This is a genomic window from Streptomyces sp. NPDC019531 (assembly GCF_044903305.1).
In the GTDB taxonomy this organism is placed as follows: Bacteria; Actinomycetota; Actinomycetes; order Streptomycetales; family Streptomycetaceae; genus Streptomyces.
In genome coordinates this window covers 1-57671 of record NZ_JBJDQL010000040.1, presented here as the reverse complement: position 1 = coordinate 57671, position 57671 = coordinate 1, and the positions used below count along the sequence as shown (strand labels likewise).

46 protein-coding genes, 6 tRNA genes and 1 riboswitch (1 of these 53 running past the window's edge) are annotated in these 57671 nt (G+C 70.3%); of the genes, 27 read left to right on the top strand and 25 right to left on the bottom strand.

Annotation, left to right across the window (positions count from 1 at the left end):
- Nucleotides 1–846 carry the 3' portion of an amidophosphoribosyltransferase gene (gene purF / locus ACI2L1_RS34280; RefSeq protein ID WP_404743318.1) on the top strand. The gene continues 684 nt to the left of window position 1, outside the view, so only the last 846 of its 1530 coding nucleotides appear in the window; its start codon lies off the left edge, out of view; the stop codon is at nucleotides 844–846.
- 53 nt (nucleotides 847–899) lie between these two features.
- Nucleotides 900–1979: a phosphoribosylformylglycinamidine cyclo-ligase gene (gene purM / locus ACI2L1_RS34275; RefSeq protein ID WP_404743317.1), complete on the top strand. Its 1080-nt coding sequence runs from the start codon at nucleotides 900–902 to the stop codon at nucleotides 1977–1979.
- A 75-nt stretch (nucleotides 1980–2054) separates the two neighbouring features.
- Here the strand turns inward: purM and ACI2L1_RS34270 are convergent, their stop codons facing one another.
- A complete protein-coding gene (locus tag ACI2L1_RS34270; RefSeq protein WP_311720463.1) occupies nucleotides 2055–2306 on the bottom strand; it encodes a DUF3073 domain-containing protein in 252 nt (83 codons plus the stop codon).
- Nucleotides 2307–2612: 306 nt separating this feature from the next.
- Entirely contained in the window at nucleotides 2613–3710 is a 1098-nt protein-coding gene (locus tag ACI2L1_RS34265) for a Leu/Phe/Val dehydrogenase (protein WP_404743316.1), read from the bottom strand.
- Nucleotides 3711–3933: 223 nt separating this feature from the next.
- On the opposite strand from ACI2L1_RS34265, the gene ACI2L1_RS34260 reads away from it, so the two are divergent.
- Complete coding sequence (locus ACI2L1_RS34260) at nucleotides 3934–4776, top strand: hypothetical protein (RefSeq protein ID WP_404743315.1); 843 nt, start codon at nucleotides 3934–3936, stop codon at nucleotides 4774–4776.
- A gap of 544 nt (nucleotides 4777–5320) precedes the next feature.
- Nucleotides 5321–5527 (top strand): developmental transcriptional regulator BldC, encoded by a 207-nt coding sequence (gene bldC / locus ACI2L1_RS34255; RefSeq protein WP_003949541.1) that lies wholly within the window; start codon nucleotides 5321–5323, stop codon nucleotides 5525–5527.
- A gap of 402 nt (nucleotides 5528–5929) precedes the next feature.
- Here the strand turns inward: bldC and ACI2L1_RS34250 are convergent, their stop codons facing one another.
- The 8 genes from ACI2L1_RS34250 to ACI2L1_RS34215 all read right to left on the bottom strand — a co-directional run bounded on the left by ACI2L1_RS34250 (nucleotide 5930) and on the right by ACI2L1_RS34215 (nucleotide 13215).
- Nucleotides 5930–6121: a DUF6274 family protein gene (locus ACI2L1_RS34250; RefSeq protein ID WP_404743314.1), complete on the bottom strand. Its 192-nt coding sequence runs from the start codon at nucleotides 6119–6121 to the stop codon at nucleotides 5930–5932.
- Between the two features lie 580 nt (nucleotides 6122–6701).
- A tRNA-Asp gene (locus ACI2L1_RS34245) sits at nucleotides 6702–6776 on the bottom strand.
- 94 nt (nucleotides 6777–6870) lie between these two features.
- Nucleotides 6871–10845: an ATP-dependent RNA helicase HrpA gene (gene hrpA, locus ACI2L1_RS34240; RefSeq protein ID WP_404743313.1), complete on the bottom strand. Its 3975-nt coding sequence runs from the start codon at nucleotides 10843–10845 to the stop codon at nucleotides 6871–6873.
- A gap of 70 nt (nucleotides 10846–10915) precedes the next feature.
- Nucleotides 10916–11200 carry a hypothetical protein gene (locus ACI2L1_RS34235; protein WP_404743312.1) on the bottom strand — a complete coding sequence of 95 codons (285 nt, stop codon included), beginning with the start codon at nucleotides 11198–11200 and terminating at the stop codon, nucleotides 10916–10918.
- Nucleotides 11201–11264: 64 nt separating this feature from the next.
- A tRNA-Phe gene (locus ACI2L1_RS34230) sits at nucleotides 11265–11338 on the bottom strand.
- Nucleotides 11339–11362: 24 nt separating this feature from the next.
- Nucleotides 11363–11437, bottom strand: a tRNA-Asp gene (locus ACI2L1_RS34225).
- 38 nt (nucleotides 11438–11475) lie between these two features.
- Nucleotides 11476–11548: transfer RNA gene (locus ACI2L1_RS34220), tRNA-Glu, on the bottom strand.
- 80 nt (nucleotides 11549–11628) lie between these two features.
- Complete coding sequence (locus ACI2L1_RS34215; protein WP_404743311.1) at nucleotides 11629–13215, bottom strand: metallophosphoesterase; 1587 nt, start codon at nucleotides 13213–13215, stop codon at nucleotides 11629–11631.
- Between the two features lie 85 nt (nucleotides 13216–13300).
- Here ACI2L1_RS34215 and ACI2L1_RS34210 point away from each other — a divergent pair, with 85 nt between their 5' ends.
- The 10 genes from ACI2L1_RS34210 (at nucleotide 13301) to ACI2L1_RS34165 (ending at nucleotide 25014) form a co-directional block, all read left to right on the top strand.
- Nucleotides 13301–13651, top strand: a complete 351-nt coding sequence (locus ACI2L1_RS34210; protein ID WP_404743310.1) for a metallopeptidase family protein — start codon at nucleotides 13301–13303, stop codon at nucleotides 13649–13651.
- A gap of 90 nt (nucleotides 13652–13741) precedes the next feature.
- Entirely contained in the window at nucleotides 13742–14257 is a 516-nt protein-coding gene (locus ACI2L1_RS34205) for a hypothetical protein (RefSeq protein WP_404743309.1), read from the top strand.
- A 263-nt stretch (nucleotides 14258–14520) separates the two neighbouring features.
- Entirely contained in the window at nucleotides 14521–16641 is a 2121-nt protein-coding gene (locus ACI2L1_RS34200) for a DEAD/DEAH box helicase (RefSeq protein WP_404743308.1), read from the top strand.
- 218 nt (nucleotides 16642–16859) lie between these two features.
- Complete coding sequence (locus ACI2L1_RS34195) at nucleotides 16860–19955, top strand: FG-GAP repeat domain-containing protein (RefSeq protein ID WP_404743307.1); 3096 nt, start codon at nucleotides 16860–16862, stop codon at nucleotides 19953–19955.
- A 48-nt stretch (nucleotides 19956–20003) separates the two neighbouring features.
- A complete protein-coding gene (locus ACI2L1_RS34190; protein WP_404743306.1) occupies nucleotides 20004–21539 on the top strand; it encodes an amino acid permease in 1536 nt (511 codons plus the stop codon).
- A gap of 98 nt (nucleotides 21540–21637) precedes the next feature.
- Nucleotides 21638–21710: transfer RNA gene (locus ACI2L1_RS34185), tRNA-Lys, on the top strand.
- A 645-nt stretch (nucleotides 21711–22355) separates the two neighbouring features.
- Nucleotides 22356–22559, top strand: coding sequence for a cold-shock protein (locus tag ACI2L1_RS34180; RefSeq protein ID WP_023586116.1), 204 nt, complete (start codon nucleotides 22356–22358; stop codon nucleotides 22557–22559).
- A 170-nt stretch (nucleotides 22560–22729) separates the two neighbouring features.
- Nucleotides 22730–24205, top strand: a complete 1476-nt coding sequence (locus ACI2L1_RS34175) for a DEAD/DEAH box helicase (protein ID WP_404743305.1) — start codon at nucleotides 22730–22732, stop codon at nucleotides 24203–24205.
- 46 nt (nucleotides 24206–24251) lie between these two features.
- On the top strand, nucleotides 24252–24698 hold the full coding sequence (locus ACI2L1_RS34170; RefSeq protein WP_404743304.1) for a CBS domain-containing protein: 447 nt from the start codon (nucleotides 24252–24254) through the stop codon (nucleotides 24696–24698).
- A 7-nt stretch (nucleotides 24699–24705) separates the two neighbouring features.
- Nucleotides 24706–25014 carry an SCO5918 family protein gene (locus ACI2L1_RS34165; protein ID WP_404743303.1) on the top strand — a complete coding sequence of 103 codons (309 nt, stop codon included), beginning with the start codon at nucleotides 24706–24708 and terminating at the stop codon, nucleotides 25012–25014.
- Between the two features lie 101 nt (nucleotides 25015–25115).
- On the opposite strand, the gene ACI2L1_RS34160 is transcribed toward ACI2L1_RS34165, so the two are convergent.
- Together ACI2L1_RS34160 and ACI2L1_RS34155 are read right to left on the bottom strand one after the other, a co-directional pair.
- Nucleotides 25116–25481, bottom strand: coding sequence for a hypothetical protein (locus ACI2L1_RS34160; protein ID WP_404743302.1), 366 nt, complete (start codon nucleotides 25479–25481; stop codon nucleotides 25116–25118).
- Between the two features lie 46 nt (nucleotides 25482–25527).
- Nucleotides 25528–25659, bottom strand: coding sequence for a hypothetical protein (locus ACI2L1_RS34155; RefSeq protein ID WP_404743301.1), 132 nt, complete (start codon nucleotides 25657–25659; stop codon nucleotides 25528–25530).
- Nucleotides 25660–26581: 922 nt separating this feature from the next.
- Between ACI2L1_RS34155 and ACI2L1_RS34150 the strand changes: the two genes are divergently transcribed.
- From ACI2L1_RS34150 to ACI2L1_RS34140, 3 genes are all read left to right on the top strand, one after another.
- Nucleotides 26582–26920 (top strand): MerR family transcriptional regulator, encoded by a 339-nt coding sequence (locus tag ACI2L1_RS34150; RefSeq protein ID WP_404743300.1) that lies wholly within the window; start codon nucleotides 26582–26584, stop codon nucleotides 26918–26920.
- A gap of 310 nt (nucleotides 26921–27230) precedes the next feature.
- Nucleotides 27231–27584 carry a VOC family protein gene (locus ACI2L1_RS34145; protein WP_404743299.1) on the top strand — a complete coding sequence of 118 codons (354 nt, stop codon included), beginning with the start codon at nucleotides 27231–27233 and terminating at the stop codon, nucleotides 27582–27584.
- Between the two features lie 32 nt (nucleotides 27585–27616).
- Nucleotides 27617–28513 (top strand): aminoglycoside phosphotransferase family protein, encoded by an 897-nt coding sequence (locus tag ACI2L1_RS34140; protein ID WP_404743298.1) that lies wholly within the window; start codon nucleotides 27617–27619, stop codon nucleotides 28511–28513.
- Nucleotides 28514–28558: 45 nt separating this feature from the next.
- On the opposite strand, the gene ACI2L1_RS34135 is transcribed toward ACI2L1_RS34140, so the two are convergent.
- Nucleotides 28559–28717, bottom strand: a complete 159-nt coding sequence (locus tag ACI2L1_RS34135; RefSeq protein ID WP_404743297.1) for a hypothetical protein — start codon at nucleotides 28715–28717, stop codon at nucleotides 28559–28561.
- A gap of 13 nt (nucleotides 28718–28730) precedes the next feature.
- On the opposite strand from ACI2L1_RS34135, the gene ACI2L1_RS34130 reads away from it, so the two are divergent.
- A complete protein-coding gene (locus tag ACI2L1_RS34130; protein ID WP_404743296.1) occupies nucleotides 28731–29360 on the top strand; it encodes a class II glutamine amidotransferase in 630 nt (209 codons plus the stop codon).
- Nucleotides 29361–29408: 48 nt separating this feature from the next.
- Here the strand turns inward: ACI2L1_RS34130 and ACI2L1_RS34125 are convergent, their stop codons facing one another.
- Nucleotides 29409–30536: a dihydrofolate reductase family protein gene (locus ACI2L1_RS34125; protein WP_404743295.1), complete on the bottom strand. Its 1128-nt coding sequence runs from the start codon at nucleotides 30534–30536 to the stop codon at nucleotides 29409–29411.
- Nucleotides 30537–30608: 72 nt separating this feature from the next.
- Here ACI2L1_RS34125 and ACI2L1_RS34120 point away from each other — a divergent pair, with 72 nt between their 5' ends.
- Nucleotides 30609–31118, top strand: a complete 510-nt coding sequence (locus ACI2L1_RS34120) for a MarR family winged helix-turn-helix transcriptional regulator (RefSeq protein ID WP_404743294.1) — start codon at nucleotides 30609–30611, stop codon at nucleotides 31116–31118.
- Between the two features lie 204 nt (nucleotides 31119–31322).
- Nucleotides 31323–31958, top strand: a complete 636-nt coding sequence (gene ribA / locus ACI2L1_RS34115) for a GTP cyclohydrolase II (protein WP_404743293.1) — start codon at nucleotides 31323–31325, stop codon at nucleotides 31956–31958.
- Nucleotides 31959–32031: 73 nt separating this feature from the next.
- Here ribA and ACI2L1_RS34110 read toward each other — a convergent pair whose 3' ends face one another.
- The 4 genes from ACI2L1_RS34110 to ACI2L1_RS34095 all read right to left on the bottom strand — a co-directional run bounded on the left by ACI2L1_RS34110 (nucleotide 32032) and on the right by ACI2L1_RS34095 (nucleotide 34873).
- Nucleotides 32032–32688 carry a response regulator gene (locus ACI2L1_RS34110; protein ID WP_404743292.1) on the bottom strand — a complete coding sequence of 219 codons (657 nt, stop codon included), beginning with the start codon at nucleotides 32686–32688 and terminating at the stop codon, nucleotides 32032–32034.
- Nucleotides 32676–33827: a histidine kinase gene (locus ACI2L1_RS34105; protein WP_404743291.1), complete on the bottom strand. Its 1152-nt coding sequence runs from the start codon at nucleotides 33825–33827 to the stop codon at nucleotides 32676–32678. Before ACI2L1_RS34105 ends, ACI2L1_RS34110 begins: the two co-directional genes overlap by 13 nt.
- 45 nt (nucleotides 33828–33872) lie before the next feature.
- Nucleotides 33873–34334, bottom strand: a complete 462-nt coding sequence (locus tag ACI2L1_RS34100; protein ID WP_404743290.1) for a hypothetical protein — start codon at nucleotides 34332–34334, stop codon at nucleotides 33873–33875.
- Nucleotides 34335–34612: 278 nt separating this feature from the next.
- On the bottom strand, nucleotides 34613–34873 hold the full coding sequence (locus ACI2L1_RS34095; protein WP_404743289.1) for a hypothetical protein: 261 nt from the start codon (nucleotides 34871–34873) through the stop codon (nucleotides 34613–34615).
- A 250-nt stretch (nucleotides 34874–35123) separates the two neighbouring features.
- Between ACI2L1_RS34095 and ACI2L1_RS34090 the strand changes: the two genes are divergently transcribed.
- Nucleotides 35124–35197, top strand: a tRNA-Met gene (locus ACI2L1_RS34090).
- Between the two features lie 307 nt (nucleotides 35198–35504).
- A riboswitch (cyclic di-AMP (ydaO/yuaA leader) is annotated at nucleotides 35505–35662 on the top strand.
- 11 nt (nucleotides 35663–35673) lie between these two features.
- Entirely contained in the window at nucleotides 35674–36705 is a 1032-nt protein-coding gene (locus ACI2L1_RS34085; protein WP_404743288.1) for a M23 family metallopeptidase, read from the top strand.
- Nucleotides 36706–36805: 100 nt separating this feature from the next.
- Here the strand turns inward: ACI2L1_RS34085 and ACI2L1_RS34080 are convergent, their stop codons facing one another.
- From ACI2L1_RS34080 to ACI2L1_RS34065, 4 genes are all read right to left on the bottom strand, one after another.
- Nucleotides 36806–38152: a PrsW family intramembrane metalloprotease gene (locus ACI2L1_RS34080; protein ID WP_404743287.1), complete on the bottom strand. Its 1347-nt coding sequence runs from the start codon at nucleotides 38150–38152 to the stop codon at nucleotides 36806–36808.
- A 51-nt stretch (nucleotides 38153–38203) separates the two neighbouring features.
- Nucleotides 38204–39073, bottom strand: a complete 870-nt coding sequence (gene trmB / locus ACI2L1_RS34075) for a tRNA (guanosine(46)-N7)-methyltransferase TrmB (RefSeq protein WP_404743286.1) — start codon at nucleotides 39071–39073, stop codon at nucleotides 38204–38206.
- Between the two features lie 172 nt (nucleotides 39074–39245).
- Nucleotides 39246–40466 carry an L-2-hydroxyglutarate oxidase gene (gene lhgO, locus ACI2L1_RS34070; protein WP_404743342.1) on the bottom strand — a complete coding sequence of 407 codons (1221 nt, stop codon included), beginning with the start codon at nucleotides 40464–40466 and terminating at the stop codon, nucleotides 39246–39248.
- A 73-nt stretch (nucleotides 40467–40539) separates the two neighbouring features.
- Entirely contained in the window at nucleotides 40540–41964 is a 1425-nt protein-coding gene (locus tag ACI2L1_RS34065) for an MFS transporter (RefSeq protein ID WP_404743285.1), read from the bottom strand.
- A gap of 683 nt (nucleotides 41965–42647) precedes the next feature.
- On the opposite strand from ACI2L1_RS34065, the gene ACI2L1_RS34060 reads away from it, so the two are divergent.
- Nucleotides 42648–44744 (top strand): asparagine synthase-related protein, encoded by a 2097-nt coding sequence (locus tag ACI2L1_RS34060; protein WP_404743284.1) that lies wholly within the window; start codon nucleotides 42648–42650, stop codon nucleotides 44742–44744.
- A 696-nt stretch (nucleotides 44745–45440) separates the two neighbouring features.
- A complete protein-coding gene (locus tag ACI2L1_RS34055; protein WP_404743283.1) occupies nucleotides 45441–48719 on the top strand; it encodes an ATP-binding protein in 3279 nt (1092 codons plus the stop codon).
- On the opposite strand, the gene ACI2L1_RS34050 is transcribed toward ACI2L1_RS34055, so the two are convergent.
- Both ACI2L1_RS34050 and ACI2L1_RS34045 read right to left on the bottom strand, forming a co-directional pair.
- On the bottom strand, nucleotides 48706–50649 hold the full coding sequence (locus ACI2L1_RS34050) for a sigma-70 family RNA polymerase sigma factor (protein ID WP_404743282.1): 1944 nt from the start codon (nucleotides 50647–50649) through the stop codon (nucleotides 48706–48708). The two genes, ACI2L1_RS34055 and ACI2L1_RS34050, sit on opposite strands and share 14 nt — an antisense overlap.
- 260 nt (nucleotides 50650–50909) lie before the next feature.
- The gene (locus ACI2L1_RS34045; RefSeq protein ID WP_404743281.1) at nucleotides 50910–51695 is read right to left on the bottom strand and encodes a TetR/AcrR family transcriptional regulator; all 786 of its coding nucleotides are present in this window, start codon (nucleotides 51693–51695) and stop codon (nucleotides 50910–50912) included.
- 374 nt (nucleotides 51696–52069) lie between these two features.
- Between ACI2L1_RS34045 and ACI2L1_RS34040 the strand changes: the two genes are divergently transcribed.
- Nucleotides 52070–53455, top strand: a complete 1386-nt coding sequence (locus tag ACI2L1_RS34040) for an NAD(P)/FAD-dependent oxidoreductase (protein WP_404743280.1) — start codon at nucleotides 52070–52072, stop codon at nucleotides 53453–53455.
- Nucleotides 53456–53669: 214 nt separating this feature from the next.
- Complete coding sequence (locus tag ACI2L1_RS34035; RefSeq protein WP_404743279.1) at nucleotides 53670–55298, top strand: SpoIIE family protein phosphatase; 1629 nt, start codon at nucleotides 53670–53672, stop codon at nucleotides 55296–55298.
- A gap of 75 nt (nucleotides 55299–55373) precedes the next feature.
- Here ACI2L1_RS34035 and ACI2L1_RS34030 read toward each other — a convergent pair whose 3' ends face one another.
- Nucleotides 55374–56642 (bottom strand): MFS transporter, encoded by a 1269-nt coding sequence (locus ACI2L1_RS34030; protein WP_404743341.1) that lies wholly within the window; start codon nucleotides 56640–56642, stop codon nucleotides 55374–55376.
- A 122-nt stretch (nucleotides 56643–56764) separates the two neighbouring features.
- Between ACI2L1_RS34030 and ACI2L1_RS34025 the strand changes: the two genes are divergently transcribed.
- A complete protein-coding gene (locus tag ACI2L1_RS34025) occupies nucleotides 56765–57313 on the top strand; it encodes a MarR family winged helix-turn-helix transcriptional regulator (protein WP_404743278.1) in 549 nt (182 codons plus the stop codon).
- Nucleotides 57314–57671: the final 358 nt, after the last annotated feature.

Genomic DNA, 57671 nt, shown 5'->3' with positions numbered 1-57671 from the left:
TCCGCCGCCCTCGACATCTGCGGCGCGAGCTATGTCCGCGAGATCGAGCCGGGCGAGTTCGTCGCCATCGACGAGAACGGCCTGCGCACCTCCCGATTCGCGGATGCGAAACCCAAGGGCTGCGTCTTCGAGTACGTCTATCTCGCGCGCCCCGACACCGACATCGCCGGCCGGAACGTGTACCTCTCCCGCGTGGAGATGGGCCGCAAGCTCGCGAAGGAAGCCCCCGTCGACGCCGACCTGGTCATAGCGACGCCGGAGTCCGGCACCCCGGCGGCGATCGGCTACGCGGAGGCCTCCGGCATCCCGTTCGGTGCGGGTCTCGTGAAGAACGCGTACGTCGGACGTACGTTCATCCAGCCCTCCCAGACGATCCGGCAGCTCGGCATCCGTCTGAAGCTGAACCCGCTCAAGGAAGTCATCAAGGGCAAGCGGCTGGTCGTCGTCGACGACTCGATCGTGCGCGGCAACACCCAGCGTGCGCTGGTCCGCATGCTCCGCGAGGCGGGCGCCGCCGAGGTCCACATCCGGATCTCCTCGCCGCCCGTGAAGTGGCCCTGCTTCTTCGGCATCGACTTCGCCACGCGCGCGGAGCTCATCGCCAACGGCATGACCATCGACGAGATCGGCACCTCCCTGGGCGCCGACTCCCTGGCGTACATCTCCCTCGACGGCATGATCGAGGCGACCACCATCGCCAAGCCGAACCTCTGCCGCGCCTGCTTCGACGGCGAGTACCCGATGGAGCTCCCGGACCCCGAACTGCTCGGCAAGCAGCTCCTGGAGACCGAGCTGGCCGCCGGCACGGCGGTCACGGCCGCGGTCGACGCGATCCGCCGCCCGTAGTCAGCCCGCAACACCTGCTTACCTGCAGTACGACACGAAAGTTCTCACAAGCCATGTCTGAGACAACCGGTGCCAGCTACGCAGCTGCTTCTTACAAAACAGCAGGTGTCGACATCGAGGCGGGCGACCGCGCCGTAGAACTCATGAAGGAGTGGGTGAAGAAGACCCAGCGCCCCGAGGTCCTCGGCGGCCTCGGCGGTTTCGCCGGCCTCTTCGACGCCTCCGCCCTCAAGCGCTACGAGCGGCCCCTGCTCGCCTCCGCCACGGACGGCGTCGGCACCAAGGTCGACATCGCGCGCCGGCTGGGCGTCTACGACACCATCGGCCACGACCTGGTCGCGATGGTCATGGACGACATCGTGGTGTGCGGCGCCGAGCCGCTGTTCATGACCGACTACATCTGCGTCGGCAAGGTCCACCCGGAGCGGGTCGCCGCGATCGTCAAGGGCATCGCCGAGGGCTGTGTGCTCGCCGGCTGCGCCCTGGTGGGCGGCGAGACGGCCGAACACCCCGGTCTGCTGGGCCCGGACGACTTCGACGTCGCCGGCGCCGGTACGGGTGTCGTGGAGGCCGACCGGCTGCTCGGCGCGGATCGCATCCGTAAGGGTGACGCCGTCATCGCCATGGCCGCCTCGGGTCTTCACTCGAACGGGTACTCGCTCGTCCGGCACGTGCTCCTGGACCAGGCGGGCCTCGCCCTGGAGACCCGGATCGACGAACTGGGCCGCACTCTCGGCGAGGAGCTCCTGGAGCCCACCAAGATCTACTCGCTGGACTGCCTGGCCCTGATCCGCACCGCCGAGGTGCACGCCTTCTCGCACGTCACCGGTGGCGGCCTCGCCGCCAACCTGGCCCGCGTGATCCCCGACGAACTGCACGCGATCGTCGACCGCACGACCTGGACCCCGGACCCGATCTTCGACCTCGTCGGCAGGACGGGTCAGGTCGAGCGCCTGGAGCTGGAGAAGACTCTCAACATGGGCGTCGGCATGATCGCCATCGTCCCGCAGGACTCGGCTGACGTGGCCCTGGCCGCCCTGGCCGACCGCGGTGTCGAGGCGTGGGTCGCGGGCGAGATCACGGACCGCGGCGACCACGCCACGGGTGCCGAGCTCGTCGGTGACTACGCCTAGAGGGACTGACGGGCAGCGCAAAACCCGGTCCGGTGGTGTGGACCACTCCGGACCGGGTTACGCACAGCTAGATCGTCAAGCTCCGCGGCGTTGAGACGCAGGACCGGACTCATCGTCCTCGTCCTCGTCGTCGTTGTAGAGATCCGCGTACTGGGCGTACGGGTCGTCTTCCTCGTCGTCGTCCTCGAACGGCTCGCCATTCGGCGGCTGGTTCGAAGTCGAAGCGCCCAGCTCATTGGCCAGACGCGACAGGTCAGTCCCGCCGCTGCTGTACTTCAGCTGGCGGGCGACCTTCGTCTGCTTGGCCTTTGCCCGGCCGCGCCCCATGGCTCGACCCCCTCGAATACGGGGCCCGGCGGCCCCAGAGTCTTGACACGCGTTCATGATCTGGAACGGACTCTCCTCGGAGAGACCGGTCCGTAGGGCTTCCACGGTACCTGAGCCCACGCCCATACGGTACGTCGCCCGCAGGACGTGCCCGGACCCAGAACCCTCGGGGAGCCCCGTCCCCGCTGGTCAACCGCGATTTTAACCACTTCTGAGCGGCCGACCCGCCGACGAACGTGAGAGTTCTCTCTAAGTCTGCGCCGACGGGTACCGGTCAAACGTCGGCGGGTCCGCTTCACGACCGTTTCACGGCCGCGTCACGGCCGCCTCATGCATCCGTTGCTCGGCGATCCGGTCGGCTGCGGCGGCCGGCGGAATCCCGTCTTCCTTCGCACGTGCGAATATGGCGAGCGTGGTGTCGTAGATCTTCGCCGCCTTCGCCCTGCACCGCTCGAAGTCGAACCCGTGGAGCTCGTCGGCGACCTGGATAACCCCGCCGGCGTTCACCACGTAGTCCGGCGCGTAGAGGATCCCGCGGTCGGCGAGGTCCTTCTCGACGCCGGCGTGTTCGAGCTGGTTGTTGGCCGCCCCGCAGACGATGCGGGCGGTCAGGGCGGGCACGGAGTCGTCGTTCAGGGCCCCGCCGAGGGCGCAGGGGGCGTAGATGTCGAGGCCTTCGACCCGGATCAGTGCCTCGGTGTCGGTGACCACACCCACGGCCTGGTGCCTGTCGGCGATGCGCCGAACGGCTTCCTGCCGGACGTCGGTGATGACCACCTGGGCGCCCTCGGCCAGCAGATGCTCCACCAGGTGGTGTCCCACCTTGCCGACGCCCGCGATGCCGACCGTACGGCCGCGCAGCGACGGGTCGCCCCACAGGTGCGCGGCGCTGGCCCGCATGCCCTGGTAGACGCCGAAGGCGGTGAGGACGGAGGAGTCGCCGGCGCCGCCGTTCTCGGGGGAGCGGCCGGTCGTCCAGCGGCACTCACGGGCGACGACGTCCATGTCGGCGACGTACGTACCGACGTCGCAGGCGGTGACGTAACGACCGCCGAGGGAGGCCACGAAGCGGCCGTACGCGAGAAGCAGTTCCTCGCTCTTGTCGCGTTCCGGGTCGCCGATGATCACGGCCTTGCCGCCGCCGTGGTCGAGCCCGGCCATGGCGTTCTTGTACGACATCCCGCGCGCGAGGTTCAGCGCGTCGGAGACGGCCTCCTGCTCGCTCGCGTACGGGTAGAAGCGCGTCCCGCCGAGTGCGGGGCCCAGCGCGGTGGAGTGGAGGGCGATGACGGCCTTGAGGCCGCTCCTGCGGTCCTGGCAGAGCACGACCTGCTCATGGCCGCCCTGGTCCGAGTGGAACAGGGTGTGCAGCACATCGGCAGCGGCGCCGGTTACGTCGGTCACTGTGGTGACTCCTGGGTAAGTTGCGGCGGTGGGGCACAGGCGGCCCGTACAGGTGGCGGGGCCTGTGAGCACGAGATTAGGGCTTGTGGCGCCCCCTGACCGTGCAGTGCTCAGGATCACTCTCCGGCGGGGTTCGGGCGTGCGACGATTTGCATAGTTTTCCCGCACGTTTGTGTGCGGGTTTCGCAGGTTTTCCCGGCAGGCGGCGGGGGAGAGAGCAGGCGTGCCCAAGGTGTCCTCGGTGATCGTCCCGTACGCGACCTATCTGCGCGTGTACGAACCGCTGGCCGCCTTCCCGGAGCCCGAGCGCACGCACTGGGCGCGCTACGCCCGCCGCCCCGACCGCCCGTCGTACCAGGACGAACTGCGTCGCTCCCTGGCCGACTTGCTGCCCACCCCACCGGTCCCGGTGCCGGTGCACGAGAGCAGTGACGCCTTCGTGCTCGACGTGGACGGCGTGGTGTGCGTGTGCCCGTGGCGCACCCGGCTGCGCGGCTGGCTGGCCCTGGAGGAGCTCGGGGAGGAGCTGCCGGGGCCGGTCCTGGACGCGGTGCTGCCTGAGGTCGTACGGCACCAGACGGCCCAGGACTACGAGCGCTGGCTGGCCCGCAACCCGGACGCCCGGCCCTGGATCCGCACCGCGACCTGGCAGGTGCCGCTGAACTGGTTCGTACTCGTCTCCGACGAGGAGCGGCGCTTCGACAAGGGCTCCGGCGAGATCCCGCCGATGCTGCGCTACCGCACGCCCATGGTGCAGGCCCGGCGGCGTGTGGCGCGGGGCCTGAGGGCTCTCAAGGACGCCGTCGACGAGGGGCCGCTCATCGACGGCCTGATCGACGTCGGGCGCTGGCTGGAGGAGTTCCACCCGCGCTCGCTGGTCGAGCTCGACTACGGCGGACTCGTCCATGTGCTGCCGCCGGGCGAGCTGGAGGACGACCACTCGGCGGCGGATGTGGCCGAGGGCATCGAGGCGCTCAGGCACGGCGACGGGGCCGCGGCGGGGGAGGCCTACGGGCGGCTCGTGGAGCGCTGGCGGGGCGTCAGGGACCGGCGTTCGGCGAACTGAAGGCAACTGAATGGGCCCCATGTGTGCCATGTCACGAACTGGCGTTTGACCTGACGCACGTTTTGGGGTTTCGTCCTCGGTCTAGGTGTCACCAGGTTTCGCTCAAGTCCCTGATGTTCCGCCAACAAGGGACGTAGATCCCGATCCGGGCGTACGCCTCACGGGGTGTCAAGCGTGACGGACCGCACGTACCCGGCTCTTGCATCTCTTCCCCCTCCTCATGCCAAAATAGGACAAGGGGCCCGGGGGAGGTTCCGCTTTGGGGGGTCTGGTGACTCCTGATCGCTCTGTGACTGATCGTCACAGTGGCGTGACTGTCCGCTATGGCATGGTCCATCGGCTTCCGTCGCCGATGAACACCTGGGGGGCAATTCCATCGGTTTGGCCGACGCGGCTGGACAGATGGTGTAGTTGTAGTGCCGAGGACAAGCCGTTCGTCCTATAACCGACTCGACCCGCATCCGCCATTTCGGGCAACGCGGGTCAAGGTGCAGAATTTAGAGGAAAGAACCGAGAAGGTTCGGTTCTCCCGAGGAGGCCGCTCATGACCGCTCGCACCCCTGATGCCGAGCCGCTGCTGACCCCGGCTGAGGTCGCCACGATGTTCCGCGTGGACCCGAAGACGGTCACGCGGTGGGCGAAGGCCGGCAAGCTTACGTCCATTCGCACGCTCGGCGGGCACCGCCGTTACCGCGAGGCCGAGGTCCGCGCTCTGCTCGCGGGCATCCCGCAGCAGCGCAGCGAGGCCTGAACAACTGAATAACCGGGCAAATCGACTGGTCCCCCAACTGGTCGAGGCGTCCGAACCCTGGCTACAAGCGACGCGGGTCCTGCCCCAACAGGGCCCATTCTCAAGCTCGTCGTCGATCGCGCTGGACTCCGCCGGGTCCAGCGCGATCTTTTTTGTGCGCGGACCGTGGTGGGTTGTGGGGGCTCCGGCCCAGCTGTGAGCGGGCTTGTCGGAGTCTGGGGAGGGGTTCCGGATCTCCTGCGAGGGTGCCCCTGCCGAAGGTGCGATCAGTGGTGCAATTGCACATATTAAATTGACCTGTTGTAGGTGAGGGGTAAGTTCCACGGTTTCAGAAACTCATGCGGTGACTCCCGTCACATGCCAGAGTCCTTGTTGCCGCTGGGCCCGGTGCGCTAGAGGGAGTCACGCCGGGGAGGGGCTCTCGTCCTCCACCGCCTTGTCCGGCACCGCGACGGCCGGTGGGGCGGAGTCCATCGCCAGCCGCAACAGGCGGTGGCAGATCGGGCAGTGACGCGTCAGATGCCGATACGACGACGCGGCCGACAGATGCGCGCGGAGCAGGGCCCGCGTCTCGTGCCTGACCGATGCCGCCATACGCCACCTCCGGGCTCAGCTGGGAACGGGGGCCTGGTTTCTGGGTACCGGGGTCTGCGGGTGCCGTCAAGATGGCGTGGGCGCGGCCAAGCCTTCCGCCGGTGCCGACGAGACCCTCCGGGGGCTGCCGCCCCGGCCCCCCGCTTCGGGCCCTGAAGGGGCCTCGTCCTCAAACGCCGGACGGGCTGAGACTGCCTGACCCGGCGCTGAGCAGCCACCCGACCGCGCACCATGGCCCCGACCGCACAACACGAAGAAGGCCCGCTTCCGTTGTCGGGATGCGGGCCGGGTTTCCTCTGCGGTCCTGACGGGATGTGCTGTGTCTGATTGCGGCTGCGCCGCGGGCGCGGCTTCCACCTTGGCAGGGTGGTGAGCGGTGGGCGTTGGCGCATGAAGAAGGCCCGCGCCCCGTTGTCGGGATGCGGGCCGGGCTTCCTCTGCGGTCCTGACGGGCTTTGCTGTGTCTGATTGCGGCTGCGCCGCGGGCGCGGCTTCCACCTTGGCAGGGTGGTGAGCGGTGGGCGTTGGCGCATGAAGAAGGCCCGCTTCCGTTGCCGGATGCGGGCCCAACTTTCCACTGCGGTCCTGACGGGATTTGAACCCGCGGCCTCCACCTTGACAGGGTGGCGAGCACTCCAAACTGCTCCACAGGACCAGGTTTCGCGGCGCTTATTGCTGCGTTGCGCTGCGAGAAGGACTGTACAGGAGCGGGCGGGTCCTGGTCGAACTCACTGTGGGTGAAGGGGGCGTCACGGCGCCAGCGTGTCGATCGTCTTCACGATCCGCTTGTCGGAGACGGGATACGCCGTGCCCAGCGCATGGGCGAAATAGCTGACCCGCAGTTCCTCGATCATCCACCGGACGTCCAGGACCTGCTGCGGAACGGGCCGGCCCTGAGGGAGCTGTTCCAGGAGCCAGGCGTACTCGTCCTGCATCTCGTGGACCTTCTCCATACGGGTCGTGTCCCGTTGGACGTTCGTCGGCATCTGCTGGAGACGCCGGTCGGCGGCCACCAAGTAGCGCATCAGGTCGGGGAGGCGGCGCAGGCCCGTCTCCGTCACGAAGCCCGGCTTCACGAGGGCGTCCAGCTGCTTGCGCACGTCCGCGAGATTCGGCAGCAGCGCCGGGCTCCGTACGGCCTTCAGGCGACGCTCACAGGCCTGCCAGGCGGCCAGCACCTGCTGCACCTGCCCGACCGTACGGACCGTCGTGTCGACGATGTCCGCCCGCACCTTGTCGTAGAGCTTGCGGTACGACTCCTCGTCCCACGCGGGCCCCCCGAAGTCCCCGATCAGCCTGTCCGCCGCCGCCGTCGCGCAGTCGTCGAACAGGGCCTGGATCGAGCCGTGCGGATTCGCCGACAGCGCGAGCTTCTGGGGGTTCGTCAGCTTCTCGGACGCGAACTTCGCCGGGCTGACCGGGATGTTGCGCACGATCAGCCGCCGTGTGCCCTTCCACATCGCCTCGGCCTGCTCGGCCTCCGTGTCGAAGAGGCGGACCGAGACCGTGTCGCCGTCGTCCACCAGCGCCGGGTACGCCTTCACCGGCTGCCCGGCCCGACGCGTCTCGAAGACCCGGGTGAGAGAGCCGATCGTCCAGTCCGTGAGCCCCTTGCGCTCCAGGGACTCGCCGCCCTCGCGGGAGGCGGTCGCCGCCGCGGCCTGGGAGAGCGCCTGGCGTGCCTTCGGCCGCAGCCGCAGCCGCAACGCCTCCAGGTCCTTGTCCTCGGCCAGCTTCCGCCGCCGCTCGTCGACGATCCGGAAGGTGATCCGCAGATGGTCCGGGACCCGCGCCCAGTCGAAGTCGTCCTCCTCGAAGGGCACGCCGACCATACGCTTCAGCTCGCGGGCCATCGTGACCGTCAAAGGCTCCTGCAGCGGGACGGCCGTATCGAGGAAGCGCTGTGCGAAGTTCGGTGCCGGCACGTAGTTGCGGCGGATCGGCTTGGGGAGGGAACGGATCAGTTCCGTCACCAACTCCTCCCTCAACCCCGGGATCTGCCAGTCGAAGCCCTCGTCCGTCACCTGGTTGAGGACCTGGAGCGGGATGTGGACCGTCACACCGTCCGCGTCCGCGCCCGGCTCGAACTGGTACGTCACCCGGAACTTCAAAGGCCCCTGCCGCCACGAGTCGGGGTAGTCGGCCTTGGTGACCGCCTCCGCCGACTCCCGGATGAGCATCGCGCGCTCGAAGTCCAGGAACTCCGGCTGCTCGTGCCGCTTCCGCTTCCACCAGGAGTCGAAGTGCGCCCCGGACACGACGTGTTCGGGCACCCGCTGGTCGTAGAAGTCGAAGAGTGTGTCGTCGTCGACCACGATGTCCCGGCGCCGCGCCCGGTGCTCCAACTCCTCGACCTCGCTGAGGAGTCTGCGGTTGTCGGCGAAGAACTTGTGGTGGGTGCGCCAGTCGCCCTCGACGAGGGCGTTGCGGATGAAGAGCTCCCTGGAGGCTTCCGCGTCGACACGGCCGTAGTTGATCTTCCGCTGCGCCACGATCGGCACGCCGTACAGCGTGACCTTCTCGTACGCCATCACCGCGGCCTGGTCCTTCTCCCAGTGCGGTTCGGAGTACGTCCGCTTCAGCAGGTGTTCCGCGAGCGGCTCGACCCACTCGGGCTCGATCCTGGCGTTGACGCGGGCCCAGAGGCGTGAAGTCTCCACCAGCTCCGCCGACATGACGAAACGCGGCTGCTTCTTGAACAGGGCCGAGCCCGGGAAGATCGCGAACTTGGCGCTGCGGGCGCCCAGATACTCGTTCTTGTTGCCGTCCTTCACGTCCTTCATGCCGATGTGCGAGAGCAGACCGGCGAGGAGGGAGACATGGACGCTCTGGTCGGCCGCGTCCTCCTCGTTCAGATGGATGTCCATCTGCTTGGCGACGGTCCTCAACTGCGAGTAGATGTCCTGCCATTCGCGGATGCGCAGGAAGTTCAGATACTCCTGCTTGCACATCCGGCGGAAAGACGACGAGCCGCGCTCCTTCTGCTGCTCGCGGACATAGCGCCACAGGTTGAGGTAGGCGAGGAAGTCGCTGGTCTCGTCCTTGAAGCGGGCGTGCTGCTGGTCGGCCTGGGTCTGTTTGTCGGCAGGGCGCTCGCGCGGGTCCTGGATGGACAGCGCGGCGGCTATGACCATGACCTCGCGGACACAGCCGTTCTTGTCGGCCTCCAGGACCATGCGGGCGAGACGAGGGTCCACCGGCAGCTGGGCGAGCTTGCGGCCCGTCTGCGTCAGCCGCTTGCGTACGTCCTTCTCGGCCGGGTCCAACGCGCCCAGTTCCTGGAGGAGTTGGACGCCGTCGCGGATGTTGCGGTGGTCCGGCGGGTCGATGAACGGGAACTTCTCGATGTCACCGAGGCCGGCCGCGGTCATCTGCAGGATGACGGAGGCGAGGTTGGTGCGCAGGATCTCCGCGTCCGTGAACTCGGGGCGGGCCTCGAAGTCCTCCTCGCTGTACAGCCGGATGCAGACGCCGTCCGACGTACGGCCGCAGCGGCCCTTGCGCTGGTTGGCGCTGGCCTGCGAGACCGGCTCGATGGGCAGCCGCTGGACCTTGGTGCGGTGGCTGTAGCGGGAGATCCGGGCGAAGCCGGGATCGATGACGTACTTGATGCCCGGGACGGTCAGGGAGGTCTCGGCGACGTTGGTCGCCAGAACGATCCTGCGCCCGGTGTGCTGCTGGAAGACGCGGTGCTGCTCGGCGTGCGAGAGCCGGGCGTAGAGGGGGAGGACCTCCGTGAAGCGATACGCCTTTTTCATGAGCGCGTCCGCGGTGTCCCGGATCTCCCGCTCACCGGAGAGGAAGACGAGGATGTCGCCCTTGCCCTCGCCCTGGAGCTCCTCGACGGCGTCGCAGATCGCGGTGATCTGGTCGCGGTCGGAGTCGTCCGAGTCCTCTTCCAGCAGCGGGCGGTAGCGCACCTCCACCGGATACGTACGACCGCTGACCTCCACGATCGGGGCGTCCCCGAAGTGCCGGGAGAATCGCTCCGGATCGATGGTCGCGGAGGTGATGATCACCTTCAGGTCCGGCCGTTTGGGCAGCAGCTGCGCCAGATACCCCAGCAGGAAGTCGATGTTGAGGGACCGCTCGTGGGCCTCGTCGATGATGATCGTGTCGTAGGCGCGCAGCTCGCGGTCGGTCTGGATCTCGGCGAGCAGGATGCCGTCCGTCATCAGCTTCACGAAGGTCGCGTCCTGGTTCACCTGGTCGGTGAACCGCACCTTCCAGCCGACGGCCTCGCCGAGCGGGGTGTCCAGCTCCTCGGCGACCCGCTCGGCGACGGTACGGGCGGCGATGCGACGGGGCTGGGTGTGCCCGATCATGCCGCGCGCGCCCCGGCCGAGCTCCAGACAGATCTTCGGGATCTGGGTGGTCTTGCCGGACCCGGTCTCACCGGCCACGATCACGACCTGGTGATCGCGGATGGCGGCCGCGATCTCGTCCTTCTTCTGGCTGACCGGGAGCTGCTCGGGATACGACACGGAGGGCACGCGCGCGCGTCGCGGACCCATCCGCTCCTCGCCCTTGCCGATCTCCGCCTCGATCTCGGCCAGCACGGCGGCGCGCGCCTCCGGCTTGCGGATCTTGCGCGCGCCTTCGAGCCTGCGCCCGAGCCGGTGCGCGTCACGCAGGGACAGCTCGGTCAGGCGGGCGGCGAGATCCCCGAAGGCGGGGGTGCCAGGGGCGGGGGTGCCGGGGGCGGGGGCAGGGTGCGTAGACATACGCGACCCAGGATCTCATCCCCGGGAAATTCGTGGCGAACGGTTTTGCCGTCGGCGGTGGACCGCGGAATCAAGGGGTCCGCTGGACCGGAGGAGAGGCAGGCGTGCGGTCACGGGCCTCGCCGAGGGCGATGGACCGCGCGGTGTTGGAGACGGCCTTGATGCCCAGATAGGCGGTGGTCATGCCGCTGACCGCGGTGAAGGCGGCGGTGAGGACACCGACGATCACCGCCTTGTCGCCGTCGAGCCGCCAGACCCCGACGACCGCCACCCCGGCGATCGCCAGATTGCTGGCCAGCACCGCGAAGAGCCCGTACCGTGCCCGGGCCAGCTCCAGCGCGTCGTCCTGCTTCATCGTCCCCGCCCTCGATCACGACACATACAACAAGACCCCGATCCGCAGATCGGGGTCTGTGCTGTGGCTGGGGCCGGGGTCGAACCGGCGACCTACCGCTTTTCAGGCGGTCGCTCGTACCAACTGAGCTACCCAGCCGCGAGGTTTCCGAGGAAACCTCAGCGGTCCTGACGGGATTTGAACCCGCGGCCTCCACCTTGACAGGGTGGCGAGCACTCCAAACTGCTCCACAGGACCAAGCGTTGTGCACGAACAGTGTCGCACACGGTGTTACGTGCCCCCAACGGGATTCGAACCCGTGCTACCGCCTTGAAAGGGCGGCGTCCTAGGCCGCTAGACGATGAGGGCTATCGGCCCGCCTGGGCGCTTCTCAGCGCGTCGGGGACGTGAGAAGCATATGGGATGCCGGGAGGTATCGCCAAAACCGTTTAGGGGGAGCCCGAGGGGGACGGGGTGGAGGACGGAGCCGGGGAGGGGGCCGGGGACGGGGTCGCCCCCGGCTGGTTGTCCTCCGGGAGGTGGCGGCTGACCTCCGCCGTCGTAAGGCCCAGACCGCCGAGTTTGATCTCGTCCCAGGCCTGGAGACGGCGGGTGTCACGGTCCAGGTAGAGGATCGAGGCCTCGATGGGGTCGGGGTACTTGCCCTCGACGGCCCGTAGCCCGCTGCCGCCCGTCGAGCCCTCGATGCGCAGCCGGGTGCCCTTCTTCATGACCTCCATCTCCTGGTGGTGGAGGTGCCCGGACAGGATCATCGGGACCTCGCCGTCGACCTCGCGGGCCGCCGAGGGTTCGTGTGCGATCGCGATGTCGACCGGGGTACCGGCGGTCCGCTGCTCACGCAGGGCCGCGGCCAGGCGGTCGCCCGCCGCCTCCTGGGACTTGTCGGCGCCCGGGTTCGTGGAGCGGTCCGGGGTGAACTGGGGGTCGCCCATGCCGGCGAAGCGCAGTCCGGCGATCGTCTCGGCCTTGCCGTTGTCCAGGACGTGGACCCGCTTGAGGCCCTCCATGTAGCGCTGGGTGGTGAGGGAGTCGTGGTTGCCGCGCACCCAGACATAGGGGGCGCCGAGGTCCGGGATCGGGTCCAGGAAGCCGTTCTCCGCGGCTGTGCCGTGGTCCATGGTGTCGCCGGAGTCGACGATCACGTTGACCTTGTACTGCTCCACCAGCGAAGCGATGATCTTCCAGCTCGCCGGGTTGAGATGGATGTCGGAGACGTGCAGGACCCGGATGGTGGTGGGGTCCGGCTGGTAGGCGGGAAGCGTGGACGTGACGTCGTAGAGCTTGGTCACGTTCGTCACCAGGCGGGCCAACTCCTTCTGGTAGACGTCGAACTCGGTGACGATGCTGCGGGCGTTGCCGACCAGTGAGGGGGCGGAGGAGAGCAGCCCCGAGAACTTCGGTTCCAGGACGGATTCCGGGTTCCAGGTGGCGTACGCCGTGCCGCCCGAGGCGGCCAGGAGGGTCAGGGCGAGTCCGCCGGCCGCCAGGGCCCGGCGGGGGCGGCGGTAGACCGCGAGGCCGAGCGCGGTGGCTCCGGCGACGACGGCGACGCAGGAGCGGACGGCGAGGTCCAGGGTGCCGTGCTCGACGTCCGCCGCGACCTCGTCCTGGAGGCCGGAGAGCCGCTCGGGGTGGTCGACCAGGGCCTGGGAGCGCTCCGGGTCGAGCTGGTCGACGTTGACGTCCAGGCGGACGGGGGCCTGGTGGCTGTCCAGCTGGAGTGCGCCGAGCGGAGAGACGTTGATCTTCGTGCCGCCGGACAGGGACGGGCGCAGGGTCATCGTCGTGTTCATGGGGCCGACCGGAACCCGTACGTTGCCGACGATCAGCAGACCGAGCCACGCGCCGAGGAGCACGACGGCGACCAGACCGAGGGCGCGGACCCAGGGGTGCGGCGGCTGGACGAGCTCGACGGACGGGTGGGATCGGCGCCGGGCGTAATGCCGGGTGAGGGCATGCGGGAGCTTCTGTGCGGCGGTCAGGATCTTCCGGGCTGCGGCGGGGACGCGGGCCATTGGTCCCGTATGCCCAAGTGCGCGCGCGGATATGCGGGCGGGCTCATGACTCTCGTACGACGGGGTCGTACCGGAGAATGGGCTTGTGCTGGAGATGACGCGCGAGGTGTTCGAGGAACTGGTCGCCGAGGCGCTGGACCGGATTCCGCCCGAGTTGACGCGGCTGATGGACAACGTCGCGGTGTTCGTCGAGGACGAGCCGCCGGCGGACGATCCCGAGCTGCTCGGCCTGTACGAGGGCACTCCGCTGACCGACCGGGGTGAGTGGTACGCCGGGGTGCTGCCGGACCGGATCACGATCTACCGGGGGCCGACGCTGCGGATGTGCGATTCCCGGGAGGACGTGGTCGCGGAGACCGAGGTGACCGTGGTTCATGAGATCGCCCATCACTTCGGGATCGACGACGCGCGGTTGCATGCGCTCGGATACGGGTGAGTGCGTTTCGAACGGGGCGCGTGTCCTCTTGTGGGCGGCGGGAGTTGGGCAGGTTGACTCTTTGACGACCGCCCTCGGAGGTGGCTGCTCGTGCGCCGCTTGTACGTACCCGTCCGTCTGGCCGCCACGGTCATGGCCGTCGCCGTCGCCGCGGGCTGCATGAGTGTGGGCGGGGACGGCGGAGGTGGCGGTGCGAAGCCGTCGCACTCCGCCGGTGAGCGGGGTGGGGCCGAACCGGACGGCGGGTCGGCGGGCTCGGGCGGTTCCGCGGGGTCCGGCGGGGCGGCCTCGGACGGCAAGCACGGAAAGCACGGCAAGGGGAAGCACGGGGAGGAGTCGTCGTCGCCGTCGGCTTCCGCTTTGGCGAGTGTGTCGGCCTCGGCGGGGGCGAGGCCGGGGAAGCCGGCCAGGCCGGTGCCCTCGGCGACGACGACCGATCCCGTGCCCACGCGTACGCCCGACCCGGAGCCGCCCGCGCCGAGCGAGCCGCCCGCTTCGCCCACGCCGTCGCCGCCGCCCGCCGAGCCGTCGTCGTCGGCTCAGCCGGAGACGGGGCCGCAGTTGAGCCAGCGGGAGCCGGCGCCTACTGCCGGGGCGCCGGTGTGACGGCGGCGGGATGGCGGCGGGATGGCGTGATGGCGAAAGGGCCCGAGTGACCTCGGATACATACGCAGGGATCGGTTTGCCTTCGGGGGTGAGGGGTGCGTATGGTTATAGATCGTTTGATCATTTGCCCGGCGCCAAAGCAGAAGAGCGCCGTGTGGCGCGTTCTCTCCCTTGCCGTGGCTGACCGCATAGAGGCGGTCGTATTGCGAATCACGGAGTTGACGGGCGCGTGCCGACGAGACTCCGGAAGGTTTCGCATACGCATGTCCATTTCCAGTTCTGATCACGCCGTCATGCCCGAGAACGGCGAGAACGAGATCGTCGAGGAGACCCCCACGGTCACCTTCGCCGACCTCGGTCTCCCCGAGGGCGTCGTGCGCAAGCTCGCGCAGAACGGCGTGACCACCCCCTTCCCGATCCAGGCCGCGACCATCCCGGACGCCCTGGTCGGCAAGGACATCCTCGGCCGTGGCCGCACCGGCTCCGGCAAGACCCTCTCCTTCGGTCTGCCGACCCTGGCCCGCCTGTCCGGCGGCCGCACCGAGAAGCACCGGCCGCGCGCGGTGATCCTCACCCCGACCCGTGAGCTCGCCATGCAGGTCGCGGACGCCCTCCAGCCCTACGGCGACGTCCTCGGCCTGAAGATGAAGGTCGTCTGCGGCGGTACGTCCATGGGCAACCAGATCTACGCCCTGGAGCGCGGTGTCGACGTGCTCGTCGCCACTCCGGGCCGACTGCGCGACCTCATCAACCGCGGCGCCTGCTCCCTCCAGGACATCGAGGTCGCCGTCATCGACGAGGCCGACCAGATGTCCGACCTGGGCTTCCTGCCCGAGGTCACCGAGCTGCTGGACCAGGTCCCGGCCGGCGGCCAGCGGATGCTGTTCTCGGCCACGATGGAGAACGAGATCTCCACGCTGGTCAAGCGCTACCTGAGCGAGCCGGTCACGCACGAGGTCGACAGCGCCCAGGGCAACGTCACGACCATGTCCCACCACATCCTGATCGTGAAGCCCAAGGACAAGGCGCCGGTCACCGCCGCGATCGCCTCCCGCAAGGGCCGCACCATCATCTTCGTCCGCACCCAGCTGGGCGCGGACCGTATCGCCGAGCAGCTGCGCGACTCCGGGGTGAAGGCCGACGCGCTGCACGGCGGCATGACGCAGGGCGCCCGCACCCGGACGCTGGCCGACTTCAAGGACGGCTACGTCAACGCGCTCGTCGCCACCGACGTCGCCGCCCGCGGTATCCACGTCGACGGCATCGACCTCGTCCTGAACGTGGACCCGGCCGGTGACCACAAGGACTACCTGCACCGCTCCGGCCGTACCGCTCGCGCGGGCCGCTCCGGCACGGTCGTGTCCCTGTCCCTGCCGCACCAGCGTCGGCAGATCTTCCGGCTGATGGAGGACGCGGGCGTCGACGCCTCGCGTCACATCATCAACTCCGGTACGGCCTTCGAGCCCGAGGTCGCCGAGATCACCGGCGCCCGTTCGATGACCGAGGTCCAGTCCGAGTCGGCGGCCAACGCGGCTCAGCAGGCCGAGCGTGAGGTCTCCGAGCTCGCCAAGCAGCTGGAGCGGGCGCAGCGTCGCGCGACCGAGCTGCGCGAGGAGGCCGACCGTCTGGTGGCCCGGGTCGCCCGTGAGCGTGGTGAGGACCCCGAGACTGCGGTCGCCGAGGCGCAGGCCGCGGTGGCCGAGGCCGCGGAGGCTCCGGCCGAGGCCGTGGTCGCCGAGCGTCCCGCGTACGAGCAGCCGCGTCAGCGCCGTGATGAGCGGGGCAACTACGAGCGTCGTGACGACCGTGGTGGCCGTTCCTTCGAGCGTCGTGACGACCGTGGCGGCTTCAACCGCGACCGCCGGGACGGTGAGCGTGGCGGGTTCCGTCGTGACGAGCGTCGTGACGACCGTGGTGGCCGTTCCTTCGAGCGTCGTGACGACCGCGGTGGTTTCAACCGCGACCGCCGGGACGACCGTCCCACCGGTGGCTTCAGCCGTGACCGTCGTGACGAGCGTCCTTCGGGCGGCTTCCGCCGCGACGACCGTCCCACGGGCGGCTTCAACCGTGACCGTCGCGATGACCGTCCCACCGGTGGCTTCAACCGTGACCGTCGTGACGAGCGCCCCTCGGGCGGCTTCCGCCGGGACGACCGTCCCACCGGTGGCTTCAACCGCGACCGTCGCGACGAGCGTCCGTCCACCCACCGGGGCAGCGACCGTCCCTTCAACCGCGACCGCCAGGGCGACCGCCCCACCGGTGGCTTCCGCTCCGGCGGCCACGACCGCCCGCAGGGCCGTCGTGACGACCACCGTGGCACGGGCACCGGTACCGGCTCCTTCGGCCGCCGCGAGGACAAGCCGCGCTGGAAGCGCAACGGCTGACGCCTGCGCTGACGCCTCTGAGCAGTGAACGCCGTGGCCCCCCGTCGTACCTGACGGGGGGCCACGGCGTTTGTCGTGTACCGAGTCAGAAAACGCTCTCCGGGAAAGGTCAAGAGACGGTAAGATCAGCGGACTTGTGAGACGGATGTGATGGCCGGGGGGCCTGGGACACCGCACGGCGGTGGGCCGTCCGTCTCCTTCTTCGGGGAGGGTCTTCCTTGGCTCGTCATGCCTTCGTACGTCTACGTCTCGTCGCCGCTTCCGCCGTCCTGGCCGCCGGACTGAGCCCGCTGCTGCCGTCGTCCGCGGTCGCGGACACCGCGCAGGAGACGGTGGTTCCGGCGACGTTCCGGGACGCGTACACCGTCGCGACCGTCTCCTACGCCGACACCGCCTACGGGGCCGAAGGGGCGGGCAGCCAGGGCGTCTTCCACCGTCTGGAGGGCCACTCGGGCCTGGTGTGGACGCGGTACGCGGACGGTACGTCCGTCGGGGTGCCGTGGGACGCCGACGACCTGCCGGTCGCCGACGGCACCGGCACCGACGTGCTGGCGCACCGCTCCTCGGACGGCCGCGTCGACCTCTTCGACGCCGCCGAAGGCACGACCCGTACGTTCTGGATTCCCGCGGGATACGGCGGTGTGTACGGCGGTGTCTACGGCAGCACGATCGTCGCCTACGAGAACGTCACCGGCGAGGACGGGATCACCACCAAGGTCAGGCATCTGCTGAGCCCGGGACCCGACGGAAGCACCCGGGACCTGACGATCTCGGGCCTGCCCGCGGGCATGCAGATCGGTGCGCCGCTGCGGGGCGACGCCTCCGGCATCGTCTTCCGCGCGTCGCTCGACGGCACCATCCGGTCGGTGCTCGTCGACCCGGAGACCGGACAGGTCCAGGGCTGGACCCCGACCCTGTCCGGCGGCAACTCCGCCGTCCTGTCTCCCGACTACCTGGTCCACTACGCGGGCAACACCGCCTCGAAGGCGTACGTCTACTCCCGCGCCGACCTCTCGGCGCCGCCCGTAGAGGTGTCCCTGGACGGCGCCGGCGCCCTGGACCCCGCCAACGAGCTCTCCGTGGTGGGCGACTGGCTCGTCCACAGCCCGGGAGTGGGCACCACGGTGACCGCCGTACCGATCGCGGGCGGCGCCCCGGTCACCCTGCTCGCCGCCTCCAAGGGCGACGTCTCCGCCTCGGCGGTCGGCGACGCCGTCGCGGTCGGCCGCACCGGCGCCGACGACTGGGGTATCCAGCGCATCCACGCCGACGAGGACGGCAAGCCGGTGGTGAGCATGGTCAAGGCGCTGCCGAAGCCGCCGTACAAGATCCAGGGGCTCGGCCTGGCGCAGGGGCGGTTGCTGGTCGCGGACGACAGCCGGGGCAGTGCCCGGGACACCTATCTGCGGACCGTCGCCGCCACCGGGACGCCCGTGTACGGGGCGCGTTCCAACTACGACGGCACCGACATGGCGCTCTACGGCTGCCCGAAGGCGGAGGGCGGCTGTGCCGTGTTCGGTACGGCCGACAACCGTGCGGTCTGGCTGACGCCTGACACAGGCACCTACGACCGGATCAGGGCCAGCGGGCCCGGGGCGTACGACTTCTCCGAGCTCTACGTCCCCGCGGGCGGGCGGATCACCGACGTCTCCGGTCAGTACGTGATCCACACGACGGCGGCGCAGCAGATCGTTCTCAAGCTCGGCGACAGCTCCGGCCCCAAGGTCACCCGCACTCCGGGCGCCGCCGCCCTCGACGGCGAGCTCCTGTGGACGGCGGGGGCGAACGCCGGTGTGGTCACGGCGTACAACCTGACGACGAAGAAGACCGTCGAGACGGTGACGACGGACGCCGGCTGCGTGCCCACCGAGCTCCAGGCACTCGGCCGCTATCTGTACTGGACCTGCGACGGCCGGGCCGGGGTGTACGACCGTACGGCGGGCAGGTCCGTATCCGTGCCCGCCGACGAGGCCAAGCTCGGTGACGGGTTCGTCGTCACGCACGACAAGCAGGCCGGGAAGCTGACGCTCACGACGTTCGCCGGCGGTACCGTCGCGAGCCGGATCATCGGCGAGCTGCCCGACACCGGGACGTCGCAGCGGGACGTGCGCTGGACCGTCGACGAGTCCGGAGCGAACGCGGCCTACGTCGACGACCAGGAGCAGGTGCACCTCGTACCGTCCGGGGTGGCGCAGCAGCCGCTGCGGCTGCTCGCACCGGTCACCAAGGCGGCGTCCGTCGAGGCGCACACGTTCGACACGACCGCCGACACCCTGACCACCCTGCTGCTGTCGAAGCCGTCCTCAGGCTGGGACGTCACCGTGCGCAACCGCGCGACCGGCAAGGTCTACGGTGATGGCAAGGACGGCACGGCCGCGCGGGGTGAGCTGAACGTTCCCTGGAGCGGTCTCGACCCCAAGGGCACCGGGGACGCGTACCTGCCGAACGGCTCCTACGACTGGACCGTCACCGTCACCCCGGCGGACGGCGTCGGCGACCCGCTGACGGTGAGCGGCACGGTCAAGCTGGTGAAGGGCGCGGCGGTCCACCGTGACCACGTGGGCAACGACGGCTTCGGCGACCTCCTCACCCTCAACTCCTCCGGCGCACTGACCTTCCAGCAGAGCAACGGAAAGGGCGCGTTCTCCGGGAACGTGAGCGGCAGCGGCTGGGCGACCTCGGTCAGGGCGGTGCCGTTCGGCGACCTCAGCGGGGATCGCTGCAACGACGTCCTGGTACGGCTGAGCAGCGGGGCCCTGCGCGCCTACAAGCCGGGGTGCGGTGCCGCGCTGAAGCCGTCGACGCCGTACACCTCTCTCGGCACGTCCGGTTGGAACCAGTACGACGTGCTGACCGCGCCCGGTGATGTGAACAAGGACGGGCGCCCGGACCTGATCGCGCGGAACTCCTCGACCGGGGCCGTCTACCTCTACAAGGGGACCAGCGCCGGCAAGCTCTCCGCGCGCGTGAAGCTGTACGACAACTGGAAGACGTACAAGAAGGTCGTGGGCGCCGGGGACCTGAACGGCGACGGCATCGGTGATCTGCTCGCCCAGGACAAGTCGAACAACCTGTACCGGTACTACGGCAAGGGCAACGGCACGTTCACGGCGCGGGTGAAGCTGTTCACCAACTGGGGCGGCTCGTACAACGCGGTCGTCGGGGTCGGGGACATCACTGGGGACGGCAGGGCGGACCTCGTCTCCCGCGACTCCGGTGGGAACGTCTGGCGCAACAGCGGTGACGGCAAGGGGTCGTTCGGAGCGCGGGTGAAGATCGCCACGGGCTGGCAGGGCTACAAGGGCATTTTTTAGCCATGCTGTGATGCATGTCACGCCCCCGGTGAGGGAATCGCTGGGGGCATGACAGATGACGACATAGCGAGTGGGCTGTCCGACGAAGAACGGCTTGCCCAGCTCGGCTACACGCAGGTCCTCGCCCGCCGTATGTCGGCGTTCTCCAACTACGCGGTCTCCTTCACGATCATCTCGGTCCTGTCGGGCTGTCTGACGCTGTATCTCTTCGGCATGAACACCGGCGGCCCCGCCGTCATCACCTGGGGCTGGGTCGCCGTAGGCCTGATGACGCTGTTCGTCGGTCTGTCGATGGCCGAGATCTGTTCGGCGTACCCGACCTCGGCGGGCCTGTACTTCTGGGCGCACAAGCTGGCCCCCGCGCGGACCGCGGCCGCCTGGGCGTGGTTCACGGGCTGGTTCAACGTGCTCGGTCAGGTCGCGGTGACGGCGGGCATCGACTTCGGCGCGGCGTCCTTCCTCGGCGCGTACCTCAACCTCCAGTTCGACTTCGAGGTGACCCCGGGCCGCACGATTCTGCTGTTCGCGGCGATCCTCGTCCTGCACGGCCTGCTGAACACCTTCGGCGTGCGGATCGTCGCGCTGCTCAACAGTGTCAGCGTGTGGTGGCACGTGGTGGGTGTGGCCGTCATCGTCGGCGCCCTGACCTTCGCCCCCGACAAACACCAGTCGGCGTCCTTCGTCTTCGGCGAGTTCGTGAACAACACGGGCTGGGGGAGCGGGGTGTACGTGGTGTTGCTGGGGCTGTTGATGGCCCAGTACACCTTCACCGGCTACGACGCCTCGGCCCACATGACCGAGGAGACCCACGACGCGTCGACGGCGGGGCCCAAAGGCATCGTCCAGTCGATCTGGACGTCCTGGATAGCGGGCTTCGTGCTGCTCCTCGGCTTCACCTTCGCGATCCAGTCGTACGACGGTGCGCTTTCATCGCCGACGGGAGCGCCGCCGGCCCAGATCCTCCTGGACGCCCTGGGCGCGACGGCGGGCAAGCTGCTCCTGCTGGTCGTGATCGGCGCCCAGTTGTTCTGCGGGATGGCGTCGGTGACCGCCAACAGCCGCATGATCTACGCCTTCTCACGCGACGGCGCGCTGCCGTTCTCGCACGTCTGGCACACGGTGAGCCCGCGCACGCGGACCCCTGTGGCGGCGGTGTGGCTGGCCGCGGGCGGGGCGCTGGTGCTGGGCCTGCCGTACCTGATCAATGTGACGGCGTACGCGGCGGTCACCTCCATCGCGGTCATCGGCCTCTACATCGCCTACGTCATCCCGACGCTGCTGCGGCTGCGCAAGGGCGAGGCCTTCGAACGCGGGCCGTGGCATCTGGGCCGTTGGTCCCGGGCGATCGGCGTGGTGTCGGTGGCGTGGGTCGGCGTGATCACGATCCTCTTCATGCTCCCGCAGCTCTCCCCGGTCACCTGGGAGACCTTCAACTACGCCCCGATCGCCGTCCTGGCCGTCCTCGGCTTCGCCTGGATCTGGTGGCAGGCCTCGGCCCGGCACTGGTTCCTGAACCCCGAGCACGAACGCACCAAGACCCGCGAGGCGGCCCGCGCGAACGCCCCCGAACCGGTCGATCCCTGATCTTCCCACCCGTACCGTCCCCCCGACCCGGCCGTGTCTCCGATACCCGATCGGAGACACGGCCACCTCCCGCTATGCTCGTGGGGGCAACATCGCCTGGGCCCTTAGCTCAATTGGCAGAGCAGTGGACTTTTAATCCATTGGTTGTGGGTTCGAGTCCCACAGGGCCTACGGTGCGGGTGACGGGGGTACCCCCTCTGACCTGCTGTGCAGCGCTCGGGTTGGCTTCGGCCGGCTCGGGCGCTGTGGCGTTTTCGGGGGCAGCGTGAGTGGATGTTCGAGCAGCGAGGTGGGGCTGACGTCGCGAGTCGGCCCTCTCGATGACGAACAGCACCGTCGGAACGTGGGCGGTAGGTTGGCCGTCGCCTCGAGGACTGCGCCCCATTGCGAGATCCGCTGGCCGTCCTGGTGAACACGACTCCCTCGGGCGGACTCGGCGGGAGGTGCACCGTGACCTGCCGGCCACTGTCGTACCCGAATGTCTCGGCGAAGGCGGTCTCCGGCGCTTTTTCCGGAACGTTGCGCTGCGAGTGAGGCAATAACTGTGCTTGTGAGGTCAGAGTTTGGCGGACCATGCCGCGAGGGTTTTTGTCGCAACGGGCGGAGTGGAATTATTTAACGTACATAGACCGTGGGAGCATGCTACTGTCCATCTCAGTTGCAGTTTTGGTTCCCGAAACTTCGGTGCTCCCGCTCGGCTCCTGCCGGGGAGAGCATTTTTGTATTTCCGGTCGTTTTCCGGGCGGGGTAAATCATTGCGGCGACACGGCGTTCGCACAGTGCGGAGCCGATGCACTGCCCCGAAGGAGATATGACATGGCTGCTGGTACCGTGAAGTGGTTCAATGCGGAAAAGGGCTTCGGCTTCATCGAGCAGGACGGTGGCGGCGCTGACGTGTTCGCCCACTACTCGAACATTGCCGCCCAGGGTTTCCGCGAGCTGCTGGAAGGCCAGAAGGTGACCTTCGACATCGCGCAGGGCCAGAAGGGCCCGACGGCCGAGAATATCGTTCCGGCCTGACGCTGACGCGCACTTGGTAGCTGGGGCCCGCATCCTTCGGGGTGCGGGCCCCAGCTACAGGTGTTTCCCGCGGCGGTTTCGCCTTTTGTAATCGGTCCATACTTGTGGTTCTCCGTGCTGCTCACGCTGCGGGAATTCCTTGATATGTGCCACATCGAGGAAGGTTCCGCATGAACCGCACACGTACGAACGACCGCTTTGCCCGCACCCGTAATGGCGGTGCCGGAGCCGGAAAGGGCGGCAGCCGCTTCGGCTCTCCGGCACCGCGCCGTTCCGGCGGCTACGGCCGTCGGCCCGCTGCGGTACAGGGTGAGTTCGCGCTCCCCGAGACGATCACCCCCGCGCTGCCCGCCGTCGAGAGCTTCGCCGATCTCGACATGCCCGAGCAGCTACTGGCCGAACTCGGCAGGCAGGGCGTGAGCGCACCGTTCCCGATCCAGGGCGCGACGCTGCCGAACACTTTGGCGGGCCGCGATGTCCTGGGCCGCGGGCGCACCGGTTCCGGTAAGACCCTCGCCTTCGGTCTCGCCCTGCTCGCCCGCACGGCCGGACAGCGTGCTGAGCCCCGCCAGCCGCTGGGGCTGATCCTCGTACCGACGCGCGAGCTGGCGCAGCAGGTGACCGACGCGCTCACTCCGTACGCCCGTTCCGTCAGGCTGCGACTGGCCACCGTGGTGGGCGGGATGTCGATCGGCAGGCAGGCAGGCGCGCTGCGCGGCGGAGCCGAGGTCGTCGTCGCGACCCCGGGCCGGCTCAAGGACCTCATCGACCGCGGCGACTGCCATCTGAACCAGGTGGGCATCACGGTGCTGGACGAGGCCGACCAGATGGCCGACATGGGCTTCATGCCGCAGGTCACCGCCCTGCTCGACCAGGTGCGTCCGGAGGGGCAGCGGATGCTGTTCTCCGCCACCCTGGACCGCAACGTCGACCTGCTGGTGCGCCGCTATCTGACCGACCCCGTCGTGCATTCGGTCGACCCGTCGGCCGGTGCGGTCACCACGATGGAGCACCACGTGCTGCATGTCCACGGTGCCGACAAGCAGGCCGCCACGACCGAGATCGCCGCCCGTGAGGGTCGGGTGATCATGTTCCTGGACACCAAGCACGCCGTCGACCGGCTGACCGCGGACCTCCTCAACAGCGGGGTCCGGGCCGCCGCGCTGCACGGCGGCAAGTCGCAGCCGCAGCGCACCCGCACACTGGCGCAGTTCAAGACGGGCCACGTCAGCGTGCTGGTGGCGACCAATGTGGCGGCGCGCGGCATCCACGTCGACAACCTCGACCTCGTCGTCAACGTCGACCCGCCGACCGACCACAAGGACTACCTCCACCGCGGTGGCCGTACCGCCCGTGCCGGCGAGTCCGGCCGCGTCGCCACCCTGGTCACACCGGCCCAGCGCCGCGGCATGGTCCGCCTCATGTCGGACGCCGGGATCCGGCCGCACACCACCCAGATCCGCCCGGGTGACGAAGCCCTGCACCGGATCACCGGCGCCCAGGCCCCGTCCGGCATTCCGGTCGTCATCACCGCACCGGTGTCCGAACGCCCCAAGCGCAGTGCCACCTCCCGGGGCCGGCGCCGCTCTTCTTCGACAACCCGCCGTGCGCCCGCACGCCGGACCGTCTTCGATACGGCGGCGTAGCACCTTCGTGATCAGGAAGCTGACCCATCTCTGCAGGAGGCACCTTTTGACGCTGGTTCAGATGCAGCCCCACCCGATGAACGCAGGCCCCGTGCACACGACGGTGACCGAGGTCATGGACGCGGACGGACCACAGGTCTGGGACGACATGAGCGTTGAGGTGGCGCTGTCCGTCATGGCCGCCGCCCGCACGGGCCGACTGGTCGTCTGCGACCAGGACGGCCAGTGCACCGGCCTGGTCACCCGGACCGAACTCGCCGCTGTGCGCGACAGCTCCGCTTACACGGACCGCGTCCGACTGCGCGACATCCTCGGTGACCGCCGGTCGTTCACGTCACGCGTGATGACGATGGCCGAAGCCGAGCACGCGATGCGCTCCCGCCGGCTCGGTGCCCTGCCGGTGGTCGACGGTCGAAGCAGCACCCTGGGCGTCCTCGTGCTCTCCGCTGATCCGCCTCACCCTGGTCGGACCGTTCTCCCCTTCACTCTGTGAGGCTTCCATGCGCTGCGTCATCGCCCGTTTCCCCTTCGAGCTCACCAAGAGCGGTGTGCTGGAATCGATGAAGGGCATCAAGCCCGAGCAGGTCATGGGTGAGTCCGTGATCATCGGCCGCCGTCACTACCCCGTCAAGCAGGTCGGCCAGGTCGTGACCCGTCAGGACCGCCGTGACTTCAGCGCCGATGAAGTCCTCCGGGCGATGACCAAGCTCGGCTTCACCTGCCGTGCCCTCCCCAAGGCCGTACCCGTAGGCATCCACGGCTCGCTCCAGCAAGCTTCCGCGATGCTCGGCACTCCCATGTCTGTGTGACCGACGCGACGGGTACGAGCCGACCCCCGAACAGCAGTGGGCCCGGCCGGCGTGAGCCGGCCGGGCCCACTGCTGCGACCGGTTTCCGTCGCCGTGGTTGCTCAGTGGTCGGAATAGCTGAAGTCGCCCATGGTCCAGGCGCTGACGTCGTCGATCGCGACCCGGTACATCCCGCCCGTCTCCGGGATTCCCACTGTGCCCTGCAGGATCCGGGCGACATGGAAGTGCAGATGAGTGGGCGGCCCGTCCTTGTCCTCGTTCGCGGGGGTGTCGAAGACGGCGGAGAACTCTCCCAGGCTGGCGGAATCCGACAGCACCTCCGACACCCTCCGCCTCCACACGGCTTCGGGAGCCAGCCGGCCGGTGATGACAGCGCCACCGGTGACCACGGTCAGGGACATCTGGTTGCTCTGCCCGGACTCCACCACGGTGGCGACGTCAATGAGCAGCTCGTCAGGCTTCGACATGGGGGAGATTGTATTTGCCGGCCATTCGGCTGCTTCAGCCGTGGTGCTACCGGGCAGGGCGGGCGCTGACGGTCTTGGCGCCGCAGGCCCGGCGGGTGACCGCGGTGGTACGTGCGAGGCGGTTGACCATGTGCCAACCGAAGCCTCCGGTGGCTTCGTTCAGGTCGGGGGTGTGCATGCGCGGCGCCTGGGGCTGTCGTGGACGGCCCCCTCGATGCTGTCGGGGTGTTCGGTCAGGTCCAGGGTGCGGGTGCGGCCTCCGTGACGCAGAGCCCCTCTGGGCAGTGCCTGTGTCCCCGCCGGCGGCCCGTTAACCGGGCAGTGACGACCTCGCACCGGCCCGCATCACTGTTCGAAGCTGATTACCTCGCTGTCGAACACGCGGAAATCTATGTTTGTTGAAGTAGACATTCGAGTGTAGGCGTGGTTATGGTTCTCTCGTAGCAGAGAGACAGAAGGGCCGGGCAGACACGAACTGCCGGGCAGCAGTACAAGCAGGTGCAGTGCGAAGGACGGTGCGGTGGTGGAGTCGCGAAGCCAGGCTTGTTGCAGGACGGCGACGGGGCTGACGACCGTACCGGGCGGCCCGCAGTGATCAGGGGCCGCCGTGAGCAGTACCGCAAGTGCAGTTCAGTAGGTGCAGTTCGCAGTACCCAGCAGTGAAGTAGGTGAGCAGCACCTCGGTGAAGGCGTCGGCTGCGGGCGCGCGCACCGGGAGGTTCGGCAGTGGGGTTCCAAGCCAGAGCAGACGCAGGACGGGCGACGGGGCTGGCTGTCGAAGAGCGGTGCTGTCACAGGCCGTCGAGTAGTACGCAGTACCCGTTAGGCAGCAGTTGATCCCAGAGGGAAGAACGGAGGAGCAGAGCGCCATCAGGATCGCCCGGGCCGGCACATTGAACCCGGGTACCGCAGGACATCGATAGTGAGGTGGTCTCCGGTCAAGCAACCGCGATCCCAGCATCCCCGACGGCATCAAGGTCGGGGCTGCGGAAACAGAAGGCCGGCGCAGCATCAGGGCCGGTAGATGGTGTAGTAGTTCCTTCGGGGCCTTGGTGCTATAGGCACCAAGGCCCCTCGACGCGTTCCACAGAGAGGTGCAGATGACAGCAGATGATTCATTCGGTCGTATCGACGACGAGGACTACCCCGCCTACACGATGGGCCGGGCCGCCGAACTGCTCGGCACCACCCAGGGCTTCCTCCGCGCCATCGGCGAAGCCCGCCTGATCACCCCGCTCCGCTCCGAGGGCGGACACCGCCGCTACTCCCGCTACCAGCTGCGCATCGCCGCCCGCGCCCGCGAACTCGTCGACCGCGGGACCCCCATCGAGGCCGCCTGCCGCATCATCGTCCTCGAGGACCAGCTCGAAGAAGCCCAGCGCATCAACGCCGAACACCACCGCACCGCGGAATCGGCGAAGCCGACGTCCACGGCCTGAGGCGGGGGCCTGCGACATCGGTGGGCACCGCCGTACACCTGGTCCCGGGGTGCGACGTGATCGCTTTCCCTGATGACGCGGGTATGTGGCGTCTGTGCCAGCTGTCATGGTTGGGCGACCACCTCCGCTTGGGTGATGCGTGGGCGCATGTGTCGCGACGAGCCAGCGCATCAGGAGTGCCCGGACCGCGGTGGGATCTGAAGGATGCTCACCCTCAAGGTGTGGGCGGACTGCTGAATTGCCCCAGCGGCGGACACGCAGTGAAGGGATTACGGGCTCGACAGCTCCGCAATGATGCGAGCATCGGGGCATGTTCTCAGGCGCACACGTGATCCTCTACTCCCAGGATGCTGAGGCAGACCGGGCGTTTGTCAAAGATGTCCTCGGGTTCGCCCACGTCGACGCGGGCCACGGGTGGCTGATCTTCAAGCTGCCGCCCGCCGAGGTCGCCGTGCACCCCACCGACGGTGCGCCGAAGCACGAGTTCTACCTGATGTGCGACGACCTCGACGCCGTACTCACCCAGCTTGCGGAGCGCGGCGCGGAGCTCACCGGCGGGGTGACCGAGGAGCGGTGGGGACGCCTTGCCGCCGTACGCCTCCCCAGTGGTGGTGAACTGCCCCTGTACCAGCCGCTGCACCCCGTTGCGCACAGCCTCGACTGAACCTCCGCCACCCTGGGAAGGGACTGCGAGAGATGACCATGCACGATGACCAAGTGGACGTGACCACCGACGTCGTTGCGGCCTTGGTCCAGGAGCAGTTCCCTCGGTGGAGCGACAAGGCGGTCCAACGGCTGGCGTCGACCGGGACGGTCCACGCCATCTTCCGTATCGGGGACGACCTCTCCGCGCGGTTCCCACTGCGTCTGGCCGATGCCGCCGAGGTGCTCGCGGTTCTGGAGCAGGAGGCCCGGGCGAGCGCGGAGCTGGCGCAGGTGTCTCGGTTCCCCGTCCCAGAACCTGTCGCCTTGGGGAAGCCTGGAGCGGGTTACCCCATGCCGTGGTCGGTCCAGACCTGGCTGCCGGGGACGGTCGCCTTTGATGCCGACCCGAGTGGGTCGGACGCTTTCGCCGAGGACCTCGCGGCCTTCATCGCAGCCCTGCGGGGCGCCGAGACGCGGGGGCGGCTTTTCAGCGGCGGAGGTCGTGGCGGCGATCTCGCTCACCACGACGACTGGATGGCGAAGTGCTTCGAGGAGAGTGAAGGGCTGCTCGACGTGGCCCGGCTGCGCCAAGTGTGGGGTCACTTCCGGGAGTTGCCACGCATGAGTGCCGATGTGATGAGCCATGGCGACCTGATTCCCGGCAATGTGCTGGTCGCGGGAGACCGGCTCAGCGGCGTACTCGACACCGGCGGCTTCGGCCCGGCCGACCCCGCGCTGGATCTGGTCAGTGCCTGGCACCTGTTGCAGCCAGGCCCGCGGGACGTGCTCCGGCGGACACTGGCCTGTGACGACCTGGAGTGGGAACGCGGCAAGGCGTGGGCGTTCGAACAGGCGATGGGTGCGGTCTGGTACTACGTCGAGAGCAATCCGGTGATGAGCGGGATGGGGCTCCGGACCCTCGAACGGATTCTGGAGTCGAAGGAGTGATGCCGCCCCGAGCGGGCGGAGTCGGCCGACGTCGGGCTCTGCGGTTCAGGCCCCGTGCGTGGGGGGTCGTGCGTCCTGGGTCGCCGGTCGGGCCGTGTCGCGCAGGGCCTGCAGCAGTGCCGCCGCCGCGGTGATGGCCAGGGTGTCCGGCCACAGCAGGGCGAAGACGTGGCGGGTGGGCCAGCCGGTGAGGGGGCGGGCCACTACGCGGGGGTCGGTGCGGCCGGCAGCGGCCTCTGGGACGAGACCCTCACCGGCCCGCCCGCCGACCGCGCTGCTGCACCTGCGCCTGGCCAGCCCCGGGCTGCCCGTCGTCCCCGGCAACACCCACCCCTTCACCGCGGGCACCTTCGCCTTCGCGCACAACGGGTTCTTCGCGCCGTACGACGCCCTCGACGAGCTCATCGACGCGGACCTGCTGGCCGGGGCGGCGGGCGGCACCGACTCCGAGCGGTACTTCCTGCGCGTTCTGACCCTGCTGCGGGAGGCGGACCCGGTCGACGCCCTTGCCCGCGCCGCTGCGGACGTCCGGACCCGCGCGTCCTACGCCGGCCTCAACTGCCTGCTGCTGACGGAGGGTGCCCTGTACGCCTACGCCGACGAGGACCCGGCCTCCGAGCCCAGCCACCGCCGCGGCCCCGACTTCTTCCGCCTGCGGTACCGGATCGACGCCGACGGTGACCGGGTGGTGGTCGCCTCCAGCGGCGTCCCGCAGCCCGAGGGGCACTGGAACGTGCTGCCGTACCGCCAGATCCTGGAGATCCGCCGCTCCAGCCTGCGGGTCTCCGTCCACCGGGTGGCGTACGACGGTACGGACCTGTGCGGTACGGCAGCCGGGGCCCTCTGAGTGGTGAACGAGCTCGCCGGTGACGCCGAGGCGACGGCTCGCGTCGGTTCACAGCAGGTGGCGGTTGGGTGCCTTCGCCCGCTCCTCATGCTCGCCGAGGACCACCACGTCCACGCCCGCCGCCGTCAGGGTCCCCGTCCCGTCCGCCCCTTCGACGAACGTGTCCGGTTCCCGCCACGCCGTCACCACCCGCCGTACCCCCGCGTCCAGGATCAGCCGGGCGCAGGGGGCGGGGCGGGAGGCGCGGTGGGTGCAGGGTTCCAGGCTGGTGTAGACCGTGGCCGTGACGAGACAGGGGTCGTCCGGGGCGATCTTCGCCAGGGCCGCCTCCTCCGCGTGGACGACCGGATCGCCGGACTCCCGGGAGTGGCCGCGGGCCAGTTCCGTGCCGTCGGCGGCGACCACCACCGCACCCACGCTGAACGCCGTCCGCGAGGGCGGGCACTCGGCTGCCAGCTCGCAGGCCAGGGCGAGCCAGTGGTGGTCCGCGGCGGACGGCCGCAGGCCCGTGCCGGGGGCCGTGGGTTCGTAGCGCATCAGGACCACGTCCTCGATACGGCGGGTCTCCACAAGGCGTAGACGGCCGCCCTGGTAGGAGCCCGGGCCGAAGAGGCGCGGAGCGTCCGGATCGCCGACGAACAACGGGGCCAGCACCAGCTGCACCTCGTCCGCCAGGCCCTGCTGGAGGAGCTGGGTGTGGATACGGCCGCCGCCCTCCACCATCAGCCGGTCCACTCCGCGCTCCTCGTGCAGATGCTCCAGCAGGCGGTGCCAGTCCAGCGAGGGGCCGAGGGAGACCACGTCGGCGGCCAGACCCACCTCGCGGGCCCGTTCCGCGCCCTTCTCCGTCGTATAGACGAGCTTGTCGCCGCCCGTGTGCCAGAAGTTCGCGGACGGGTCCAGGTCGCCCGAGCCGCTGACCGTGACCTTCAGGGGGTACGGCGGTTTCCCGGCCGCCTCCCGGGCCTCGCGGCGCCGCGCGGAGTTCACCAGCAGGCGGGGGTTGTCGGCGCGGATCGTGCCGGCGCCGATGAGGATCGCGTCCACGGAGGCGCGGACCTCGTCGACGCGGTCGAAGTCGGCGGGGCTGGAGAGGAGGAGGCGGTCAGGGCCGGTGTCGTCGAGGTAGCCGTCCAGGGAGACTGCCGCGGAGAGGAGGACGTAGGGGTGGGACATGGAAAGGGGCTCCCCGGCTGGTCTAGGGACGGCGGGCTTGGTTCAAGTTTGAAGCAAACCTACACTGGGTGCATGACGACCCGCTGGCTCAGCCCCGACGAGCAGCGCGCCTGGCGCGCGTACATCGCTGCCTCGCTGCTCCTGGAGGACACCATCGACCGGCAGCTCCAGCAAGAGGCCGGCATGCCGCATCTGTACTACTCCATCCTGGCCAACCTCTCCGAGGCCCGGGAGCGGCGGCTGCGGATGACCGATCTCGCCGAGGGGCTGAAGATCACCCGGCCCCGGCTGACATACGCCGTAGCCCGGCTGGAGAAGGACGGGCTGGTGCGCCGCGAGGACTGCCCGTGGGACAAGCGCGGGAGCGTCGCCGTGCTGACCGACGAGGGCATGTCGGTGCTGGAGCGGGCGGCGCCGGGGCATGTGGAGACGGTCCGCGCCGCGCTCTTCGACCGGCTCACGCCGGAGCAGGTGAGGCAACTGGAGGAGATCTTCACCAGCGTGGCCGAGGGGCTGGAGGGGAATGGCGGCGCCCCCGGGAGCGTTCCCTGGCGGCGACGGTCCTCCCCGTCCTGCTCGTGAAGTCCCGCGTGGAGACCTGCGTGGAGACCTGCGTGGAGAACTGCGTAGAGACCTGCGTAGAGACCTGCTCGTGAAGACCCGCTTGTGACGAGCGCCATAATTCTGTTGCTTCAAATTTAAAACATGGGGTAGGGTCCCGAACCGTGGAGCTGCTTCAAATCTGAAGCAGATATCTCCACGGAGCCTATGGACCGGAGTATCCGCATGACCGAGACCCCCGCCGCCACCCAGCGCTCCCGCGTCCGCGTCCCGCTGCGCTTCGGGGACGGCTACCGCGTCGACGCCGAGCTCGTCACCTTCCACGGCCTGACCGACGGTCAGGAGCACCTCGCCGTCGTCCTCGGCGACCCGGGCCCCGTGCCCCTGGTGCGGCTGCACTCCGAGTGCCTCACCGGAGACGTCTTCGGCTCCGCCCGCTGCGACTGCGGCCCGCAGCTGCGCGAGGCGGTCGAGCGCATCGCCGAGCGCGGCGGTGTCCTGCTCTACCTCCGCCAGGAAGGCCGCGGCATCGGCCTCTACAACAAGCTCGACGCGTACGCCCTCCAGGACCAGGGTCTCGACACCTACGCCGCGAACACCGCGCTCGGCCTGCCCGAGGACGCCCGGGACTACACGGCGGCCGCGCAGATGCTCACCGCCCTGGGGATCGGCGAGCTCGATCTGCTCTCCAACAACCCTGACAAGGCAGGTCAGTTGAGGGACCTGGGGATCGGGGTCCGGGAGCGGGTGCCCACCGGTGTGTTCACCACCGCGCACAACGTCCGGTATCTGCGCGCGAAGGTCCTCCAGACCCAGCACACGCTGCCGCTGGGCGAGTTGAGCGAGCTCAGCGCCGGATGACGGGGGCGCAGCGCGCTGCACCCCGGTTCGGGAGGACCGTTCGGGGCGCGCCAGTGTGCGGACTCACTCCCGCTCACTGCCCGGGAACGGTGTGCGCCAGGTACGCCAGTACCGCCAGCACCCGCCGGTGGCCGCTGTCGCTCGGAGGCAGGCCCAGCTTGAGGAAGACGTTGCCGATGTGCTTGCTGACCGCGCGCTCGGTGACGACCAGGGTCGAGGCGATGGTCGTGTTGTCGTGGCCCTCGGCCATCAGCTTCAGCACCTCGCGCTCGCGCGGGGTGAGGGAGTCCAGCGGGGTGTCGCGGCGGCGGGTGAGGAGTTCGGCGACGACCTCGGGGTCGAGCGCGGTGCCGCCGGCCACCACCCGCTCCAGCGCGTCGAGGAACTCGTCGACCCGGCCGACCCGGTCCTTCAGCAGGTAGCCGACCCCGCTGGTGCCACCGGCGAGCAACTCGGCGGCGTACGACTCCTCGACGTACTGCGAGAGGACGAGGACCGGCAGCCCGGGGATCTTCTCGCGGGCCTCCAGGGCGGCCCGCAGTCCCTCGTCGCGGAATCCGGGAGGCATCCGCACATCGAGGACGGCCACGTCCGGCCGGTGCTCCAACAGGGCGGGCATGATCTCGGGGCCGGTGCCCACGACGGCCACGACCTCGTGTCCGGAAGACGTCAACAACAGGACGAGCCCCTCTCTCAGGAGGGCGTTGTCCTCGGCGATCACCACACGCACGGCAGCTCCACATCGATCACGGTCGGACCCCCGACCGGGCTGGTCACTTCCAATGTTCCGTCGAGTGCGGCGACCCTGCGCCGCATCCCGAGCAGACCCGAGCCCCGCGACTCGTCGGCACCGCCCCGGCCCTCGTCCCGGACCCGCACGGTAAGTCCGCGACGGGTGCGCGCGAGTTGCACCTCGGCGCGATCGGCGCCGCTGTACTTGGCGACGTTGGTGAGCGACTCGGCCACCACGAAGTAGGCAGCCGCCTCCACCGCCGCGGGCGCCCGCGTGCCGCCCTCCAGGCCGCCGTCCTCCACGCTCACCGCGAGCCCGCTGCTCGACGCCAGGGCCCGCACCGCGCCGACCAGACCCCGGTCGGTGAGGATCGGCGGATGGATGCCGCGCACCACCTGCCGCAGCTCCGTCAGCGCCTGCTCTGCCTGGTCCTGGGCGTCGTCCAGCAGCTTGCGGGCGGCGTCGGGGTCACGGTCGTAGGCCCGCTTGGCGAGTCCGATCCGCATCGAGAGCGCCACCAGGTTGGCCTGGGCGCCGTCGTGGAGGTCCCGCTCGATACGGCGCAGTTCCGCCTCATGGGCGGCGATGGCGTCGGCCCGGGTCTCCTTCAGCTCCTCGACCCGCCGGGCCAGCCTGGCCTTGGGGGAGGGCATGAGCAGCAGGGACGACCAGCGGGCCTCGGTGTCGGCGAGCTTCACGATCAGCGGGAGCGCGACCGGGGTGCGGCGCAGCAGACCGGCCCACACACCGTCGACCACCAGGCCGACCGGCCACAGTGGGAGGGCGAGGGCGAGCATGGCGCCGTAGAGGTAGTAACAGAGCATCCAGCGGACGTCGGTGCGCGTGCTGGGGTCCTGCACGGAGATCCGCAGCCGCTCGCGCAGTGTGCCGGTCATCGGCCGGTACGCCTCGGGGATCTCCCGGCCCGTCCACAGGGTGGTCAGGTTCCGCTTGGCGCCGGCGATCCGCCGGATCAGCAGTACGGCCTCGGGCAGCAGCCAGCAGCCGACCACCGCGAGCGTACCGACGGCGGTGATCAGCAGCACGGTGATGAATATGTACAACCCGAAGCACATCGCCGCGGCCACGACGAGATGCACGGTCGCCATCGCCGCACGCTGGACTGTCTTCCACATGCGGTTCACGCTAGATGATCCGCTCCTGGCGCACGGTGTAGCCCGCTACACCATCCGCCCGTCACGTGTGCACACATCGCCCAGGCCGTCCCGCCGGACCTCCAGCACCCGCCGGTACGGCAGCACACTCCACGCCCCGACGACCCGACCCCCGTCCGCCTGGTACCGCAGCCGGAAGTAGCCGGGCCCGCGCCGCATGGTGACCTCGGACCGAGTGTCGTCGTCGGCGTCGCGTACAGCGTCTCCCCGGTCATCAGCAGACAGTTGAGGCTCGCGAAGGACATGCGGGCCCGTGTGCCGTCGGCGGCCTGCCGGCGCCTCGACCGGGTCCTTGTCCCGCAGCAGCGTCAGCACCCGCAGGAAGAACCGCTCGGAGTCGGTGCTCCCGGCCGCGCCGGACAGCAGCCCGGGGGCGATGAGCTCGTCGAGCGCGTCGTACGGCGAGAAGAAGCCGTTGTGCGCGAAGGCGAGGCAGCCCGCGGTGAACGGATGGGTGGGGCCCGGCACGAGGGGCGGCCCGGGCTCGCCATCCGCAGATGCAGCACGGCGGCGTCGGCGAGCGTCCCGGCGAGGGCGTCGTCCGTCACCGTGCTCCCGGCTCAACTCCGCCAAGGGGACGGCGAGGTCGCGCGGGGCGGCGGCGACAGTACTGGGAGGGGCTGACCCAGAGCCGGGTCGGCTCGGACCGGCCGGTTCACAACAGGGTGGCGGTGAGCACACCGAGCTGAGTTCCCGGCAGGTGCGAGGCGCCAGGGGAGGAGCCACGGCCGCCGAGCCTCTTGCTGTCAGCTCCCCTGAGAGGGACCGCCCTCGCTGTGGTCGCGGACCCAGTTCCGGTGGGCGTTCGAGCCCTCGCGGCCGGGGGAGAGTTTCAGCATGACTCCGTCGTCGATCTGCTCCAGGACCGTCACCACGTAGGGGGAGCCCGCGTGGACGGCCAGCCGGACGCTGCCGTTGGCGAACTCCGTCACCCGGAGCGTGCGGCCCCCGGAGAGCGGGATGTCCCGCTTGCCGATCTCCGTCGGGCGCTCCTCGGCTGCCGTCATGGTCCCTCCTCGTTTCCGTGAGGGGCGCCACGGTACGCCGGTCCCACCCGGCCGATCGCCCCAACCGGACCTGGCCGTGGAGGCCAGGGAGACCACGGAGGCCTGGTCGGCGAGGATGGGGCGGTACATCCCGCCTGGCTGGTGGTCCGGAACGCGGGCCCCGACCTGGATGTGGCCCTCAACCACCTGGAGAAACGGCAACCCTGGCGCGAGTCACCCCGCGGATGGCGTACAGTAGTGAACACAACGGCGCGGGGTGGAGCAGCTCGGTAGCTCGCTGGGCTCATAACCCAGAGGTCGCAGGTTCAAATCCTGTCCCCGCTACTCAAGGCTCAGGGCCGGAATCCAGTCACTGGATTCCGGCCCTGAGTGTTTTCCCCGGGGTTCCTGGCCGACGGCCTTCGTGACGTGGTGTGATCGGGCGAGTGCCCTCCGCGTAACAACTGACATGCCGTCAATACCTGTGAGTCACCTGGGGCAAGGTCAAGTCGCCCGTTTTTCGGCGTTCTTGGGCCGTAAGTCCCGTGGGATTTCGTTAATGATCAAGAGGAACGGCTTGGAATCGAGCCCCCGCGTCTATTAACGTTCGATAACGCAGCGCGGTCGTCCCAGCCGTCACAAGAGACGGCTCCGTGCTCACGCGCCGAATTCCGCAAGGGAACCGGGGAACCACCAACTTGGGGTGAATCGCTCGTACTCCGCCGTGGCAGCACGGTGGGTATACGCGCGTAGGAGACCTTCCTGCTCCGAACCCGTCAGCTAACCCGGTAGGCGAGAAGGAAGGAAAGGAGCACGCCCACGTGGCGTCCAACCCGCCTGCCCCCGAGGCGCCGTACGCACCGAGCGACACGCTCGTGTACGGCGGCTACCGTGCCGACGACGAGGCCCCCCTCGGCGAGTGGAACCCGACCGCGGAGTCCCTCGCTCCGGTGCGCGGCCGGCATCGTGTCGCCAAGCAGCGCGGCGGAGGATTCGCCCGCAGCTCCACCGTTCTGGGCGTCGGTGTCATAGCCGCCGTCAGCGCCGGCGGGATGGCCAGCGCCAACACCGGCAAGCCGCCGGTGTCCATCTCCATGCCGGACCTGCCCTCCGTGGACTCGCTCATCTCGGACGACTCCGGCTCCTCCGACGACACGAGCGCCTTCAGCACGGTCGGCGGCACCACCTCCACGGAAATTTCGCAGACCGAGTCCGCCTCGGACGCCGGTGAGGCACTGCGCTCGCGCATCCTGGCCCAGGCCGAGCAGCAGCAGGACCAGATCGACTCCAAGGCCGCCAAGGCCGTCGCGGACGCCGCCCAGAAGGAGGCCGACGCGGCCGCCGCCAAGGCGGAGAAGGAGGCCCAGGAGAAGGCCGCCGCCGCGAAGAAGAAGGCAGAGCAGGAAGCCGCGGAGAAGGCCGAGGCCGCGCGCCTGGCCGAGCTCGCCAAGCAGTTCACGCTGCCGACCTCGTCGTACACGATCACCTCGACCTTCGGTCAGGCCGGTTCGCTGTGGTCCTCCGGCTACCACACCGGCCTCGACTTCGCCGCGCCCACGGGCACGCTGATCAAGGCGATCCACAGCGGCACCATCACGGAGGCCGGCTGGGCCGGTTCCTACGGCTACCGCACCATCCTCACCCTCGACGACGGCACCGAGCTGTGGTTCTGCCACCAGTCCTCGATCAGTGTCAGCGTCGGCCAGAAGGTCAGCACCGGTGACGTCATCGGGCGCGTGGGCGCCACAGGCAACGTGACCGGCGCGCACCTGCATCTGGAGGTCCACCCCGGTGGCGCGGCCGACGGGATCGACCCGATGGCGTGGCTGCGGGGCAAGGGGCTCAACCCCTGAGGTCCACGGTGATTTCGCGGCCGTAGAGTCCCGCTCCTTCGCGGTCCTCGACGCGTACGCCGCTCGCGGCAACCGCGCGGTGCCGATCCCTCCGCAGCCCTTACGTCCGGTACGGGTTGTACGCGGGATACGGCACCGTCGGGTGCACCGGGTGGGTCGGCTGTTGCGCCGGATACCCGTACACCCCGTACACCGGCCAGGGCGGCGCAGCCACCGGCACCGGCGGCGCCGTCATCCGCGCCGCGTGATCCAGCGCCGGCCGCGCCACGTCCCGCCGCCGCCACAGCTCGTGCAACAACTCCCGCTCCCGTACGACGAAGTCCGCGTTCGCCCGTCCGAGCCGCCCCCGGCGCCGCAGGAACGCGAGCGACGTCGCGTACGCCTCGTACTGCGCGACCGCCCGCCCCGCGGCCCGCCCCCCGAGCTGCCGTCGGGCGTACTCCCGCGCCACCCTCCGCGCCCGCATCGACCCGAGCACATACGGCTCGGTCGGCACCAGCCACCCGGCGACGGCGTACGCGGGCAGCTCCTCGCGGACGGTCTTCAGCTCCCGCTGCCGCGTCCAGATCACCAGCCAGGTCAGCAGCGCGAACGCCGGCACCATGAACATCGCGTACACCGCGAAGAACCCGTACTCCCCGAAGGTCGACGAGCCGTTCCACATCGCGTGCATGCCCATCGCGAGCAGCAGCCCGGACAACGGGACGAGCACCCGCCGTATGTGCTGCCGCTCCGCGGCGAGCGCGGAGACGCCGAAGCCGATGCCGGTGAGGACGGTGAACAGGGGGTGCGCGAACGGTGACATCACGACCCGCACGAAGAAGGTCGCGGCGGTGACGGAGGCGATGCCGCGGTCGCCGGTGAGCTGGTCGGCTCCGAAGGCTGTGCCGAGGTAGAGGATGTTCTCGGTGAACGCGAACCCGGTCGCGGTGACCCCGGCTATCACCACCCCGTCGACGATCCCGGTGAAGTCCCGTCTGCGGAACAGGAAGACGAGCAGTACGGCGGCGGCCTTGGCCGACTCCTCGACGACCGGCGCTATCACGGTCGCGCCGAGCGTGTCCGCGCTGGTCGGGTCGGCGGTCGCCGTCGCTATCCACTTCGTCGCGAAGCTGTTGGCGATGATCGCTATCAGCGCGGCCGCACAGGCGCCCCAGGCGAAGGCGAAGAGCAGGTTGCGCCAGGGGCCCGGTTCGACCCGGTCGAGCCAGCGGAAGGCGGCTATGAGCAGCGGTACGGGCAGGACGGCGAGGCCCAGCCCGACCAGGAACCCCTCGGTGCCGGTCTGTTCGCGGACCAGGGCGAGGATGACGAGCCCGGAGAGCGCGAGAAGCGTGATCAGGGCGCCGTAGCGCACCCACTTCTTCTGCCACCAGTGAGCATGCCGCAGCGTGCCGCCACCGGTGGGGTCACCGGGGTGCGTCGGATACGGGGGACAGGTGGCCACAGCATCGACCTTAACGAGACGGAGGCGCCGCCCGCAGCCGGGCTGGGACGCTCAGGCGCCGGTGGGGGGTTGAGCGGATCGGTCGGTTCGGTCGCCGTGCTGTACGCGGCGGAACAGCAGGTCGTTCACGACATGTCCCTTGTCCAGTCCCTGCCCCTCGAAACGGGTCAGCGGCCGGAACTCGGGACGCGACGCAAATCCGCCGTCGGCCTGTGTGTTCTCGAAGTCGGGATGCGCGGTGAGCACTTCGAGCATCTGTTCGGCGTACGGCTCCCAGTCGGTCGCACAGTGCACCAGCGCCCCCGGCCGCAGCCGGGTCGCGGCCAGGTCGAGGAACTCCGGCTGGATCAGCCGCCGCTTGTGGTGCCGCTTCTTGGGCCAGGGATCCGGGAAGTAGACGCGCAGTCCGTCGAGCGAGTCCTCGGTGAGCATCTCGCGCAGCAGGATGATGGCGTCGCCGTTGCCGACCCGGATGTTGGACAGCTTCTGCTGTTCGGCGAGGTTGAGCAGGTTCCCCTGCCCGGGAGTGTGCACGTCGACGGCGAGAATGTTGGTTCCCGGCCGGGCGGCGGCCATCTGCGCGGTGGCCTCGCCCATCCCGAACCCGATCTCCAGCACGACGGGATGATCGTTACCGAACATCTCGCCGAGATCAATCGTGTGCTGTCCGTCGATGTCGAGCCCCCACGTCGGCCACAACCGCTGCAGGGCATCCGCCTGCCCCGCCGTCACCCGGCTCCGCCGCGGCTGGAAACTCCGGATCCGCCGCTCGAAGTGCGACCCCGCGGGATCGGCACTGGGGCCGTCGGGAAACCGCGGCTCCCCTTTGCCCCGGGTGTGCCGCACGGGGACACCGGGGGCATGCGGACCGGCTTGGTGCCGGGGCCGGGAGGCTTCGGGAGCGTTGAGGGAGTCAGACACAGTGGGACCGATTTTACCGGCAGCTCCAGCCCCTCCGGCGCCTGGGCAAATCCAGCCCCTCCGGCGTCTGAGGAGCGGGGGTCCGGTGGTCCGGGGGCGGAGCCCCCGGAGGACGGGGCGGGTAGGGGCGGCGGGGGCGAGAAAAACCCGGAGCCCGGCCAGCGCGCCCCCCTCACACGGCCCGCAACGCCTCCAGGGCCCGCCGAGCCACCTCACGCCCGATCGGCAGCGAGGCGGTCGCCGCCGGCGAGGGAGCGTTCAGCACGTGCACCGCCCGGGCCCCCTCCCGGATCAGGAAGTCGTCCACCAGCGTCCCGTCCCGAAGCACCGCCTGCGCCCGCACCCCCGCCGCCGAGGGCACCAGATCATCCGCCATCACAGCGGGCAGCAGCCTCCGCACGGCCGTCGTGAACGCTCCCCGCGACACCGACCGCCGCAGCTCACCCGCCCCGTACCGCCAGTGCCGCCGAGCTATGTGCCACGACCCCGGCCACGCCAGCGTCGCCCCGAGCTCCCGAGGCCGTACGACCCCCCACCCGTACCCCTCCCGGGCCAGCGCCGGCACCGCGTTGGGTCCGATGTGGACACTTCCGTCGATCCCGCGCGTGAGATGCACCCCGAGGAACGGAAAGGCCGGATCCGGCACCGGATACACCAGCCCCCGCACCAGCTCGGGTCGCGCCAGCGTGTAGTACTCCCCCCGGAACGGCACGATCCGCATCTCCGGGTCGTCCCCGGTCAGCCGTGCCACCTCGTCACAGTGCAGCCCGGCGCAGTTCACCAGCACCCGCGCCCGTACGACATCCCCGGCGCCCGTCAGCACGGCGACCCCGAGCTCCGGCCGCCGGTCGATCCGCCGTACCTCGGCGCCGTACCGGATCTCCGCTCCCGACGCCTCCGCGAGCTGCCGCGCGACCCCGGCGAAGTCGCACACCCCGGTCGTCCCGACGTGTATGGCGGCGAGTCCCTCCACCTCGGGTTCGTACTCCGCGATCTGGGCGGCGCCCAGCTCCCGCACCGGGATGCCGTTCTCCCGGCCGCGCTGCACCAGCCCGTGCAGCCGGGGCAGCTCGCTCCGCTCGGTCGCGACGATCAGCTTGCCGGTCACCGCGTGAGCGATGCCGTACTCGGCGCAGAACTTGACCATCTCGGCGGCTCCGCGCACGGCGTACCGCGCCTTGAGCGACCCGGGCCGGTAGTAGATCCCGCTGTGGATCACCCCGCTGTTCCGCCCGGTCTGGTGCCGAGCGGGTCCGGCCTCCTTCTCCAGCACGACGACCCGGGTGCCGGGCGCGCTCCGCGTGATCGCATACGCCGTCGACAACCCGACGATGCCCCCACCGACCACGAGCACGTCACAGTCGTAAGCGATCCCGGACAGCACCTGCACCACCTCCCACCCCCGATAGTGCACTGCACCACTGACAGTCACTTCAAACGCAGGTGGCGGTGATGCTGTCCAGGGCTTACGCCGGAGCCATCAGCAGCGGCCGAGCCCGCTCCCGCAGCTCCACCACCCGAGGCTCGTCCCCATACGGCTCCAGCCGATGCAGAAGATCCTTCACGTACTCGGTGGTGCGCGCGGACGAGATGCGCCCCGCGACCTCCACCGCCCGCACCCCCTGCTCGCACGCCGCGTCGAGATTGCCCGACTCGAGCTCGGCGACCGCGGAGACGACCAGCCGCAGCCCGTGCGACCGTACGAACTCCTCCGTAGGCTTCGAGAGCGCCTGCTCCGTGAACCGGCGCACCTGCCGCGGCGCCTTCAGATCCCGGTAGCACTCGGCGGCGTCGGCCGCGAACCGGTCGTAGGAGTAGAACCCGAGCCACGAGGGATCGTTGTCCCCCTCCCGGGACCGCTCCAGCCATCCCTCGGCCGCCTTCAGCGCGGCTCCGGCCGCCGCGGCGTCTCCCGCACGCGCGTGTGCCCGCGCCTCGACGAGCCGGAAGAAGCTCATGGTGCGGGCGGTCGCAAGACCACGGTTCCGCTCAAGGGCGGCCTGCGCGAGATCGACTCCCTCGTCGCCGAACCCTCGGTAGGTCGCCTGCAACGACATGGACGCCAGCACATACCCGCCGAGCGGCACGTCCGCCGCCGCGCGGGCGAGCCGCAGCGCCTGGATGTAGTACCGCTGCGCCGCCTCCTGCTGTCCCGTGTCGAAGGCCATCCAGCCCGCGAGACGGGTGAGTTCGGCGGATGCCCCGAACAGGGCCCGGCCCACTTCGTCGGAGTACGCGCCGAGCAGCAGCGGTGCCGCCTCCACCCGTAAACACTCCGGCACCATGGACGAACGCCAGTCGCCGCCTCCGTACTTGGAGTCCCAGCGCCTGGCGTCCTCGGCGGCCTCCCGCAGCTTCTGCACATCGCTGTGGCCGACTTTGAGCGGTGCGCCCGAGCCCTCCGAGGGATGCACCTCGCGCGCGACCGAGCTGTCGGCCGGGGTTATCAGCCACCGTGAGGCGGGCGTTGCGTATGCGCTCACTGCGAACGAACCGGCGAGGGACTGCCAGATGCCGCCCGTGCCGGCCCGGCGGCCCGCGAGGTCGAGGCGGTAGAGCTCCGTGGCCGACCTGACGGCCTGGCCGACGTCCCTGGGGAAGGCGAGGCCCACCTCCGGCGCGGGATCCGCGTCCGCCAGGCCGATCTCGTGGAGCGGCACCGGGCGGCCGAGCTTCTGGCCTATGGCGGCGGCGATGAGATGCGGCGCCGCACCCTGCGGCACCATTCCCTTCGACACCCAGCGCGCCACCGACGTCTTGTCGTAGCGAAGAGTCAACCCGCGTTGGGCGCCAAGATCGTTGACGCGACGCGCGAGTCCTGCGTTGCTGATTCCCGCGAGGGCGAGAACGGTGCCGAGTTTTTCGTTCGGCCCGCGTTGCTCCCTGGACATGCGCCACCCCTCGACACAGACGGCTGCCGCGCTGGCATAACCACGCGGCATTCGTAAACCCAGCGTAGTTCGCCGCATCCCAAGCGTTAAGAGGCATTGTTCCGGATGGCGGGATTGTGGTCCGTACTGAAGTGCGGGTCCGATACGCGCAGTTGCGTCGTGCTCCCGTTGTGTGGCCGTGCGCCTGTCCGTGCGCTCTTCTCCGGCCAACGGGGGAGCGCTTCCATGGATGATGCGTGGGTCGGCCCGCTGTACTGGATCCAGTGGGCTGGGGGACACCGCCGCCTACATCCCCGCGGGCGGCGGACCGGCCCGGGGGGCGAAGTGGCGTCTCCCGGGCTGCGCGTCCGTCGAGCGGCGCGCCGAGTGTGTACGGAGCGTGCTTGAGCCTGCTCCGGTGCCGCCGATTTGGCCGAAAACCGACCCTCGTCTTCGCGGGCGATCAGCCCTCTCACCATGGCAGTTGAGGGCGCGTTAGGTGTTTTTGGGGAGCGTTTCGGGGGCGCATTCGCGTCGCAGGCCCCCTGCCCCGCGCGGCTGTTCGCAGGCGTACGCGGGTGTTCACAGGGGCGCGTTCCCCGCATCCCAAGCGGCTCCACCGCCACTCCGGCACGCGTCCTTCATGGCAGCATGGTGACCGGTTCCAACGGTGCACTGGTTGTCCACAGCCTGTGGAGGCGTCGATGCGGTGGTTGGTGGGGTGGAGCAACACCGCCGCAGGTGTTCCCGAGATCGGGTCCGCGGGGGCCACCGGAAGCGACGGCGAGACCGTGCACCCGGTGGGTTCGCATCTCCTGTGGGGCGACCCGGATCCGCTGTGGGCGGTCGGCGACTGGCGTCCCGACGAGGTGCGCGTGATGAAGGTCGACGCGCAGACCCGGATCGCCGTCTTCGGCACCTGCGGCGCCTCCGACGATCAGCTGCGGGTCGGACTGCTCGCCGCGCGTGGAGGGGCACTTCGGCATCTGACGGCCTGGCCGGGCGGCTACACGGCCGTGGTCCAGGTGGGCCGCCGGATCACCGTGTGCGGCGATCTGGCGGGCGCGCGGCCGGTGTTCTACACGCCCTGGGCGGGCGGTACGGCCTATGCGACCGCCGCCCTGCCCCTCGCCGACCTCATCGAGGCCAACCTCGACTTCGGGCACCTCGCGGCGCTGCTCGCCGCCCCCGACGTACCGGCCGCCCTCCACGACTCCACGCCCTACGAGGGCGTACGGCGCATTCCGCCGGGGCACGCGCTGATCCTGCGCAACGGCGCACGCGAGATCGCCGGCTACGAACCGGTCGCCTCCCTCGCGGTCGCCGCGCCCTCCGCCGACCCGGACAGCGCGGTCGACGGCGTGCGCGACGCCCTGGTGGACGCGGTACGCGCGCGTCTGTCCGCGCCACGCCATGTGCCCGACATCGATCCCGGTCCCGTGCCCGGCATGGGGCCCGCCGAACGGCGTGCCGCACGCGGGATGCCGGTGCCGGGGATCGGGGCCGACCTGTCCGGGGGGCCCGCCTCGGGGACGCTGGCCCTGCTGGCCGCCGGGCTGCCCGGGATGCCGGGCACGGTCCTGGGACACGGCACGGGGGCCGGGGAGCGGCTGCTCGCGGTCACCTTCAACGACCTCGCCGTGCGCGGGCGGGAGGCCGAGGTGGAGCGGGCGGGGACGCTCGCGGCGAATCCCCGGCTGCACCACGTGGTGGTGGCCGGCGGGGAGGAGACGCTTCCGTACGCCGAACTGGACGGCCCGCTGACGGACGAGCCGGGGCCGTGCCTGGTGACGGCGGCGCGACACCGGGCGCGGCTGTCCGCGGGGAGCGCAGACCACTTCACGGGGTACGGGGCCCGACAGGTGCTGGACGCGCATCCGGCGCGCCTCGCGGACCTGCTGATGGACCGCAAGCGCCGTCATCTGGTCCGGCCGGTGGCCGCGTTGGCCAAGGCGGACGGCTCCGTGCTCGTCCCCGCGCGCGTGTACGGCGCCGCGCGGAAGCTGGCCCGTACGCCGTATCGGGTCGGTCTGGAGATGCTGGCCGACCGGCTCATGCACCAGCGCTTCGACGAGCCGGGGGGTGCGGTGGGGGCGTCTCTCGCCGCGCTCACCTGGGCCAGACCGGGGCCCGCGGCGCGGTGGCTGACGGGGGAGGCGCTCGCTGAAGTATCGGTTCGCCTCCAGGGCGCCACGCACCGCTCCGGGGTCGGTCCCGGGCAGCATCCCGGTGACTTCCGCGCGCGTGCGGCGCTCGCCCGGCACGCGTCCGATCTACGTGTCCTGGAGCAGGCCGTCGAAATCCGCTCCCAGCGGCTGCATGCGCCGTTCCTGGACAACCAGGTGGTGCGCGCCTGCCGTGCCCTGCCCGAGGCCCTTCGGGTCCGGCCGGGGGCCCGCGCCGAGATCCTCCGTACGGTCCTGGAGGGCGCCGGTGTCACCGACCTGCCGCCCGGCTGGGGCGCCCCGTCCCACGCCTCCTCGGCGGCGGCGACGCGGACCGGGCTGCGGGTCTCGGCGGACTCCTTGATGTCGTTGTTCGGCACGCCGTTGCTCGCGCAGGCGGGGCTGGTGGAGGCTCGGGTGGTCCGCAAGGCGCTCCGAGCGGCGGCCGAGGGCGAACCGCTGCCGTTGGACGGGCTCGCGGACCTGGTCTCGCTGGAGCTGTGGCTGGGGCGGCTGCTGGCCCGCCGGGGTACGTGCTGGACGGGGACACCGGCCCGCGCGCGTGCGGTGCCGGCGGGGATTCGGCCGCAGCGGGGGGCGTTGGGGGCGGGGGCCTCCGGCGGGGGGCGGGTGTGATGCCTGCGGCGGCCTGTGGGGGTGGGGTGGGGGCGGGCGTTTTGCGCAGTTCCCCGCGCCCCTTATATGCCTGCGGCGGCCTGTGCGGCTCCGGTGGGGGCGTGTGTAGCGCGTGCGGTTTGGTGGGTGGGTCGGGGCCGGGGTGGGGGGTGTCCGTCCTCGGTCCGGCGGTTGCTGTTGGCTCAGATGTGCTGGATAACGGACGCCGGCCGCTGCGGGCGGACACCCCCCACCCCGTCCCCTTCGCGCCGTACGCGGCAAACGGCCCGTCGTGGCGCGCGGGGTGGCGAACGGCCCGTCGTGGCGCACGGGACGGCGAACGGCTCGTGGTGGCGCGCGTGGTGGTTGGCGGTCCGTCGTGGCGCGCGGGATGGGGAACAGCTCGTGGTGGCGCGCGTGGTGGTTGGCGGTCCGTCGTGGCGCAGGCCGCCTGCAACCCCCTAGGGGCGCGGGGAACTGCGCGACCAGCCCCCACCGGGCCGCAGCCGCCAGTCGTCACAGCGAGGCACATCAATAGGCGCCCGGCCCGAGCCCAGCGCTAGCTGTCCGCGGGGAACTGCGCGATCAGCCACAACTGACCCGCACTCGCCAGTCGTCGCAGCGAGGCACGTCAATAGGCGCCCGGCCCAAGCCCAGCGCGCCCTCATACGCGAAATCCGCCAGCGCTCCCCCCAGGAACCCGGTGACAATGACCCCGTGCGGTACAGAATCCTGGGTGTGAGCGAGGTGGCGGACGATCACGGTGCCGTCATACCCATCGGCGGCCCCCGCGTCCGGGCCCTGCTCGCCGCCCTCGCCCACCGCGCCGGCCGTACGGCCACCCCCGAGACCCTGATCGACGAGGTCTGGGCGGACGATCCGCCCCAGGACGCCCCGGCCGCGCTCCAGGCACTGGTCGGCCGTCTCCGTCGTAGCGTCGGCAAGGACGCGGTCGTCTCCGACCCGGGCGGCTACCGGCTGGCGGCCGCCGAGGACGACGTGGACCTTCAGGTCTTCGATCGCCTCGTGGGGCAGGGCACCGCCGCCCTGGCCCGCGGCGACGCACTGGTGGCCGCCCGGGACCTCGCCGCCGCCCTCGCCCTGTGGCGCGGTCCCGCCCTCGCCGACCTCCCCGACCGCACCGCCGCGATCCGCCCGGAGGCACTGCGACTGAAGGCCGTGCGGGCCCGGATCGAGGCGGATCTGCTGCTCGGCCGCGCCCAGGACGTCGTACCGGAGCTGCAGGAGCTGACCGCCGCGCAGCCGTACGACGAGACCCTGCACGTTCTGCTCGTCCGCGCTCTGCGCGACACCGGCCGTGGCGCCAACGCCCTCGCCGCGTACGAGACCGTCCGCCGCGCTCTGGCCGACGGCCTCGGCACCGATCCGGGTCCGGAACTGCGGGCCCTGCATGCCGAGCTGCTCTCTGCCCCGAGCCCGCTCAAGCGTCCCCAATTCGAACGTGCTGGCAACATCCGTCCTCGTCTTACCTCTTTCGTGGGCCGGGAACCTGAACTCGACGCCATCCGTTCCGAATTGCACAGGGCCCGCCTCGTCACCCTCACCGGACCGGGCGGATCCGGGAAGACCCGTCTCGCCGAGGAAGCCGCCGCCGGGCTTCCGCAGGCGTGGCTGGTCGAGCTTGCCCCGCTCGACCGGCCGGAGGCGGTGCCCGGCGCGGTGGTCAGTGCGCTCGGTCTGCGCGAGACCGTGCTCATGACCACCGAGCTGACGGCCCCGCAGGACGACCCGCTCGCCCTGCTCGTCGAGTACTGCGCCCCGCGCAGCCAACTCCTGATCCTTGACAACTGCGAACATCTGATCGACGCGGCGGCCCACCTCGCGGAGACCCTGCTCACCCGCTGCCCGGGGCTCACCGTCCTCGCCACCAGCCGTGAACCCCTGGGCGTGCCGGGCGAGTCGGTGCGCCCCGTCGAACCGCTCCTCCCCGACCAGGCGCACCGTCTCTTCGCCGAGCGCGCCGCCGCCGTCCGCCCCGACGCGGCCGCCGTGCTCGCCGACCAGGAGGCCGTCGCCGAGATCTGCCGGCGCCTCGACGGACTGCCCCTTGCCATCGAGCTGGCAGCGGCTCGGCTACGGCTCCTCACGCCCCGCCAGATCGCCGACCGCCTCGACGACCGCTTCCGCCTCCTCACCTCCGGCAGCCGCACCGTCCTGCCCCGCCAGCAGACCCTGCGCGCGGTCGTCGACTGGTCGTGGGAACTGCTCGACGAGCGGGAGCGGACGCTGCTGTGCGAGGTGTCCGTGTTCGCGGGCGGCTGGGAGCTGGCGGCGGCGGAGGCGGTGTGCACCGGGCCGGCCGCGGAGCTTCTCGGGGCGCTCGTGGACAAGTCCCTGATCGTGGCCACCCCGTACGAGCGGGAAGGCTCCGACGGCATGCGGTACCGCATGCTGGAGACCATCCACGAGTACGCCACCGAGCGCGCCGCCGAGTCCCCCGCCCTGCGTGCCGCGGCCGAGCGCCGACACCGCGCGTGGGCGCACGCCCTCGTGGCGGAGGCCGAGCCGCAACTGCGTTCCGCCGCCCAACTCCCCTGGATCTACCGCCTGGAGACCGAACTCGACAACGTCCGCGCGGCCCTCGACCGAGCCATCAGGGCGGGCGAGGAGGCCGAGGCCGCAGCGCTGATCCTGACCATGGGCTGGTTCTGGTGGCTGCGCAACTACCGCCGCGAGGGCATGGCCTGGCTGGACCGTGTGCTGCGTCTGGGAGTGGCGCTGGACAGGGCCGGCTCGGCCCAGCCGCCGCGAGCACTGAGCGAGGCCGAGGACCCCGTCGACGCCTACCTCGACGCCCCGCACGCGGAGACCACCCACCCCGCACACCGCGCCCGCATGAACCTCCGCATGCTGTACGTCTTCCTCAGGGCCGAGACCGAGCCCATCGCCGGTCGGCTGGACCACCGGCTCCGCCGCTACGTCACCCGCATCCGCGCACACTTCGAGCGCGGCGGCCCCGACGCGGCCCGCCTGCCCGGCATCGTCTGGCCCATGGCCGACCTCGTACTGGGGGTGCCCCCCGTCGACATCCGCTCCCTCATGGACGCGTCCCTGGCCAACTGCCGGGCCCACGGCGACGACTGGTCCATCGCCGTGACCCTGATGTTCCGCACCCACACCATGGTCGACTCCCCGGGCGGCATGGCCGGCGTGGACGACGACCTCGAAGAGCTGCGCGTCCTCAGCCGCCGTGTGGGCGACCGCTGGCTCCGCGCCCAGGTCGGCAGCGCGGCCGGCGAGGCGGCCATGGCCCGCGGGCGGCCCGCCGAGGCCAGGCCGGAGTACGAGGAGGCGCTGCGCCTGGCCTACGAGGTGGGCGCGTACGCCGAGACACCGTTCCTCATCGCCCGGCTCGCCGAGGTCGCGTACCGCACCGGCGACCGCGCCGCCGCGCTGACCACCCTGGACGAGGCGAGCGCCGCCGGGGACAGCTACGGCGTCCCGGAGACCAGGGCGTTCGTGAGTCTGATGCGGGCCCACATCGCTCTGGAGGAGAAGGACACCGCACGCGCACGCGAACTGGTGGAAGCGGTCCGTGAGCAGATCGGCCAGGCATCGCCGCCGCCGCAGTTCACGGTGATGCTGAACTCGGTCGACGCCATGGTGACGGCGGAGGAGTCGGGCCCGGAGCACGGGCTGCCGCTGCTGGCCGACACCGTCCGCGAGGCGATCGAGAAGCGATGCGCCGACGTGATCGTGGCAGCGCTGGTGGACGGCGCGGCGGCCCTGCTCTGCGACCTCGGCGACCTCCCGCGCGCGGTCCGGCTGCTGGCGGCCGGCGAGCGGTGGCGCGGCGGTGACCCACGCCCCCATCCCGAACGCGTGACGGTGGAGCGCGCGGAGGCCCTCGCCCACGTCGGCCTGGGTTCCGTGCGGTACGCGGCGGAACGCGCCCGAGGCGCGGCCCTGACCCCGCAGGACGCCCTCGCCGAACTCGACGGGGCGCTGCGGGCCCGGCGCGCTATGAACACCTGAACCTCGACTCCGCCCAGTCCGCGAGCATGAGGTCGTCGAAGGGGCTGTGCGGCTCGACCACCAGCCGTACGGTCTCGCGCCCGGCGAGGTTCACCTGCACGGGCACGGCCGGGTCGCCGCCCTCGACCAGCCCGGACCTCCACAGCCGGACCCCGTCGGCGTAGACGGAGAAGTACATCTTGCCGAGGCCCAGTGTCATGTCGTCGACGCCGACCATCGTGTCGTAGGAGGAGCACTCGCGGTTGAGGTCGATCGTCACGGAGGAGCGGGCGTGCACGGTCACGCCGTGGGCGTACTCCTGGTCGGCGATCGAGACGCCGTAGCGCTGCCACACCCAACTGCTCTCGCCGATCCGCATCTCGGGCTCGGTGCCGTCGCCGGAGACGTCGTAGGCCAGCCCGCTCCACTGGTAGACGGCAGGCGGAGGCGGGGGAGTCGGCGCCGGGGTGTGAGTGGGAGTGGGAGTGGGAGTGGGCTTCGGGGGCGGGGTCGGCTTCAGGGTCGGCTTCGAGGCCGGAGTGGGAGTCGGGGTCGATTTCGGGGTCCGGGCCGGGGTGGGGGTCGGTGTCACGGACGGTGCGGCCGCGACGGCGACCACCGGGGGCGTCTTCGGCGGGGGCGTCTTCGGCTCGGGCGTCTTCGGCGTGGGAGTGGGCTCGGCGGGCTCGACCACCGGCGCGGACGCCGGCGGCTTGGCGTCCGGTTTCTTGGCCGGGCTGTCGTCGCCGATCAGCGCGAGTGCCACCGCGGCGGCGGCCACGGCGACCACACCGGCCGCGATACCGGCCTTCACGGGAGCGCCCAGCCCATCCGAGGCCGCGGCGCCGCCGGCACCCGCCGCGCCCGAGGAGCCCCCGCTCGCCGCGGCGGCCGCACCCGCGGCACCGGCCGCCCCCGCGCCGCCGGCGATGAGCCCGATGGCCTTGGCGTACCCGGCGGCCCCGAACCAGCCGATGACCGCCAGCGGTACGACGGCCGGGATTCCGTTGGCGACTTCCTTGATCTGGCCCGCGGCCAGCCGGCACTTGGCGCACTCCTCCAGGTGCTGGCGCAGCCCTCGTTCGGCGCGGGTGCGCAGACCCCCGCGGGCGTAGGCGCCGAGCCGGTCGGCGTAGCGGGCGCACTCCTCGTTGCTGGCGAGGGTGGTGCTGACGTGGGCCTGCAGATAGGCCTGCTTGAGGCCCTCGCGGGCACGGCTGGCCAGCACGCGCGTGCCGTTGGCGTCGAGCCCGAAGACCGTGGCGACCGCGCTCGGCGACTCGTCCTCGACCTCGGTGTGCCACAGCACCGCCTGCCAGCGCTCGGGCAGCGAGCGGAAGGCCCGCATGGCCATGGACTGCTCGGCCTCGTGCATCGCGCGAACGTCGGCACCCACGTCCAGTGCGTCGTCGTCGGAGACCTCGGACGAGAGCGAGGCCTGCGCGGCGAACACCGCGAAGTCGTCGACCAGCTGCTCGCGCTTCGCCGACTTCGTCCAGCCGGCTGCGACGCGGCGGACGCTGGTGAGCAGGTAGGCGCGTACGGCGTGCTCGGGTCCGTGGCCGCCGCGCACGGCCTGCAGCGTGCGTGCGAAGACCTCGGCGGTGAGGTCTTCGGCGGTGTGACCATCACGGCAGCAGGTACGCGCGTAACGGCGCACCGCCTCCGCGTGGCGCCGGTAGAGCTCCTCGTAGGCCGTGTCGTCGCCGGAACGCATCCGCTCGATCAGGTCGGCGTCGGACGGCGGCATCTCCCGGGGCAGCTGCGGGACGCTGCCGTCCTCGCGTCGGTCGCGCTGCGCCGGCACACTGCCCTCGACGGGTTCGCCGCCCTGGGCCGGGATACCGCCCTGCGGGATGCCGGCACGACCGCCCTGGCCCGGCACCTGTGGTGTGCCACCGGCGTCCCCGTCGCCCTCGCCCAGCGGCTCGTTCCGCCCGTCAACGCTCATCGCGGAATGCCCCCGCCGCCGGCCCAACCAGTTCCGAACACCGGGTCAGAGTGCCATATCGACTTTTAGTCAGTAGGGCGCAGTGCGCCGCATCCACTCGTCCGTGGGGTTTTCCGGCGGTTCGGTACTAGCCCTCACTCGTTCGGGGAATGCTCAACTGTCATGGCAGGAACGGGAGTTGAGCCGTCCGCCGAAAATGACCGGGAATGTTCCGGGGTGCGGTCGGCATGCCGACCGCACCCCGCTTTCACCTTGACGAGTCACGCAGGCCGCGACCGCAGACCTTCCAGCAGGATGTCCAGCAGCCGCGCCGAGGCCGCCGCCTGCTGCGCCGCGTCCGGCAGCGAGGGCGCCGCGGTCGCGATCACCAGCAGGACGTCCGACACCGACACGTCCGTTCGCAGCTCACCGGCCGCCCGCGCCCGGTCCACGAGCTGCCCCACGACCTCCAGCAGCGCCGCCGCCCCTGTGTCGTCGTCGGCGGAGACCATCGGGGCCTCCTCCGGCACCAGCCGCAGCTCGCCGGAGCCCGGTGTCGTCCGCTGCTGCGGCACCCGCGTCTGGTCGTAGCCGTCGGTCCCCTCGTCGGCGACCCCGACCCGCAGCACCTGCGGCGGCAGCAGCCGCCCGGCACCGGACGCGACCGACGTGCGCAGGAAGCGCGACAGCGCCGACCACGGTTCGTCCTCCTGGCCGAGCGCCGCCCGCGCCTGGTCGGTCAGCCGGGAGGTCTCCTCCTCGGCTATCCGCCGGACCAGGACGTCCTTGCTCGGGAAGCGCCGGTACACGGTGCCGACACCGACCCGGGCGCGCCGCGCCACGTCCTCCATCGGCGCGCCGTACCCCAGCTCGCCGAAGACCTCGCGCGCCGCGCGCAGTACGTGCTCCAGGTTGCGCTGTGCGTCCACGCGCAGCGGGGTCGAACGGGACACGTCACCGCGTCCGTTGCCCGCCGCGCTCATCGCCGAGCCCATCGCGCCGCCCATCGCCCCGCCACCGGGTGCGATGGCGGACGCGGTAGACCAATGAGAGTCCTTAATGTGCATAAATGATCCCCCGGTAATGACGTCTCCCCCCGGAGACTCTCCCCGCCATCGAAAGCCGGAGCGTGCGGAACATGCCCGTTTCGCGAGTCCGCCCGTCGCGGACCCGGAGCGCATCCCCCTACACCCCGTCGACACACGAACATAGTTGAGTGGGGGTCAATTCAGAAGGGGCAGGTTCCGCACGGAGCGCCCCCCGATCGGAGTACGGGTGGCAAAAGCGCCGATTGCACCACCTACCACCACCCGGCGCACACCCACTGACCTGCGAACCTTCGCCAGGCTCCGGCGATTCGGCCAACCCGGCGCGCCGATGAACTCCGGTCACACAAATTGTCGAGGCTGTGGACAAACTCCAGCGTCGGGTGCGTCATGGGATGGTGAAGGAACGTGCGCGCATTCTCGTTGTCGGCGGCGGCTACGTCGGGATGTACACGGCTCTGCGTCTGCAGCGGAAGCTGAAACGGGAACTCCAACGGGGCGAAGCAGAGATCACGATCGTCACGCCCGACCCGTACATGACCTATCAGCCGTTCCTCCCCGAAGCGGCGGCCGGATCCATCTCCCCGCGCCATGTCGTCGTACCGCTGCGCCGTGTGCTCGACCGCTGCCGTGTCGTCGTGGGCGAGGTCACCGCGATCGACCACGCCAAGCGCACCGCCTCCCTCACCACCCTCGCCACGGAGGAGGAGGAGGAGCGGACGGGCGGAGAACAGCTGTCCTACGACGAACTCGTCCTCGCCCCGGGTTCGATCGCGCGCACCCTGCCGATCCCCGGACTCGCCGACCACGGCATCGGGTTCAAGACGGTCGAGGAGGCCATCGGCCTGCGCAACCACGTCATCGAGCAGATGGACATCGCCTCCTCCACCCGCGACCCCGCGATCCGCGACGCGGCCCTGACCTTCGTCTTCGTCGGCGGCGGCTACGCGGGCGTGGAGGCGCTCGGCGAGCTGGAGGACATGGCCCGCTACACCGCGCGCTACTACCACAACGTCCGCCCCGAGGACATGAAGTGGATCCTCGTCGAGGCCACCGGCCGCATCCTCCCCGAGGTCGGCGAGGAGATGGGCCGCTACACGGTCAGCGAACTGCGCCGCCGCAACATCGACGTACGGCTGAACACACGCCTGGAGTCCTGCGTGGACCGTGTCGCCGTCCTCAGCGACGGCTCCCGCTTTCCCACGCGTACGGTCGTGTGGACGGCCGGCGTCAAGCCCAGCCCGCTCCTCGCCGCCACCGATCTTCCGCTCAATGAGCGCGGTCGGCTGAAATGCACCCCCGAGCTCACCGTCGACGGCGTCACGCACGCGTGGGCGGCCGGAGACGCCGCCGCCGTCCCCGACGTCACCGCCGAGGAATCCGGCAAGGAGACGCCCCCCAACGCCCAGCACGCCGTCCGCCAGGCAAAGCTCCTCGGCGACAACATCGCGCACGCGCTGCGCGGCGAGCCCCTGGAGACGTACGCGCACGCGTACGTCGGTTCGGTGGCCTCCCTGGGTCTGCACAAAGGTGTCGCGCAGGTCTACGGACGCAAGCTGAAGGGCTACCCTGCCTGGTTCATGCACCGCGTCTACCACCTCAGCAGGGTGCCCACCTTCAACCGCAAGGCCCGCGTCCTCGCCGAATGGACCCTGTCGGGGCTCTTCAAGAGGGAGATCGTCTCCCTCGGATCGCTCGAACATCCCCGAGCGGAGTTCGAACTCGCGGCCGGTGGAAAGCCTCCTCATGACCCGGCGAACGACCCGAAGGGGTCGTCCTGACCGGACCGAGGAACTCCACGGACCGCCCCGGCGTCTGACGGATGTCGACCAGGTCGGCCCCCTGTCACACTGATGCCCGCCCATCGAACGCAAGAGGTTTTCCCACCGTGCTGCACCCCCGGGCTGCCGTCCCCAGCCCACCGGCCGGGCCCGGATCCGGCCCGACGCCGAGGACGACGAAGACGACGAAGACGACGACACGAGGCAAGGATTCGTGAACTTCACGCGCTGGAGCGCCCGCCTCCCCGGAACGCAGCGCCGCGCCGCAGCGCGGACCGACGACCTGGTCACCGAGGACCGCCTGAGCGAGGGCGCCGTCCCAGCGGCCCGCGCCGAACAACTGACCGTGCCGGTCCCCGCCGTCGACGAACTCCCGGTCCGCGAGGTCCTCGACCGTGTCCCCGCCCTCGTCGCCCTCGTCCACGGCCCCGACCACCGTCTCGCCTACGTCAACGACGCCTATGTGGTGGCCTTCGGCCTGCGCTCGCCCGGCGCACCGGCCCGCGAAGCCCTCCCCGAGCTCGACGAGATCGGCCTACTCCCGCTCCTCGACCAGGTCCTGCGCAGCGGCAAACCGCGCACGGTCAAGTCCCGCAAGGCCCCCGACGGCCGCTCCTACACCTTCACCTGCACCCCGGTCACTGAAGGCGACGGCGGAGTTCTCGTCTTCGCGACCGACGTCACCGACCACGCCGAGGCCGCCGAACGCCTCAGAGCCAGCGAGCGCCGCCAGCGCGAGACCGCCGTCACCCTCCAGCGCTCCCTGCTACCCCAGGAGCTCGAAGAACCCGACGACCTGCGCATCGCCGCCACCTACCACCCCGGCGGCACCGAGGCCGCGGTCGGCGGCGACTGGTACGACGTCATCACCCTCGGCGGCGGCCGCACGGCTCTGGTCATCGGCGACGTCATGGGCCGCGGGGTGCGCGCGGCAGCGGTCATGGGTCAACTGCGCACGGCGGTCAGGGCGTACGCCCGCCTCGACCTGCCTCCGCACGAGGTCCTGCAACTCCTCGACGGCCTGGCGACCGAGATCGACGCCAACCAGATCGCCACCTGTGTGTACGCCGTCCACGACCCGAACGAGGGCCGGCTGGTCTACGCCTCGGCCGGCCATCTGCCCATCCTGGTCCGCGACGAGAGCGGCGTCGTCCTGCGCGCCGACGAACCCACCGGCCCGCCGCTGGGCACCGGCGGCTGGATGCACTCCTCGGGCACCATCCCCCTCGGCCCGGGTTCCACGGCCGTGCTGTACACGGACGGCCTGGTCGAACGCCGTAACGAAGACCTGGACGAGGGCATCGCGGCGCTGGAACGCGCCCTGGCCGGCGCGACCGGCACCCCTCAGGTGATCTGCGATCGCCTGGTCCGCTCGGCCGGCGTCACCGCGGAACACGACGACGACGTCGCCGTCATGGTCCTTCAGCACCCTGCCCACACGGGCCCCGACGGGGAGCTCTTCCGCAACGCCGCGCTGGAACTGCTGGGCGGCGTCGAGGCGGCTCCCCGCGCGCGTGCCTTCGCCTCCGGCGTGCTGACCAGTTGGCGGTTCCCGGTCGAGCTGCATGACCTGGGCGTGCTGGCGGTGAGCGAACTGGTCGCCAACTCCCTTCAGCACGGGACGCCGCCGATGCGGCTGCGGCTCCGCCGTACCGACCGGCGTCTGATCGTCGAGGTGACGGACGGGGACGACCATCTGCCCCGGCGTCGGCGGGCGGAGCCGGGGGACGAGTCCGGTCGGGGGATCGCCATCGTGGCGACCATCGCGTCGAACTGGGGGTCGCGGCGGACGCCGGGGGGCGGGAAGGCGGTCTGGTGCGAGTTCGTGTTGCCCAAGGGGTAGCGCCTGCGGATCGCTGCCGGGTGCGGGTCCGTTGTGGCTGGTCACGCAGTTCCCCGCGCCCCTGGGGAGGCGCAGCTAGGCGGCCAGGGACTTCGCCGTTGCTCCGCCCTGTGCCACCACCCGGCTCTTCCTCAGCGACGGCTGGTTCTGTACAGGGGTCAGCTGCCTGCCCAGTCGTAGGGCCAGGTACGTGATCCCCAGCGAGAACAGCAGGAACGTCACGATGTACGGCGTGTGCAGGGAGGCTCCCATCGGGCCGCCCACCGCCGGGCCGACCGCCAGGGCCAGCTGCTTCACCAGGGCGAAGGCCGAGTTGTACTGGCCGGCCATCCCCTCCGGCGCCAGATCGGCGACCAGGGGGGTCACGGTCGGCGACAGCATCGCCTCGCCCAGTCCGAACAAGGCGTACGTCGACACGAACGCGGCCGTGGCCATTTCCCGGCTGCCGTGTCCGAGCCCGGCACAGCCCGCGGTGACCCATGCCGCGGCCCAGATGAGACCGACCAGGGCGATCACGCGGGACCGCTTCCGCCGCTCGACAAACCTCAGCACGGCGAACTGAGCGACAACGATCATCGCGGTGTTGGCGGCCAGGGCCGTGCCCAGCGCGGAGGTGGAGATACCGGCGGCCTCGACGCCGTACGCGCTCAGGCCCGACTCGAACTGTCCGTAGCAGGCGAAGAACAGCACGAAGCCCAGCACGCACAACTGCACCATGGCCCGGTTGCCGAGCAGCTGCTTCCAGCTGCCCTTGTCCGACCGGGCGGGCGCGCCCTCGATCCGCGGCGCGTGCGGCACGCGCAAGGTCGCCATCACCAACACCAGCAGCAGGAACATCGCCGCCTCGATCGCGAACAGCAGAGTGAAGGACGCGGCGCTCGACGTGTCGACGAGATGCCCGCCGATGAGACCGCCGACGCCGAGCCCGAGGTTCTGCAGGAAGAACTGCGTCGCGAAGGCCCGGGAGCGGGTCTCCGAGAGGGAGCAGTCGACGATCATCGTCGCGAGCGCCGGCTGCATCACGGCCGAACCGGCCCCGAGTGCCGCCGCCGACAGCAGCACGGTCGGCGCGCGGCCGGCGAGACCGAGGCTGAGCGCCCCGATCGCGGCCATGACGAGGGCGGTGAGCAGCACCGGCAGCGGTCCCCGGCGGACGATGGCCCGCCCGGCGAACGGCAGCACCACCAGTGCCGCCACCGCGAAGACGGCGAGGACGAGCCCCGCCGTCATGGCTCCAAGGCCCCGCACCTGCGCCACATAGACGTACAGGTAGGGGACGGTGAAGCCGAGCCCGAACGCGCTGAGCGCGTTGCCCACGTGGATCCGGCGCATCGCTGCGCCCATCGCCCTGGTCACGTTCACCTCTATCACTAGTTAGGAGTGAAGACTTCAAAGCTAAAGTTCGAAGCTAAAGAGTACATATCGAAGGACTTCAAGGCAAAGGAGGTGCGTGCCATACTGCGGCCATGGCCGAGACCCCTGGCGTCAACGAGCCGACGCTCGAAGAACAGATCGCCGCCTACCAGCGCGAGTTCCAGGACCTAGACCCCCAGGTTGAGAAGATCGTCTCGGCGCTCTCCCGACTGAACCGCCGCATGAACGTCGCTTACGGCCGCCAGACCGCAGCCCTCGGCATCAGCAGCGCCGAGTGGGAGGTCCTCAAGGCGCTCGTCCTCTCCGGCGCCCCCTATCGGCTGGGCCCCAGTGACCTCGCCAAGCGCCTCGGCCTCACGCCGGCCGCGATGACCCACCGGATCGACCGCATGCTCGCCGAGGGTCTGGTGACCCGGGAGCGGGACGAGTCCAACCGCGTCCGCGTGATCGTGGAACTCACCGCCGAGGGTCGCGAGAAGTGGCTGGAGGCGATGCGTCTCGCCACGGTCTTCGAGGAGGACCTGCTCCAGGACCTGTCCGCGGAGGAGCGCAACACCCTCGGGGATGTCCTCACCCGGCTCCTGCGTAGGGTGGAGCACGCACAGCCGGACGCCGGTGGGCGGCTCAGCGACCTCGATTAAAAGATCTTGACAGAGGGTGGTTGACAGCCCCCTGCTGGATCCGTAAAGTTCTTCGGGTTGCCACGGGGCCGTAACGGTTCTGCGGTAGCACCTCCGCCGCGAGAGCGGCCACTCAAACCATCAGAACGATCTCCCAGCCGGGATGAATTCGGTGTGCCCGAATTCAATTCGATTTGGGTGCGGCCCCTCGATTTGGGGCCGCCGCGAGAATCCGCTAAGGTTTGAGACGTCGGAACGGCCCAACAGCCGGGAAGACAAGCCCTGCTGACCGGGGATCAGGCCCGAAAGGATCTGATAGAGTCGGAACCGCCGGAAAGGGAAACGCGGAAGCGGGAACCTGGAAAGCACCGAGGAAATC

Excerpts from the sequence above, each read along its gene's own strand:
- purM (WP_404743317.1), top strand. The coding sequence starts at position 900 with ATGTCTGAGACAACCGGTGCCAGCTACGCAGCTGCTTCTTACAAAACA.
- ACI2L1_RS34270 (WP_311720463.1), bottom strand. The coding sequence starts at position 2,306 with ATGGGGCGCGGCCGGGCAAAGGCCAAGCAGACGAAGGTCGCCCGCCAG.
- bldC (WP_003949541.1), top strand. The coding sequence starts at position 5,321 with ATGACCGCTCGCACCCCTGATGCCGAGCCGCTGCTGACCCCGGCTGAG.
- ACI2L1_RS34250 (WP_404743314.1), bottom strand. The coding sequence starts at position 6,121 with ATGGCGGCATCGGTCAGGCACGAGACGCGGGCCCTGCTCCGCGCGCAT.
- hrpA (WP_404743313.1), bottom strand. The coding sequence starts at position 10,845 with ATGTCTACGCACCCTGCCCCCGCCCCCGGCACCCCCGCCCCTGGCACC.
- ACI2L1_RS34235 (WP_404743312.1), bottom strand. The coding sequence starts at position 11,200 with ATGAAGCAGGACGACGCGCTGGAGCTGGCCCGGGCACGGTACGGGCTC.
- ACI2L1_RS34215 (WP_404743311.1), bottom strand. The coding sequence starts at position 13,215 with ATGGCCCGCGTCCCCGCCGCAGCCCGGAAGATCCTGACCGCCGCACAG.
- ACI2L1_RS34200 (WP_404743308.1), top strand. The coding sequence starts at position 14,521 with ATGTCCATTTCCAGTTCTGATCACGCCGTCATGCCCGAGAACGGCGAG.
- ACI2L1_RS34190 (WP_404743306.1), top strand. The coding sequence starts at position 20,004 with ATGACAGATGACGACATAGCGAGTGGGCTGTCCGACGAAGAACGGCTT.
- ACI2L1_RS34180 (WP_023586116.1), top strand. The coding sequence starts at position 22,356 with ATGGCTGCTGGTACCGTGAAGTGGTTCAATGCGGAAAAGGGCTTCGGC.
- ACI2L1_RS34175 (WP_404743305.1), top strand. The coding sequence starts at position 22,730 with ATGAACCGCACACGTACGAACGACCGCTTTGCCCGCACCCGTAATGGC.
- ACI2L1_RS34165 (WP_404743303.1), top strand. The coding sequence starts at position 24,706 with ATGCGCTGCGTCATCGCCCGTTTCCCCTTCGAGCTCACCAAGAGCGGT.
- ACI2L1_RS34160 (WP_404743302.1), bottom strand. The coding sequence starts at position 25,481 with ATGTCGAAGCCTGACGAGCTGCTCATTGACGTCGCCACCGTGGTGGAG.
- ACI2L1_RS34155 (WP_404743301.1), bottom strand. The coding sequence starts at position 25,659 with ATGCACACCCCCGACCTGAACGAAGCCACCGGAGGCTTCGGTTGGCAC.
- ACI2L1_RS34150 (WP_404743300.1), top strand. The coding sequence starts at position 26,582 with ATGACAGCAGATGATTCATTCGGTCGTATCGACGACGAGGACTACCCC.
- ACI2L1_RS34145 (WP_404743299.1), top strand. The coding sequence starts at position 27,231 with ATGTTCTCAGGCGCACACGTGATCCTCTACTCCCAGGATGCTGAGGCA.
- ACI2L1_RS34140 (WP_404743298.1), top strand. The coding sequence starts at position 27,617 with ATGACCATGCACGATGACCAAGTGGACGTGACCACCGACGTCGTTGCG.
- ACI2L1_RS34125 (WP_404743295.1), bottom strand. The coding sequence starts at position 30,536 with ATGTCCCACCCCTACGTCCTCCTCTCCGCGGCAGTCTCCCTGGACGGC.
- ACI2L1_RS34120 (WP_404743294.1), top strand. The coding sequence starts at position 30,609 with ATGACGACCCGCTGGCTCAGCCCCGACGAGCAGCGCGCCTGGCGCGCG.
- ribA (WP_404743293.1), top strand. The coding sequence starts at position 31,323 with ATGACCGAGACCCCCGCCGCCACCCAGCGCTCCCGCGTCCGCGTCCCG.
- ACI2L1_RS34105 (WP_404743291.1), bottom strand. The coding sequence starts at position 33,827 with ATGTGGAAGACAGTCCAGCGTGCGGCGATGGCGACCGTGCATCTCGTC.
- ACI2L1_RS34095 (WP_404743289.1), bottom strand. The coding sequence starts at position 34,873 with ATGACGGCAGCCGAGGAGCGCCCGACGGAGATCGGCAAGCGGGACATC.
- ACI2L1_RS34065 (WP_404743285.1), bottom strand. The coding sequence starts at position 41,964 with ATGTCCAGGGAGCAACGCGGGCCGAACGAAAAACTCGGCACCGTTCTC.
- ACI2L1_RS34060 (WP_404743284.1), top strand. The coding sequence starts at position 42,648 with ATGCGGTGGTTGGTGGGGTGGAGCAACACCGCCGCAGGTGTTCCCGAG.
- ACI2L1_RS34050 (WP_404743282.1), bottom strand. The coding sequence starts at position 50,649 with ATGAGCGTTGACGGGCGGAACGAGCCGCTGGGCGAGGGCGACGGGGAC.
- ACI2L1_RS34045 (WP_404743281.1), bottom strand. The coding sequence starts at position 51,695 with ATGCACATTAAGGACTCTCATTGGTCTACCGCGTCCGCCATCGCACCC.
- ACI2L1_RS34040 (WP_404743280.1), top strand. The coding sequence starts at position 52,070 with ATGGTGAAGGAACGTGCGCGCATTCTCGTTGTCGGCGGCGGCTACGTC.
- ACI2L1_RS34030 (WP_404743341.1), bottom strand. The coding sequence starts at position 56,642 with ATGGGCGCAGCGATGCGCCGGATCCACGTGGGCAACGCGCTCAGCGCG.
- ACI2L1_RS34025 (WP_404743278.1), top strand. The coding sequence starts at position 56,765 with ATGGCCGAGACCCCTGGCGTCAACGAGCCGACGCTCGAAGAACAGATC.